Here is a 56,296-nt window from a genome sequence, read left to right as displayed (position 1 = left end):
CTGGAGGTCGTCGCGACGGACGTACCCGATCACCTCGTCGCCGACCGCGAACCCGGCCACCGCCGGTCCCAAGGCGACCACCTCGCCAGCGGCGTCCCAGCCGGGTACCAGCGGGAAGTGACCGGGGATCGCGGCGGCCAGGTGGCCCTCGCGGACCTTCCAGTCGACCGGGTTCACGCCCGCCGCGCGCACCCGCACCAGCACCGTGTCGGGGCCCACCGGCGGGTCCGGCAGGTCTCGTAGGGCGAGCTGGTCGGCCGGGCCGTACGCGTCGATCGCGATCGCCTTCACCCTGCCCACGCTAACGGCCGGACGGCCGCCGGGTGGTCAGCACCAGCGGTGCGGGGGCCGCTCCCGGCGGTCGGGGCGGCGGCTGGGGCGGACCGGACCGTGCCGGTGCGCGCCGGCCCAGCCGGCCAGGTCGCTGCGGCAGGCCCGGGGGGTGGTCGGGTCGGGCTCGCCGGACGCGGCCGGGTCGCCGACCGGCGGGCGCGGGCCCGCCTCGACGCCGCGCGGCCGGGACGGCACCGCCTCCGGCGTCGCCGGTTCGGCGGGCCGCTGCCGGGGCACCGCCACCTCGTCGTCGGCCCGCTCGGGCGGCCGGCCGGCCTGCTCGGTCGGGCAGGGCACCGCCGCGAGCCGGCGGTGGGGCCGCAGCGGCCCCTGCTGCTCGTGGTTGCCGAGCCGGCAGGGCTCGCCCTGGGCGCAGCCGTGTTCGGCCTCCCCGTGCGCCATCCCGGTCTCCTCACGCTCGCGTCGCGCGCCGGGAAATCGCCCCGGCGCCCACGTCACCGTACTGGCCGGCACCGACGCCGTGTGCAGCGCGTACCCGGGTGTCAGCGCTTCGGGCGGCGCGGAAAGATCGTCTCCCAGACCGGGAAGGCGACCAGCCAGATCACGATGACCACCGTGAGGGTGCGGATCCAGTTCACCAGCTCGCGGGTGCGCTCGGCGTCGTCGACGTAGCTGATCGCCGCGCCGAGCAGGGCGCACGAGATCGCCCAGCCGAGCAGCGCCTTGCCCCACTCCCGCCACTCGTGGCGGGTGCGGGCCGGACCGTGCCGGGGCGGCCGGACCGGCGGCGGCCCGCCGGCGAAGCGGTGGGCGAAGCGCTGATCGGCCCAGCGGACCATCGAGTGGCCGAACGCCACCGAGAAGCCGAGGTACGCCGCCGCCAGCCCGTGGGTGACGTTCGCGGTGGCGCCCCGGCGCAGGTCCAGCACCGTCGCCACCAGCAGCACCAGGTCGACCAGGGGCACACCGACCAGCAGCGCCGCGCCCAGCCGTGGCCGGCGCAGCAGGTAGCGGGCGACCAGTCCGGCGCCGAGCAGCACCCAGAACCCGACCTCGCACGCGGCGATCACCGCCAGCAGCATCCGTACCTCCCCGTCGTCGGTGTCCAGCGTCCCCGGGGCGGGACGGCGCCGCCTCGACGGCGGGAACGAGATGCGGGTCCATCCTTCGACGGACCCGGCGGGACGGCGCCGGCCGGGTACCTCCTTCGGCGGAGACGTCGGCGCGCGGGCTCCTCCCGCGGGCGGAGGGCGGGCGGCGCGGGGTGTGGTGGGATCGGGTCATGCGGACGCCGGCCTGGATCGGCTCCGGCACGCCCGGGCGCGACCTGGCGCTGGCCGGGGCTTCGCTCGCCGGTGGCCTGGTCCTCTACGGCATCGGGTTCCAGCCCCAGTTCCCCTGGCGGCCGCCGGTGCCGGAGGCGTTGTTCCTGGCGCCGCTGGCGGTGATCTGCGTGGCGGTCGGGCTGCGCCGGGCGGCTCCCCGGACCAGCCTGGCCCTCGGCACCGGCGCGGTGCTGGCCGACACGGCGCTCGGGGTGTCGCTGGGCACCGCCCTGATCTACACCCAGGTGCTCTACGACGCCTGCGTGTACGGCCCGTCCCGGCTGTGGCGGTGGCTGCTGGGGGCCACGGTCGGGCTGAGCGCGGCCGGCGCGGCGGTCGGCGCGCTGCGGTGGGGTTGGCGCGGCGTCGCCGCCGGGGTGCCGTTCGTGCTGGCCGGAGTGCTGCCCGTGCTCACCGGGGTCAGCGTGCGCCAGTACCGCGACCAGGCGGCGGCGGAGCGGGCCCGGGCCGAGCAGACCGCCCGGCTGGCCGAGCTGGACCGTCGGCAGGCGGTGCTCGCCGAGCGGGCGCGGATGGCCCGGGAGCTGCACGACGTGGTGGCCAACCACCTCAGCGCGGTGGCCCTGCACGCCACCGCGGTCCTCTCCGCGCCCGGGCTGGACCGCGACCGGGTGGACGCGGCGCTGCGGGTGATCCGGGAGAGCAGCGTGCAGGGCATGGCCGAGATGCGCCAGCTGATCGGCCTGCTCCGGGGCCCGGCCGGCGAGGACCCGGCCGAGGGCCCGACCCGGGTACGCCTCGACGAGCTGGACCGGCTGATTGCGCGGATGCGGGCGGCCGGGCTGGCGGTGCACGCCACCGTCACCGGGACACCCCGGCCGCTGCCGGTCGGGGTCGACCTGGCGGCGTACCGGATCGTGCAGGAGTCGTTGACCAACGCGCTGCGGCACGGCGCGGGCGCGGCGGAGCTCAGCGTGGCGTACGAGCCGGCGGAGGTGGTGGTGACGGTGGAGAACCCGATCGGCGGCGGGAACGGGCGGCTGCCGGGCGCCGGCGCCGGACTGATCGGCATGCGGGAACGGGCGGCGCTGCTGGACGGGCGGTTCTCCGCCGGGCCGCACGACGGGCGGTGGCGGGTGGTGGCCGCCCTGCCCACCGGGGCGTCCGGGTGACCGCCGGGGTGCGGGTGGTGCTCGCCGACGACCAGGCGGCGGTGCGGGCCGGACTGACGCTGATCCTGTCGAGCGCCCCGGAGATCGATGTGGTCGGCGAGGCGGGGGACGGCGAGGAGGCGGTACGGCTCTGCCGCGAGCTGCGCCCGGACGTGGCCGTGCTGGACGTCCGGATGCCCCGGCTCGACGGGATCTCCGCCACCCGGGAGATCGTCGCCGATCAGCTGGCCGACGTGCTGGTGCTCACCACCTTCGACCTCGACGAGTACGTCTTCGCCGCGCTGCGGGCCGGCGCGGCGGGCTTCCTGCTCAAGGACACCGACGCGGCGGGGCTGGTGGCGGCGGTGCGGACCGTCGCGCGGGGCGAGGGGATCATCGCCCCGGCGGTGACCCGCCGGCTGATCACGGCGTTCGCCCGCAGCGCTCCGGCCGCGCCGGCGGCCGCCCGGTCGGCGGTGGCGGCCCTGACCCCCCGGGAGCGCGACGTGCTGGCCTGTCTCGGTGCCGGGCTGTCCAACCAGCAGATCGCGCAGCGACTGGCGATGGCGGAAAGCACCACCAAGACCCACGTGAGCCGGATCCTGGCGAAACTGGAGCTGCGCAGCCGGGTGCAGGCGGCCATCCTGGCCCAGGAGCTGGGGCTGACCGCGCCCCGGTGACCGCCCGGCGTGGATGGCCAGGTCAGCACATGTCAGGCTGGACCGGTGAGCGAGCCGGGCGGGATGGAGCTGTCGGCCACGCTCCGCCGGATCGAACGGGCGGCGGGGGCGTTGGCCACCGCCAGCGTGGCCCGGATGGACGAGAGCCTGCCCTGGTTCCGGGAGCTCCCGGCCGACCAGCGCTCCTGGGTCATGCTGGTGGCCCAGGCCGGGGCCCGGTCCCTGGTGCAGTGGCTGCGCTCGGGCGGCGGCAGCGCGGACAGCACCCAGGAGGTCTCCGACGAGGTCTTCGCCACCGCGCCGGAGGCCCTCGCGCGCTCGATCAGCCTCCAGCAGACGGTGGCGCTGATCAAGGTGACCATCGACGTGGTCGAGGAGCAGGTGTCGCACCTGGCCGCCCCGGGCGAGGAGCAGCAGCTGCGCGAGGCGGTGCTGCGGTTCTCCCGGGAGATCGCCTTCGCCGCCGCCCGGGTGTACGCCCGGGCCGCCGAGTCCCGCGGGTCGTGGGACGCCCGGCTCCAGGCGCTGCTGGTCGACGCGCTGCTGCGCGGCGACTCCCCCGACGTGCTGGCCAGCCGAGCGGCGGCACTGGGCTGGTCGGACGCGCCGCCGGTGGCGGTGGCGGTGGGCCGCTCCCCCGGCGGGGAGGTGGCCGCCGTGCTGCACACCGTCTACCGGCAGGCCCGCCGGATCGGCGTGGAGGTGATCGGCGGCGTGCACGGCGACCGGCTCGTCATCGTGCTCGGCGGGGCGGCGGACCCGCTGGCCGCCACCGAGAAGCTGCTGCCCGCGTTCGGCGAGGGGCCTGTGGTGGTGGGGCCGGCCGTACCCAGCCTGGACGAGGCGACGGAGTCGGCGCGGGCGGCGCTCGCCGGGTTCCGCGCCGCGCCGGCCTGGCCGACCGCGCCGCGCCCGGTGTCGGCGGCGGAGCTGCTGCCCGAGCGCGCCCTCGCCGGGGACGCCGAGGCCCGCCGGCGGCTGCGGCACGACGTCTACGCGGCGCTGGTGCGCGCCGGGGGCGAGCTGCTGGAGACCCTGGACGCCTTCTTCACCGCGGGCGGGACGCTGGAGAGCGCGGCCCGGTCGCTGTTCGTGCACCCGAACACGGTCCGTTACCGGCTGCGCCGGATCGCCGAGGTCACCGGCTTCTCGCCGCTGTCGCCCCGGGACGCGTTCGCCCTCCAGGTGGCGTTGACCGTCGGGCGGCTCGACCCGGTCGTCCCGGCGGTCCCTGCCGTCCCGACCCAGACAATGACCCCAGGCGTCAGGAAAACCTCACAGACGGGTGATGACCGCCATTGATTTTTGTAGGATCCCTCCAAAGGTTCTAGTGCGGTTTGGTCGGTGCCGACACAGCGCTACCCGGAGGTATCCAGGAGAGTCATAGACGTGCTCGCCGTACTCTCTCCCGGCCAGGGTTCCCAGAAACCCGGCTTCCTGACTCCCTGGCTCGACCTGCCCGGCACCGAGGCCCGCCTGCGGTGGTGGTCCGCGCTCGCCGGGGTCGACCTGGTGCACCTCGGCACCCAGGCCGACGCCGACGAGATCAAGGACACCGCCCGGACGCAGCCGCTGCTGGTCGCGGCGGCCCTGCTCGCCGCCGAGCACCTGCCGATGTACGACGTCGCGGTCACCGCCGGCCACAGCGTCGGCGAGCTGGGCGCCGCCGCCCTCGCCGGGGTGCTCCCGGCCGAGGCGGCGATCACCCTCGCCGGGGTACGCGGCCGGGAGATGGCCGCCGCCTGCGCCCTGGAGCCCACCGGGATGGCCGCCGTGCTCGGCGGCGACCCGGACGAGGTGCTCGCCGCGATCACGGCGCACGGGCTGCACCCGGCCAACCGCAACGGCGCCGGCCAGATCGTCGCCGCCGGGGCGCTCGACGCGCTGGACAAGCTCGCCGCCGAGCCGCCCGCGAAGGCCCGGATCACCCGGCTCAAGGTCGCCGGCGCCTTCCACACCCCGTACATGGCCCCGGCCGAGGCCGCGCTGGCCGGTGTGGCCGCCGGGATCACCCCGGCCGAGCCGGCCCGGATCCTGCTGTCCAACCTCGACGGTTCGGCGGTCAACCACGGCCGGGAGATGGTGCAGCGGCTGGTCCGCCAGGTCACCGCGCCGGTCCGCTGGGACCTGTGCATGCGCACCCTGGCCGACCTCGGGGTCACCGGCGTGGTCGAGCTGCCCCCGGCCGGCACCCTGGCCGGGCTGCTCAAGCGGGAGCTGAAGGCCACCGGCGTCCCCGAGATCGTCACCCTCAACACCCCCGACGACCTACCGGCCGCGCGGGACCTGATCGCCCGGCACAGCGGGCTGCGCGGCCACGAGCCGGTGGTCCAGTTCCGGGTGGTGGTCTCCCCCGCCGCCGGGACCTTCGAACCGGCCGCCGACCTCGCTGAGGGCGCCGACCTGCGCACCGGCCAGGTGATCGGCCACATCGCGACCCGGCAGGGGCCGGTCGAGGTGACCGCGCACGACAGCGGCCTGCTCACCGAGTGGCTCGCCCACCACGACGACCCGGTCGCGCCGGGCCAACCCCTCGCCCGCATCGGAGGCCATGTATGACCGGCAGTCGGATCCTCGCGATGGGCCACTACCAGCCCTCCCGCGTCGTCACCAACGACGACATCGCCCAGCTCGTCGACACCAACGACGAGTGGATCCGGGACCGGGTCGGCATCGTCACCCGGCGGATCGCCGACGGGGAGACGGTGGCCGACATGGCGACCGCCGCCGCCGGCAAGGCGTTGGCCAACTCCGGCCTCACCGCCGCCGACATCGACCTGGTCGTCGTGGCCACCTGCACGTCGATCGACCGCAGCCCGAACGTGGCCTGCCGGGTCGCCGCCAAGCTGGGCATCGCCGCCCCGGGCGCGTACGACATCAACACCGCCTGCTCCGGCTTCGCGTACGCCCTCGGCACCGTGGACCACGCGATCCGGGCCGGGGCGGCGCGCAACGCGATCGTCGTCGGCGCGGAGAAGCTCTCCGACTTCACCGACTGGACCGACCGCTCCACCTGCATCATCTTCGGCGACGGCGCCGGGGCCGCGGTGGTCACCGCCGCCGCCGAGGGCGAGCCCGCCGGGGTCGGCCCGGTGGTCTGGGGCTCGGTGCCGGAGAAGAGCGACGCGGTACGCATCGAGGGCTGGCGCCCGTACATCGCGCAGGAGGGTCAGGCGGTCTTCCGCTGGGCCACCACCGCGCTGGCGCCGCTCGCCCTGCAGGCCTGCGAGCGGGCCGGGGTCGACCCGTCGGAGCTGGCCGCGTTCGTGCCGCACCAGGCCAACGCGCGGATCATCGACGGCATCGCGAAGCGGCTGAACATCCCGCAGGCGATCATCGCCAAGGACATCGTCGAGTCCGGCAACACCTCGGCGGCGAGTGTGCCGCTGGCCCTGTCCAAGCTGATCGAACGGCGCGAGGTGCCCTCGGGCGCCCCGGTGCTGCTGTTCGGCTTCGGCGGCGGCCTGACCTACGCCGGTCAGGTCGTCCGCTGCCCCTGAGACCCCCTCCGGCGCGCCAGCGCCGAGGAGCGGTGGTCGGCACGTCGCCGGCCGCCGAGTAACCCCCGATGAGAGGAACCAACCGAAATGACCCGTGACGAGATCACCACCGGCCTCGCCGAGATCCTCGAAGAGGTTGCCGGGGTGAACCCGGACGACGTGGCCGAGGGGAAGTCCTTCACCGACGACCTCGACGTCGACTCGCTCTCCATGGTGGAGGTCGTGGTGGCGGCCGAGGAGAAGTTCGGCGTCAAGATCCCGGACAACGAGGTGCAGAACCTCAAGACCGTCGGCGACGCCGTCACCTACATCGCGGCGCAGTCCTGATCATGAGTCGCATCGACGTCGTCGTCACCGGGCTCGGCGCGACCACCCCGCTGGGCGGGGACGTCGCGTCGACCTGGGACGCCATGCTCGCCGGCCACTCCGGGGTGAGTGCGCTCACCCAGGAGTGGGCCGGGCAGCTGCCGGTCCGGATCGCGGCTCAGCTGGCGGTCGACCCGGCCGGCCTGCTGGACCGGGTCAAGCTCCGTCGGCTCGACCGTTCCGAGGCGATCGCGATCATCGCGGCGCAGCAGGCCTGGGCGGACGCCGGCCTGGCCGACTCCGGGCCCGACCCGGACCGGCTGGGCGTCAGCGTCGGCTCCGGCATCGGCGGCGCGCTGACCCTGCTCGCCCAGGACGACATCCTGGAGGCGTCCGGCCCGCGCCGGGTCTCCCCGCACACCATCCCGATGCTGATGCCCAACGGCCCCGCCGCCTGGGTGGGGCTGGAGCTGGGCGCCCGGGCGGGCGTCCACTCGGTGGCCAGCGCCTGCGCGACCGGCGCGGAGGCCATCGCGCTCGGCATGGACATGATCCGTGCCGGCCGGGCCGACGTGGTGGTGGCCGGCGGCACCGAGGCGGTCATCCACCAGCTGCCGATCGCCGGGTTCAGCTCGATGCGGGCCATGTCGACCCGCAACGACGAGCCGGAGCGGGCCTCCCGCCCCTGGGACAAGGGCCGCGACGGGTTCGTGCTCGGCGAGGGCGCCGGCATCCTGGTGCTGGAGCGGGCCGAGCACGCGGCCGCCCGGGGCGCCCGGGTGTACGCGCGATTGGCCGGTTCGGGCATCACCTCCGACGGCTACGACATCGTCCAGCCGCACCCGGACGGTGCGGGAGCGATCCGGGCCATCGCCAAGGCGATCGCCGACGCGGACGTGGCGAAGTCCGACATCGTGCACGTCAACGCGCACGCCACCTCGACGCCGGTCGGCGACATCGCCGAGATCAAGGCGCTGCACGAGGCGCTCGGCGACCACCCGGTGCTGACCGCCACCAAGTCCATGACCGGTCACCTGCTCGGCGCGGCGGGCGCGCTGGAGTCGATCGCCACGATCCTGGCGATCCGCGACGGTGTCGTACCCCCGACGATCAACCTCGACGACCCGGACGACGGCCTCACTCTGGAGGTGGCCGCCAACAAGGCGCGCCACATGGACATCCCCGCCGCGCTGAACAACTCGTTCGGCTTCGGCGGACACAACGTGGCTCTCGTCTTCACGCGGGCCTGAGACCACAGCCTTGGAGGCTCACGTGACCACCACCGCCGTTGGTGCGGACGCATCCACCGTGGACTACCGGGATCCGGAGCTGCGCCTCCGGGCCCTGTTCGACGCCGGTTCGCTGCGCCTGCTGGCACCGCGGGACACCTCCGGCGTCCTCTGGGCGCGCGGTGAGATCGACGGCACGCCGGCGATCGCGTACGCCACGGACGCCACGAAGATGGGCGGCGCGATGGGCACCGAGGGGTGCCGGCACATCGTCGACGCGATCGACACCGCCGTCCGGGAGCGGGTGCCGGTGCTCGGCCTCTGGCACTCCGGCGGTGCCCGGCTGGCCGAGGGCGTGGTCGCGCTCGACGCCGTCGGGCAGGTCTTCGCCGCCATGGTGCGCGCCTCCGGCCGGGTGCCGCAGATCTCGGTGGTGCTCGGTCCGGCGGCCGGTGGTGCGGCGTACGGGCCGGCGCTGACCGACATCGTGGTGATGAGCGGCGCCGGGCGGATCTTCGTCACCGGCCCCGAGGTGGTCCGCAGCGTCACCGGCGAGCAGGTCGACATGGAGCGGCTCGGCGGCCCCGAGCCGCACGGCCGGCGCTCCGGTGTGGTGCACGTGACCTGCGCCGACGACGAGGCGGCGATGGTCGAGTCGCGCAAGCTCGCCGCGCTGCTCGGCCGCCAGGGCCGGCTCTCCCCCGACGACGTGGCGACCGGCGTCGAGGACGGGCACGACCTGCTGGCGAAGATGCCGGCCGAGACCAACCGGGCGTACGACGTCAAGCCGGTGGTCAAGGCGCTGCTGGACGCCCCCGGCGTGGAACTGCACGCCAAGTGGGCGCCGAACGTGGTCACCACGCTCGGCCGGTTCGCCGGCCGGACCGTCGGCGTGATCGCCAACAACCCGCTGCGGCTGGGCGGCTGCCTCGACGCGTCCAGCGCCGAGAAGGCGGCCCGCTTCGTGCGGATGTGCGACTCGCTCGGGGTGCCGCTGATCGTGCTGGTCGACGTGCCCGGTTACCTGCCCGGCCTGGGTCAGGAGTGGGACGGCGTGGTCCGGCGCGGGGCGAAGCTGCTGCACGCCTTCGCCGAGGCGGTGGTGCCGCGGGTGACCCTGGTGACCCGCAAGGCGTACGGCGGGGCGTACATCGCGATGAACTCCCGCTCGCTCGGCGCGACCGCGGTGTTCGCCTGGCCGACCGCGGAGGTCGCGGTGATGGGCGCCAGCGCGGCGGTCAACATCCTGCACCGCAAGAAGCTCGCCGCCGCCCCGGCGGAGGAGCGCGAGACGCTGCGCGCGCAGCTGATCGAGGAGCAGACCCGGGTCGCCGGCGGGGTGAACCGGGCGCTGGAGATCGGCGTGGTGGACGACGTGATCAAGCCGGAGGAGACTCGGCGCCGGATCGCCGAGGCGCTCGCCGGGGCACCCGCCGCACGGGGCGCCCACGGCAACATCCCGCTGTAGCACCGGTCGTACCGGTCAGGGTCCGCGCCATCCCGGCGCGGACCGTGACCGCGTCTCGGTCGGCTCGCGCCCCCCTTTGTTGATCGACTTCGGGTTGCCGGAACGGCGGCATCGCCGCGAGCAGGACACCGCCATGTCGCCGGAACAGAGTCGATCACGTCACCGACCGGCCGGCTGCCATGCGGGCCGCTAGGGTGGGGGCCGCCGAACCCGCGAGGAGCACGCCGTGGAAGCGACGGAGATCCGTAAGCTCGCCGCGCTCGAGGACACCCACTGGTGGTACCGCGAGCGGCGGGCCCTGCTGGCCCGGTCGCTGCGCCGGCTGGCCGCCGCCGGGGCGCGACCCGGGCGGGCGCTGGACGTCGGCGCGGCCGGCGGCGGCAACACCCGGGTGCTGCGGGCGCACGGGTGGCGCCCGCTGGCCCTGGAGTACAGCGCCGAGGGCGCCGGGGTGGCCCGGGAACGCGGGCTCGACGTGATCCGGGCCGACGCCCGGCACCTGCCCGTCGGATCGGCGACCCTCAGCCTGGTGGTCGCCTTCGACATCCTCGAACACTTCGACGAGGACCACCTCGCCGCCGCCGAGATCCGCCGCACGCTGCGCCCCGGCGGGACGGCCCTGATCGCGGTGCCCTGCGACATGGCGCTCTGGTCGGCCCACGACGTGGCGGTCGGACACGTTCGTCGGTACGAGCGGGAGTCGCTGCGGGCGGTGGTGGAGAAGGCCGGCCTGGTGGTCGACGAGCTGTGGAGCTGGAACGTGCTGCTGCGCCCGGTCGCCGCCTGGCGGCGCCGCACCTCCACCGGCAGCGACCTGGGCGACCTGCACCCGCTGGTCAACCTGGGGCTGCGCACGGTCGTCACCGCCGAGCGGTACCTGCCGGTGCGGTCGCTGCCCGGGGTCTCGCTGATGCTCCGCGCCCACCGCCCGACCTGAGCCACTGACCCACGGTGGAGTCGCCGTCCGCTAGCATCTGCCGGCCGTCGCATCGACGGCTCGAGATTCGACGGGGGACGTGACAGATGATTCGACGGGTGGCCGTACTGGCCGCGCTGACCCTGACCGTGGCGACCGGCTGCGCCGAGGACGCGACGGAACCCGCCGTGGCGCCGTCGCCGTCGCCGTCGGCCAGCCCGACCGCCTCGCCGCTCGCCGCCGGTCCACCCTGGTACGACGAGGTCGCCCCGGCCGCCGCCCGCACCACGGTCGGCCCGAAGGGCAGCACCTGCCCGCTGCCGATCACCTTCTCGGTGCCGGCGAAGTGGAAGGTCAAGGCGGTGACCGCCGGTACGGACTTCCGGATCGGGCCGGCCGTGCTGCTCTGCGAGATCGACGCGAAGCCGGCCGGGCAGATCGGTTTCCTGCGGGTCTGGCGGGTCGAGGGGGCGACGCCCCGGACGCCGCAGATCACCCTGGACAAGTTCATCGACGACTACGGCCCGGCCGAGGAGCGGCAGTACCGGCGCACCAAGGCCGGTCCGCTGGACTCGTTCGAGGCGACCTGGACCGGAGACGACGGCCGCAAGCGGGCGATCCTGGTCTCCAGCCTGTACGGCAAGATCCTGGTCACCCTGGGCGGGTCGGACGACGAGGAGTTCGAGGCGATGCTCCCGGCGTACCAGCTGGTCAAGTCGAGCACCAACCTGCCGAAGTGACCGCCGGGCGCCCGGCCCGCCGGGGCGGGCCGGGCGTCAGCGCAGGCGGTAGACGGCCAGCCGGGCGTTCTCATAACGCAGGTCGGCCAGCTCGGCCAGGTCCGGGGACTCCGGGTCCACCGTGCGGTCGACCACCAGCCAGCGCACGCCGTACCGGTCGCGCAGCTCGGCCAGTCCGGCGGCGGTGGGCGCGGTGAACGCGGCGTCGTTGGCGCGCAGCCGCTCGGCGTCCCAGAACGGGGCGTACGGGCCCTGGGGCAGGCCCACCATCCGGGGCGCGAACGCCCAGCCCTCCACCAGCACCGGCCGCTCGGCGTAGCCGCTGAGCCAGAACGAGCGGGCGTCGCACCAGCCGCTCACCACCGCCCGGCAGTGCACGTTGGTCGCCAGCACGTCCTCCGGCGCGCTGTGCGCGCGCACCCAGCGGGCCGCCTGCACCCGGGACGCCGGCATCCGCTCCACCGCGTACGCCCCGCCGTTGGTGAAGTACCGGGCCGCCGAGGCGTCGAGCACCAGGCCCGGCGCGCCGGCCACCAGCACGGCGGTGAGCAGCACCAGCGGGCCGCGGCCGGCCAGCCCGGGCCAGCGGTCGACCAGACCCGGCCAGAGCAGGGCCACCAGGACGATCGCCACCAGCAGGGCCGCCGCCCAGCAGAGCAGCGGCAGCACCGCGGCGTACGGCCGGTCCGGCGGCACGGTCGCCGGGAAGCGCAACTGGTACGCGGTCAGCGCCAGCGCGAGGCCGGTCGCGCCCGCGCCGAGCAGTACCCGTCCCCGCGTCGTGAGCGCGGCCCGGTCCAGCAACTCGACGAAGCCCCACCCGGACAGCAGGACCCCGAAGGCGAAGCCGGTCCGGGTGAAGTACTGGTTGCTGCTGCCCGGGTGGGCGACCAGCAGGTAGACCGCCGGACCGGCCAGCGCCCCGCCGAGCAGGAAGACCTGCGCCGGCTCCAGCCGCCACCGGCGCAGCCTCAGCAGCGCCACCACGCCGGCGAGGCGGAGCTGGAGGTTGAGCAGGAAGGCGACCAGGACCCCGGCCCAGAGCAGCGCGGTCACCGGGCCCGAGTGCCCCTCGCCGACGTACGGGCGCAGCCCGGAGAAGGGCTCCACGGTCACGCCGTGGCTCTCGAAGGCGAAGAGGACGGCGGTGGCGAACAGCTGCGCCGCCAGGGCCAGCGCCGCCGCGACGAGCACCGGCCGGGGCGGCCGCCGCCGGGTCACCAGCAGCACGGCGACGGTGAACGCCAGCGCGGCCAGCACCACCGGAACCGAGCTGGCCTTGGCCCCGGTGGAGGCGGCGAGCAGCAGGACCGCCAGCACCCAGGCGCCCCGGCCCACCGGCGGGACCGTGCTGCCCCGGGCCCGGCCGACGATCTCGGCCAGCACGGCGATCAGCGGCAGCAGCAGCACCCAGCTGTACGTCATCGACGGGCTGCCCCAGACGATGAAGGTGACCTGGCTGCCGAAGAGCTGCCGCAGCCCGTTCTCGAAGCCGAACTCCCCGACGGTGAACATCAGTCCGGCGGCGACCACCCCGGCGTACGGCCGGCCGGTGACCCGCCAGCCGACCACCGCGACCAGCACGGCGGCGAGCGCGCAGAGCGCCGGCACGGCGAGCCGGAAGAAGACCGTGGGCAGGTCGACGCCGCTGACCATGCTGGCCGCCGCGAGGTGGGCGAAGCCGAACCAGTGGTAGTGCAGCGGCTCGCCGGCGACCTGGGGAACCTCCGGAGGCACCTGGTGGGTGGCCGCGCCGGCCAGCGAGAGCTGGAACGCCAGGTCGATGTACTGGGCCTGCCCCTCGTCGGCGGGCAGCACCGGGTTGACCCGCAGGAACGACTCGCTGAGGTAGAGGGTGAACCCGGCGACCACCCCGGCGAGCGACCAGGCCCAGCCGGTCGGCACCGAGGTCGTCCCGCCGGCCCGCCAGTGCCGGCGCAGCCGGGGCGCGGCGGCGTACGGCAGCAGCACCGCCACCGGCCAGAGCCGCAGCCAGCCCGGCAGGCCGGCGGCGGTGCAGGCGGCCCAGGCGGCCAACTCCAGCACCAGTCCGAGGGCGCTGCCCATCGCCACGTCCTCGACCAGGGTGTGCGGCCGGCGGCGCAGCGTGCGCCAGAGCAGCGTGCCGGGCAGCGCCACGGCGAGCGCGGCGTAGAGCGTGTAGCGGAGCAGGTCCGCCGCGGGGGTGCCGGTGGCGAGCAGGGTGACCGCGACGACGGCGTACCCGGACAGGGCCGGCGCGAAGCGGGCCGGAGCCGGCCGGCGGCGCGGCACGGCGGCGGCGCGGGCGGCGTCGCCGGTGGCGAGGGCGGTCACCGCAGGCTGTCGGCCAACTCGCCCGCGCCCGTCGGGCCGGCGGCGTCCACCCCGGCCGCGGGGCCGTCGGCGCCGTCGGCGATGTCGGGGCTGTCAGGGCCGTCGGCGATGTCGGTGCTGTCCGGGCTGTCGGCGCTGTCCGGGCTGTGGGCGCTGTCCGGGCTGTGGGCGCTGTCGGCGGCGACGAAGTACGCCGGCCGACCCTGCACGGCGGTGTAGATTCGGGCCACGTACTCGCCGAGCAGGCCGAGGCAGAGCAGTTGCACGGCGCCGAGGAAGAGCACCGCCACGTAGAGCGAGGGCCAGCCGGAGACCGTGGACCCGGCCAGCCAGGCGACGACGGCCACCACCACCAGCACCCCGCAGACCGCCACCCCGGCCAGCCCGAGCCAGGTGGCGAAGCGCAGCGGCGCGGCGGAGAAGCTGGTGACGCTCTCGGCGGCCAGCCCGGCCATCCGGGACAGCGGGTACTTCGTCCGCCCGGCGGCCCGCTCGTCGCGCTGGTAGGCGACCTCGCCGCTGGGGAAGCCGAGCCAGGGCACCACCAGCCGCAGCACCGGGCTGCGCTCGGGCAGCTCCCGCAGCGCCTCGACGGCGGCGCGGCTGAGCAGCCGGAAGTCACCGGCCTGGGCGGGCACCTGCTTGCCCACCAGGCGGCGCATCAGCCGGTAGTAGCCGGCCGCGGTCCACCGCTTGAACGCGCTGTCGGTGCGGCGGTCGACCCGGACGCCGTAGACGATGTCGAGGTCGTCGGCGCGGGCGAGGCGGAGCATCTCGACGATCGCCTCGGGCGGGTCCTGGAGGTCGGCGTCGATGCTGACCACGTACCGGCCACGGGCCCGCAGCACCCCGGCGACCAGGGCCGCCTGGTGGCCGCTGTTGCGGCGCAGCCGCAGCACCCGCAGCTGGGGCCAGCCGGCGCGCAGCGCGGCCAGCGCCGCCCCGGTGCCGTCGGTGCTGCCGTCGTCGACCGCCACCACCTCGTACGCCTCGCCGAGGCCGTCGAGGACCGCGCGCATCCGCCGGGCGAACAGCGGCAGGACGCTCTCCTCGTCGAACATCGGCACCACCACCGAGAGGGCCGGCTCCGGTCGCGTCACGGCGCTCGCCCCCTCCCGCGCGTATCTCCCCTGGTGGACCACCGCACGCTATCAGCCGGACGGGGACCGTCCGGGCCGGTCGCGGGGGACCTCAGGCCGCGCAGGTGGTGGCCGGCAGCCCCGGCACCCGCACCGGCGCCCGGCCGCCCGGCCGCTGCCGGCCGGCGAGCACGTCGGCGAGGGCGGTCATCGAGGTACGGCTGGAGGAGTAGGTGGCCAGCAGCGTCGGCGACGTCGCCTTCTCCAGCACGTACGGGGTGTCCATGGCCACCGTCACCGCCGCGTCGGCGCTCAGGTCGTCCGCGCCGTCGCCGTAGCCGACCAGGTGCACCTTGGTGCCGCCGCTCGGCACCACCCGCACCCCGGCCGCGGTGAGCGCCTCGGTCAGCGCGGCCCGGGTGTGGTCCCGGCCGGCGGAGGAGGTGACGGTCACCGGACCGCGGACCGGGGCGCCGCAGGAGCCGCGCAGCACGGTCACCGCCGCCGCCGCGAGGTCCTGCGCCGCCTTGCGGTGCTCGGCGCTGTTCAGGGTGGACATCGCCGGGGCGGGCCGGTCGGCGAGCTGGAACTTCATGGTCAGCACCCGGGTGGCCGCCTCGACCAGCCGGGGCCGGGGCAGCGACCCGTCGCGCAGCGCGGCGAGCAGCCCGTCGTACGCCTGGCCGACGTGCGGCGTCATCAGGATCAGGTCGTTGCCGGCCAGCAGCGCCCGGACCGCGGCCTCGCCCGGCGACCAGCGCTTGGCCGGCGCCATGTTCATCCCGTCGGTGATCACCACGCCCCGGAAGCCGAGCTGCCCGCGCAGCACGTCGGTGAGGAGCTTGCGGGAGAAGGTGGCCGGGGTGCCCGGGTCGACCGCCTTGACGTCGAGGTGGGCCGACATCACCGCCATCGCCCCGGCGTCGATGCCGGCGGTGAACGGCGGGAACGCGGTGGCGTCGAGCTCCTTGCGCGGCTGGCCGATCACCGGCAGGTCCTTGTGCGAGTCGGCGGCGCTGAGCCCGTGCCCCGGGAAGTGCTTGACGCTCGCCGCGACGCCGGCGCTCTGCAGGCCCTTCACCGCGCCGGCGACCTGGCCGGACGCCCGCTTCGGGTCGGCGCCGAAGGAGCGGGAGCCGATCACCGTGCTGCGGGTGGCCAGCACGTCTGCGACCGGGGCGAAGTCGAGGTTGATCCCCATCGCGGCCAGCTCGGCGCCGGCGGCGCGCCAGGCGGCCTCGGTCAGCGCCGGGTCGTCGGCCGCCCCGGCGGCCAGCGCGCTGGGCAGGGTGGTCACCCCGTCGGTGATCCGGGTCACCACGCCGTACTCCTGGTCGGTGCCGATCAGGAAGGGCGCCGCCCCGGCGGGGAGCTTCGCCGCGGCGGCGCGCAGCCCGGTGGTGAGGCCGCGCACCTGGGCCGGGTTGTCGACGTTGGTGGTGGCCTGGTTACCGGAGGTCGGGTCGTCGGCGCTGAAGCCGACCAGGATCAGCCCGCCGAGGCGGTACTTCGCGACCATCTCGGCGGGGGTGTCGACCCCGGCGAGGGCCCGGTTGCCGGCGGCCGAGGCGGCGGTGACGTCGGTGGCGGAGCTGCCGTACGCGTAGGGCATCAGCACCTGGCCGACCAGGTCCTCGTCGGCGAGCGTGCCGACCAGCGCGGCGGCCCGGGCGGCCGGGTCGGCCGCCGGCGTGCCGGTCGGGCCGGGCGTGGCGGAGGCCGACGGGCTCGGCGCCGGGCCCGGTCGTTCCGGCTTCGCCGAGCACCCGGAGACGAGCAGCGCGGTCAGGGCGGCGAGGGCGACGCCGGCACGTCGCGGTGAGGTCGGCACGCGGCCCATCAAACCCGCTGCCGACTTGTCGCGGCAACCGGAGCGGGTTGGCCGGCCGGTGCGGTGTGCCGGTCCCCCACCGGCTGTCCGGGTGCGCCGCCCGGCTCAGCCGACCCGGGTGAGCAGCGTCACCGGCGCGCCGTCGCCGGCGTACCGGTAGGGCTCCAGCTCGGCGTCCCAGGCGGTGCCGAGCGCCTTGTCCAGAGCGTGTGCCAGCGCCTCCGGGGCGCGGGCGGTCGCCATGATGCTGCGCAGCCGGTCCTCGCCGAGCTGGATGTCGCCGGCCGCGCCGACGGTGGCCCGGAACAGGCCACGGCCGGGGACGTACATGAAGCGCTCACCGTCGGCGCCCGGACTGGGCTCCTCGGTGACCTCGAAACGGATCATGGGCCACTGCCGGAGGGCAGCAGCCAGTTCGGCGCCCGTCCCCGGGCGACCGGTCCACCCGCACTCGGCCCGGCGGGCGCCGGGATCGACGGGCTGGCCCGTCCACTGCAGGTTGACCGGCGCGGCGAGGACGCGCGCGATCGCCCACTCGACGTGCGAGCACACGGCGAGCGGGGTCGAGTGGACGTATACGACGCCACGCGTTGGCACGGTGACCTCCCGGAGACCGAGGTGCGTCTTCCCCTACGACCTCGACCACCCGAGTGGTTCCTGCAACACATGATGACGCTGTGACAGATGGTGCGCCAGGGAATCGGAAAATTCGCCGGGGGAAATACCCGGACCGGTGACCCGGTTGTGCTCTCCGGACAGGCACGGTGGCCGACCAGGCATCGTGTTCGTGTACAGTTCTCTGGGCGGTTCTGCGCCGTCGTACATCTTCGCGGGCCGAGGCTCATCCGGGCGTCTCCCGCATTCAGCCCCCGGACGTTTTCCGTCCTCCCGTACGTCTTGCAAGGAGTACCTCCGTGGCGAGCAACACCTCTAAGACCGCGCGCGCGTCAGTCCGGGCCGGCCAGGCTGGCCAGGGTGGCGCCCTCAGCGTGCTGGGCGAGTTCAAGTACCTCATCCCGCTCAACGGCGGCAAGCACGCCTACGTGCGGAACCTGACCAACGGCAAGACCGCGCACCTGCGCACCGACTCGGACGCCTTCGTCGAGGAGATCCGGGTGCTGGCCGCCGCCGGCCACGCCGCCAAGATCCGCGCCGAGATCAACAACCTCGCCGCCGCCCACCCGGGCGACGGCTGGGACAAGACCGAGAAGCGCCTCGTCGAGGCCGGCGTCTTCGAGGGCTGAGCCCTCCCCCCAAGCGCCATTGGAAACCGCCCGTCGGGTCACCCCGGCGGGCGGTTTCGTCTGTCCGGGTACGCGCCTCCCTGGCTGCACCGCCGCGGGCCGGTCAGCGGTCGAGCAGGGTGACCTCGCCGGTGGCCAGGTCGTAGACGGCGCCGACCACGTCCACCCGGCCGTCGGCGACCGGCCCGCTCAGCAGGTCGTCGGCGCGCAGGGTGGCCACCGTGCGCAGCACGTGCCGGCGTACCGCCATCGGGTGCGCCCGCGGGTCGTCCGCCCCCACCTCGGTCACCGCCGGGGCGATCTGGTCCACCACGTACGCCAGCGAGCCGCCCGGCCGCTCCCCGGTACGCAGGGTGTCCACCGCCGAGGCGACCGCCCCGCACCGCTCGTGGCCGAGCACCATCACCAGCGGCACCCCGAGCTGGCCCACCACGTACTCGATGGAGCCGCAGACCGCCCGGTCCAGCACGTGCGCGCCGGTGCGGATCACGCAGATCGACCCGAAGGTCTGGTCGAAGATCGCCTCCAGCGGCACCCGGGAGTCGATGCAGCCGAGCAGCACCGCGTACGGCTGCTGGTCGCCGGAGGCGACGGCCGCGGCGGCGGTGACGTCGTGGCCGTGCACCGGCTGCCCGCTGACGAAGCGGCGGTTGCCGGTCAGCAGCTCGGCCAGCGCGGCCCGGGGCGTCCGCGCCGCCGCCGCGCTCGAACCGGTCATGTCCCCCAGCCTGCTCACGGATCCGGCCGCGCGGGGCGGGATGCGAATCTTCTCACCACCACGGTTGGCGTGGTGTCATGACGGGTAGCCGGTGTTACCGCCGGGTTAACCCGGTATGAGGGGACCGGACGGCCCGGGGGAGGTCACGATGTCGGAGCAGCAGCAGGTACGGCTTCCCGACGACGTGATCCTGCACGTGGAGGTGACCGGGCCGGCGGACGCCGAGGTCACCGTGATCATGCTGCACGGCTGGACGCTGGACGGGCGGGCCTGGCACCGGCAGCTCGCCGACCTGACGGCCCGCTTCGGCCCGCGGGTCCGGGTGGTGACCTACGACGCCCGCGGGCACGGCCGGTCCAGCTGCATGGCCCTGCGCACGGCGACCCTGGCCCAGCTCGGCGACGACCTCGCCGCGGTGGTCGACGCGGTGGCCCCGACGGGCCGGGTCGTGCTGGTCGGGCACTCGATGGGCGGGATGACCGTGATGGAGTACGCCCACCGTCACCCCGAGCACTTCGCCGCCCGGACCGCCGGGCTGGTCTTCGTCTCGACCACCGCCGAGGGGCACACGCACACGGTCTACGGCCTGTCGCCGCGCATCGCCCGGCTGATCCGGATCGCCGAGACCACCGGCGCCGGGGTGCTGGCCCGCTGCGGCTCCTGGCGCCCGCCACGGGCGCTGCTGCGCGCACTGCGCCCGAGCATCCGTTGGATGCTCTTCGGCGACCGCTGCGACCCGTCCGACATCCGCCTGGTCACCTCGGCGGTGGCCCGCGCCTCGCTGCGCTCGATCGGCGGGTTCCGCGCCTCGATCGGCGCCCAGCACCGGCTGGAGACGCTGGCCGAGCTGGCCCACCTGCCGGCGGCGGCGCTGGTCGGCGACCGGGACCGGCTCACCCCGCCGCCCTGCGCGGAGTCGATCACCGCCGCGCTGCCGGTGACCGAGCTGACCGTCTGCCCGGGCGCCGGGCACATGCTGATGATGGAGCGCCCGGACGAGGTGAACGCCGCGCTGGCCGGGGTGCTGGACCGGGTGCTGGCCGGCGCGCCGCAGATCGGCGCGACCGAGATCGGCGCCACGGAGATCAGCGCGAGGGTGATCAGCGCCGCCGGGCCGGCGAGGACGGGCCCGGCCGGGCCGACGACGACGGGCGCGACGGAGCCGGTTCCGGCCGGCTGAGCGGCCGGTGGAGGGTGGCGGACGTCGCGGGACGCGGCATGGCCGCGAAGGGGGGTGGCAGGCTGCCCGTACCCTCATTCCGCCTGGCGTGCGCCCGCGCCCGGCCGCCGCCGTCGCACAGGAGCCGTCACGTTGACCGACCAGACCACCCTGGAGCAGGAGATCGCCGCCGAGCAGCGGCATCTCGACCGGGTGTACGCCCGCCTGGCCGAACTGCGCCGCTCGGCGGCGCAGGCCGAGAAGGAGGGCTACCGGCTGGCCCGGGTGGGCAACTTCGGCGCGCTGGTCGAGCGGGACGCGATGGTGTTCCACGCCGCCCAGCGGCGGTACGTGCTGGACGCCGAGCACGAGGGGCTGGTCTTCGGCCGGCTCGACCTGCGGACCGGCCAGGTGCTGCACGTCGGACGGCTCGGCGTACGGGGCGAGAACGCCGAGACGCTGGTGGTCGACTGGCGCGCCCCGGCCGCCGCCGCGTTCTACCAGGCGACCCCCGCCGAGCCGCTGGGCGTGGTCCGACGGCGCACCATCCAGTCGTCCGCCGAGAAGGTCACCCGGATCGAGGACGACCTGCTCGACCCGGAGTCGGCGCCGGCCGAGATGGCGGTGGTCGGTGACGGGGCCCTGCTGGCGACCCTGTCCCGGGCGACCGGCCGGGGCATGCGCGACATCGTGGCGACCATCCAGCGGGAGCAGGACGAGGCGATCCGCTCCCCCGGCTCCGGGGTCACCATCGTCTCCGGCGGCCCGGGCACCGGCAAGACGGCGGTCGCGCTGCACCGCGCGGCGTACCTGCTCTATTCCGACCGCAGCCGGTACGCCGGCGGCGGCATCCTGGTGGTCGGCCCGTCCTCGGTCTTCGTGGAGTACATCGCCTCGGTGCTGCCCTCGCTCGGCGAGGAGACCGCCACGCTGCACTCGCTGGGCTCGCTCTTCCCGGGCATGTCGGCGACCCGGACCGATCCGCCGGAGGTGGCGGCGGTGAAGGGCTCGCTGCGGATGCGGAAGGTGCTGGAGCGGGCGGTACGCGACGCGGTGCCGGACGGGCCGGACGAGCTGCGCCTGCTCTACCGGGGCGAGCTGCTCCGGCTGGAGCGCCGCGAGCTGGACGGCGTCCGGGACCGGGCGCTGTCCCGGGGCGCGCGGCGCAACGAGGTACGCCGGGTCGCCTTCGACGCGGTGCTCGCGGCGCTGTACGCCCAGGCCCGCCGGCTGGGCGTCACCCGGCTGCCGGAGCAGCGCGCCTTCGAGGACGAGATCATCGACCGGCCGGAGTTCCGCGAGTTCCTCAAGGCGTGGTGGCCCCGGCTGCACCCGCGGCACGTGCTGGGCTGGCTGGCCCGGCCGGAGCGGCTGCGCCGGTACGCCGGTGGCATCCTGTCCCGGGCGGAGACCGCGCTGCTGGTCGAGGCGTACCGGGTGCTGGACGCGCAGGGGCTGACGGTGGCCGACATCGCCCTGCTCGACGAGCTGGACGCGCTGCTGGGCAAGCCGGTGCGGCCGGCCCGGGCCAAGCGTGACCCGTACCAGCTGGCCGGCGGCGTGCGCGAGCTGAGCACGTTCGCCGACCGGCAGCGGGCCGCCCGGGCGGCGGCCCGGGAACGCCCGGAGGATTACCGCGACTACGCGCACGTGGTGGTGGACGAGTCGCAGGACGTCTCGCCGATGCAGTGGCGGATGATCGGCCGGCGCGGCCGGCTCGCCTCCTGGACGGTGGTGGGCGACCCGGCGCAGACCGCCTGGACCGGTGACCCGCAGGAGCTGGACCGGGCCCGGGACCAGGCGCTGGGCCGGCGGCGGCGGCACCGCTTCGCGTTGACCACGAACTACCGCAACTCGGCGGAGATCTTCGCGGTGGCGGCGGCGGAGATCCGCCGGCTCTACCCCGACCTGGAGCTGCCGACGGCGGTCCGCTCCACCGGCGTGGAGCCGGTCGCGCTGACCGTCGCCGCCGACCGCCTGCCGGCGGCGACCGTGCAGGCCGTCGAGGCACTGCTCACCGAGGTGGAGGGCACGGTCGGCGTGATCACGCCGGTGCCGCGCCGCGACGAGGTGGCCGGCTGGCTGAGCGGGCGCGGCGGCTCCCGGCTCCAGGTGGTGACCAGCCTTCAGGCCAAGGGCATGGAGTACGACGGCGTCGTGCTCATCTCCCCGCGCGAGATCCGCGCCGATCCCGGCTCGGGCGTGCGCACCCTCTACGTCGCCCTCTCCCGCGCCACCCAGCGCCTCACCACCATCGACCCCACCCCCTAACCCCCCGAGCCCGCACTTTCAGAGAAAGAGGGGCCTCCGCGCGCGGAACAGCCACGCTTTCTCTGAAAGTGCGGCTCGCGCAGGGTGGGTATGGGGGTTGGTTGCATACATAGCTATGTGAGCATAGGTTGGGTTCGAGTCGTCGGGGCGACGGAGGGTGTGGGCGTGGGCGCAGGTCATGACCACCACGGGTCGGTCGCGAACGCGGCGCACCGCCACCGGGGGCGGCTCTGGGCGGCCTCCGCGCTGCTCGCCGCGCTGATGGTGGTCGAGGCCGTCGCCGCGTTCGGCACCGGCTCGCTGGCCCTGCTCTCCGACGCCGGGCACATGTTCACCGACGTGCTCGGCATCGGCATGGCGCTGGCCGCCATCACCGCCATCCGGCACGGCGACCGGGACCCGCAGCGCACCTTCGGGCTCTACCGGCTGGAGGTGCTGGCCGCGCTCGCCAACGCCGTCCTGCTCAGCGGGGTGGCGATCTACGTGCTGATCGAGGCGGTCCGCCGGTTCGGCGATCCGCCGGAGGTGCGCACCGGGCCGATGCTGGCGGTGGCGGTGCTCGGCCTGCTGGCCAACCTCGTCGCGTTCGCGCTGCTGCGCGCGGGGGCGCAGGAGAGCATCAACCTGCGCGGAGCGTACCTGGAGGTGCTCGGCGACCTGCTCGGCTCACTGGGCGTGATCGGGGCCGCGCTGCTCATCGCCGGCACCGGCTGGTGGTGGGCCGACCCGGCCGTGGCGGTCGCGATCGGCCTGTTCATCCTCCCCCGCACCTGGCGGCTCGGCCGCGCGGCGGTGCGCATCCTGGTCCAGGCCGCCCCGGAGCATCTCCAGGTGACCGCCGTGCACGACCGGCTGACCGCCGTCCCCGGCGTCGCCGAGGTGCACGACCTGCACGTCTGGACGCTCACCTCCGGCATGGAGGTCGCCTCCGCCCACCTCACCATGGTCCCCGGCGCCGAGGTCGGCACGGTGCTCGCCGCCGCCCGCACCGCCCTGCACGAGGACTTCCACATCGAGCACGCCACCCTCCAGATCGAGCCGGGGGCCGCCCCCGGCGCCTGCGGGCAGGTCGAGTGGTGACGAAATCGGACACCTATTGTCCAGTTATGTCACCTACACCGCGATTCACTCCAGTACCCTCAGTCACGAAACGGGCGGGTGTCACACCCGTACCGGTAGGCTCGGTCCCGGCCTCCGCCAGGCGGCACCCTCCGGTGCCGGCGGTGGCCGCCGCCTAATCGCCTGCCAGGGCGAGCCGGGGAACCATGTTCGTGGGGTGCATCCGCGTCAGCGGTAGGGATCTTCCGTCCCGAACCCGTCAGCTAACCCGGTCGGCGGCTGACGGAAGGACATGTTCATGCACGTACGACGTACCACCGCACGGCTGGCGGCCGCGGTCGTCGCGGCACTCGCCCTCGGCGTGTCGTCCGCGCCCGTCCCGGCGACCGCCGCTCCCCCCGCCACCCGGCTCGCCGCCGCCCCCGGCGACCCCGAGGGCGGCACCCCGGCGCTGCGGGCCCAGCTCGACGCGGCCAGCAAGGGCTGGATCGACGCCAAGGCCGCGCTGGAACGCTCCACCAAGCGGCAGCAGGAACTCAACAACCAGCTCAAGACGATGGAGTCGGAGCTGACCGTCCGGCAGGGCAAGGTCGGCGAGATCGCCGGCGTGGCGTACCGGACCGGGCGGCTCGGGCCGGTGTCGGCGCTGCTCAACAGCTCCAGCCCCGAAGGCTTCCTGGACCGGGCGGCGGCGCTGGAGACGGTCGCTTCCCACGAGGACCGGGAGCTGCGCAACCTGATCCGGACCCGTGACGACGCCACCCGCACCCGGGCCGCGCTCGACCAGGAGCTCGTCGAGCAGCGCAAGCAGGTCGCGGTGATGGCCAAGCGCAAGCAGCAGGCCGAGCGGGCCCTGGCGGTGGCCGCGGCCGACAAGCCCGCCGCCAGCGCCGGCGGCGGCTCCAACCCGGGTACCTCCACCGCCAACGCCAAGGCGGCGCCGCGCAACCCCGACGGCTCCTGGCCGTCGGAATCCTGCAGCGTCAACGATCCCACCCCGGCCAACGGCTGCATCACCCCGCGCATGCTCAACGCGCTGCGGCAGGCCCAGGCGGCCGGCTTCACCCGGTACGTCTCCTGCTACCGCCCCAGCGGCTCCGGCGAGCACCCCAAGGGCCGGGCCTGCGACTTCGCGGCGCAGAAGAGCGGCTTCGGCGGCGACGCGACCGGCGGTGACCGGACGTACGGCAACAACCTGGCCGCGTACTTCATCCGCAACGCCGACCGGCTCGCCGTGCTCTACGTGATCTGGTATCGGCAGATCTGGCTGCCCAGCAGCGGGTGGAAGTCGTACAGCGGGGCCGGCGGGGACCCGTCCAGCGACCACACCAACCACGTGCACCTGTCGGTCTACTGACCGACCGGCGGCGGGGCCCGTCCGACGCGGACGGGCCCCGCCGTACGCGCGCCGACGTACCCGGGATGTCGTCGACCGGCCCACGACGCGGCGCGACGGCCGGGCGAGCATCGAGGCATGACCCGACTCTCCCCCGACGGCCGCAAGACCCTGCTCACCCTGCACCTGGTGACCGCACTGGGCTGGCTCGGCGCGGACCTCGTGCTGCTCACCCTCGGCATCGCCGGGCTGCGCGGCGCCGACCCGGGGGTGGTCTACCCGGCGGCGGCGCTGGTGGCGACCTGGCTCTTCGCGCCGCTGAGCGTGCTGGTCTGGGTGATCGGCGTGACCAGCGCCCTGCTGACCCCCTGGGGCCTGCTGCGCTGGCGCTGGGTGGTGGTCAAGCTGGTGCTCACCACGGTGATGATCGGCCTGGTGCTGTTCGCGCTGACGCCGAACCTGCGCGCCGCCGCCGGACCGGACGCGACCGCACACCAGCGCCTCGACGTGGTGGTCGCCCCGGCGGTCTCCACCGGCCTGCTGGTCACCATGACCGTCATCTCCACCTGGAAGCCGTGGGGCCGCAACCGCCGAGCCGTCCCACCGCCGCGCCGGACGGCGGCGACGCCCGCCGGCCGCTGAGTGGACGGAGCGTCAGTTCGGGACCGGTCCGCCGTCGGCCTTCCGGTCCAGCACCGCGCCGAGCCGGCTGGCCAGGCCCAGGTGCGCGGCGCGGGCCTGGCGGAACGCGTACCCGAACAGCGGCGCCGGCGCGGAGAGGGTGATCTCCACGTCGATCCGCAGCACGTCGCCCTCCTCCTGGAGCCGGGTGTGGTTGCGCACCGTCGTGCCGGGCTGCTGCCGGGCCACCGTGACGATCTCGTCGTCGGAGACCACCAGGACGTCGGCCTGGTAGGTGACCGGGAACCGCAGCGGCCCCAGCTCCAGCCGGTCGGTGATGGCGTAGCTGGCCCGCGCGCCCGGACGGGTCGGCAGCCGGCGCACCCGGACGATCAGCGGATGCAGCTCCCCCTGCCGGGCCGGATCGCTCAACAGCGCCACCGCGTCCGCCCGTGAGCAGCGCGCCTGCACCGTGTAGCTGAACGACTCGCGCCGGACCACTCCGCCCTCCACCCCTCGTCGGTCGCACGATCGTCCCGTACGACGGCCGGGCTGGCAATCGCAGGCGGCATGACGGTGCCCCGGCGGGGAATCCACTCGGTTCCGGCGACGTGGCGGGGTCCGCGGGCGCGCGTCACCGCCACCTCGGCGACATGGCGTGGCTGCCGGCGTCAGGCGCCGGGGAGGACCTCGGGGGTCGGGGCCGCGGCGCCGGCGAAGTAGGGCTCCGGCGCGCCGAAGAGGCCGAGCAGGCCGGTGACCCAGAGCTGGCGGTGGACGAACCGGCTGGGCTCGGTGACCACCAGCTTGACGCCGCTGACCTCGGCCGTCTGGAACCCGGCGACCATCGCGCTGATGCCGACCGAGTCGATGAAGGTGACGAGTCGCATGTTCAGCTCGATCCGGGACGGACGGCCCTTCGCGAGCACCTCGGCGATCGCCTCCCGCACCTCGTACGCGGTGTCGACGTCGATCTCCCCTCGCGGAGCGATCTCCATGACACCACCCGGCAGAACCGACTTCACGATCGACAGGCTCACGCGAGCACCTCCACTCGCCCGTCCACGGGCGCCTCATCAGTACGCGGGCCGCGACCGAGAGTATTCCTCCGACGGCCTCGGTCGCCACCCCCCGGGATGAGCAATTCGCGGATCCGGACGGACCAGACCGCTCTACCCCGAATTGTTCCTGGTCCCGTTCACTCCAACGAGCGACCGGGTTCGGCCGCTCCAACCCATCCAGGGTAGCGACCCCGGTCCAGTCGATTCCGTACCCGGCCCGCCCGGCGAGCCCGGTGCCGTGCGCCGACACCCCGGTGTTGCCCCACCCGCCTAGGGTCGGCGGGCGAGGGTTCCACCACGACGGAAGGAACGATCGATGCTCAGGAAACTGCTCGGCCTGGCCGGTGTCGGCGCGCTGCTCGCTCTCGTACTGGCCTGCGGCTTCGGCGGCGGGGACGACGACGATGACGACGACGACGATTTCGCCCGCGGCGTCGCGGTGGTCATGGTCCGCTGACGATCCGACCCGGGTTTGCGGCGCGTCCCGGATGGGCACTGGCGGGACAGGCGACCGTGACGCGCCGCAGACGTCGACGTCCGAAGTGGCCGCAGACTTCGGCACCCCGAGGAGGTACCCATGTTCGGCAACAACCTGCTGGAGCGCCGCAGCAAGCCGGAGCGGATCACCGACCAGGCCTGGCAGCAGCTGGTCTCGGCGGTCGGTTCCGCCGGCGACAGCGTGCGGGACACGGCGCGGTCGGTCCGCGGCGGCACCCACCTTTCCGACGCCGGTGACCTGGTGGGCTCGGCGGCGGACGAGGCCCGGCGTCGGGCCACGCTCGCCTTCGACGCGCTCGCCGGGCGCCGTCCGGCCCTGCCGTGGACGCTGCTGATCAGCGCGGCGCTGGTCGGGGCCGCGATCGGTTGGGCCGCCGGGACCGCCGCGCGGGCCGCCGGCAGCCGGGACGGTCGGGCCGTCGACGACATCGAGTTCGTCGACGTGGACCGGCCGAACTCACCGGTCGGCCTCGACGGCTGAGGCGACGGCACGCCGGGGACTGCCCGGGTGGACCAGACGACGTGGCGGTGTCCGGGAGTCCGGACACCGCCACGCCGCATTGCACGGTCGGTCGCGCCGACCGGGTCAGCGGCTGGTGCAGGTGACCGCGGGTACGCCGGTGCCGCCGCTCGAGCTGCCGAGGAAGCCGACGCTGGTGCTGGCGCCGACGCCCAGCGCGCCGTTCCAGCCGGCGTCCCGCACCGACACGGCGGCGCCGGTCTGGGTGTACGAGCCGCCCCAGAGCTGGGTGACCTGCTGCCCGTCGGCGAAGGTCCAGCCCAGCGTCCAACCGGCGATCGGCGCGGTGCCGGAGTTGTGGAAGCGCTCCCAGTCAGCTCGCCCGATCAAGGTGGTAGACCACCCCGTCGCCGACCCGCTCGCGGCGGATTCCCAGCCCGTCGACCGGACGGGCCGCCGTGCCCTGCCACGGCGTGCCGGTCGCGTACCGGGGCAGCAGCACCACCGTGCGCACCCCGGCCGCCCGGAGATACGCCACCGACCCGGCGTCCGGGAAACCCGCGCCGGCCGCCCGGATCCGCTGCTGACTGTCCGGAGTGAACGAGGCCAGCCCGTTGACCGTGGACGGGAAGCCGTCGGTCGACCAGAGCATCACGTGGTAGTCGCGGATGCCGCCCAGCGGCAGCACCAGCACCGGGCCCGCGACGCCGCGCAACGCCACCGGCTGCGCCGGCACCGGCACGTGCGGGGTCCGGTTCACTCCCTCGGCCAGCACCAGCAGCGCCGGGAGCGCCAGCGCCACCCGCGCCCACCGACGCCAGTCCCCGCGACCGGCCCCGGCCGGCGGCGGCTCCCGAACCGTCAGCGCCCCGGCGGCCAGCACGCCCAGCAGCAGCGTCGTCCAGAGCACCAGCCGGCCCGGGGTGCGCAGGGCGTCCCAGCCCGGCAGGTGCCGCATCAGGGTCAGGTAGCCCGGGTCGCCGTCGCCGCCGAAACTGGTCCCCGCCGCGAGGGCGAGGCTGACCAGCACCCCGGCGGCCAACCCGATCCGCTGCCACACCCGCCAGGCCGAGAAGACCAGCCCGGCCACCGCCAGCGCGATCAGCACCACGCCGGGCAGCAGGGTCATCTCCCCCGGGAAGCCGAGCGCCGCCCGCGCCGCGCCGTGCCGCTCGCCCCACAACCACGACTCCGGCGGCGCCGTCAGGAAGCCACGGGCCGGCGGGGAGAACATCGCCACCTGCGCGGCCGTCCGCCGGCCGGCCGGGTGGCGGGCCACCACCTCCAGGTAGGGCGCCGCCATCAGCAGGCTCACCCCGGCGAACCCGGTGACCCCGGCCAGGTCGGCCAGGAACAGGCCGCGCGCAACCGCCGGCCGGGACCGGCGCCGCCACCAGGTGACGCCGTACGCCCCGGCGACGGCGAGGCCGAGCAGGCCCAGGACGTACGCGAACGGCAGGCCGATGCCGAAGCCCAGGGTGACCTGCCAGGCGGCGACCGCCCAGCCGGCCCCCGCCCAGGCCGGACGGACCCGGTCGGGCCGGTACCCGTGGCGCAGCGACCAGCCGTGGCCCCGGGCCAGCATGGCCAGCGCGAGGGCCACCCCGCCGATGCTGAGCACGTGCAGGTGCCCGGCCTGGGCCAGCTTCCACGGCGCGTACGCGAACGACGCCCCGGCCACCGCCGCCCCCGCCCGCCCGGCCCCCAACTGCCGCGACAGCGCGTACGCCCCGACGAAGGCGAGCGCGTGCACCAGCACGTAGAGCAGGTTGTAGCGGACGACGGCGGCGACCGGCCCTTCGCCGACCAGCGCGAACGGGGCGAAGCCCAGCAGGGTGTCGGAGTAGGCGTAGGTGTACGGCTCGGGGAAGAACGTGTTGGAGTGCCAGAGGTGAGCCGGGTCGGTGCGCAGCGCGTGCCCGCCCCAGGCGACCTGCCACGCCTGCAGGGTCGGGTCGCCGGTGTCCTGCGGGAGGGTGCCGGCCGGGTCGCGCAGCGTCGGCCAGGTCAGCGCGGCGGCCAGCGGCAGTGACGCCAACACCACGAGGGTCCACTCGTGCCGGGCCACCCGCCACAGCGCCCGCCCCGCCCGGCGCACCCCGTCCATCGCCCCGCCCCTCGCCGACCGCCAGATCGTGCCCGAGTCCACCCCGGGTTGTCGATGCGCGGGGGTGCAACCGGTCACCCGGTGCGGGTGAGGGGGACTCATCCGGTGTGCCGGCAGGATCGCGATTCGGCGGGCTGGACGCCCGCCCCGTGTCCCGATCCCGGGAGGAGTGAGCGCATGGCCAGCGCGACCGTCGTCACGCGTACCGACCAGGACATCCAGACCGACGTGCTCGACGAGCTGACCTGGGAGCCCCGGGTCAGCCCGGCCGAGGTGGGGGTCACCGTCGCCGAGGGGGTGGTGACGCTGACCGGACGGGTGGACAGCTACGCCGCGAAGTGGGCCGCCGAGCGGGCCGCGCACCGGGTGGCCCGGGTCCGGGCCGTCGCCAACGACCTGGCCGTACGGATCACCCCGTCGGCCGCCCGCACCGACACCGAGATCGCCGGGGCGGCCGAGCGGGCCCTGGAGTGGGACGCCTTCGTGCCGGTGGAGGACCTCGAGGTGACCGTCGCCGACGCGTGGGTGACGCTGCGCGGCCGGGTGGAGTGGGAGTACCAGCGCCGGGCCGCCGAGCGGGTGGTCGGCCGGCTCACCGGCGTACGCGGGGTCAGCAACGGCATCACCGTCCGGCCGTCCACTGCGCCGACCGGCGGCGAGCTGCCCGACCGGATCGTCGACGCGCTCGCCCGCAGCGGCGCCACCGAGCCGGACCGGATCAGCGTCCGGGTGTACGGCGACACCGTGGTCATCGACGGCCTGGTGCACTCCGTGCCCGAGCGCGACGAGGTGGAGCGGATCGTCTGGTCCGCCCCCGGCATCCGCGAGGTCCACAACCACGTCACGGTGGCCGGCTGAGACCACCCCGGCCGGGTGAACCGACTTCACCCGGCCGGCGGGCAACGTGGGAGTCATGACTGATTCGGACGGGCTGATCACACCCGGGAGCCCGGCGCCCGACTTCACCCTGCCGGCCACCCCGGACGGGCGACGTACGGGCCCCGGGCAGTTCCGCGGCCGGCCGGTGGTGCTCGCCTTCTACCCCGCCGACTGGACCCCGGTCTGCGGTGACCAGATGACGCTGTACCAGGCCGCAATGCCGGAGTTCGAGCGGTACGACGCGGTGCTGCTCGGCCTCTCCGTCGACAGCATCTGGTCGCACCAGGCCTTCGCCGAGGCCAGGGGGATCACCTTCCCGCTGCTGGCCGACTTCGAGCCCAAGGGCGAGGTGTCCCGCCGGTACGGCGCGTACACGCCCGAGGGGCAGTCGGCGCGGGCGCTGGTGGTACTCGACCCGGATCAGACGGTGGCCTGGAGCCACCTGTCGCCGCCGGAGGTGAATCCGGGCGCCGACGGCATCCTCGACGCGCTGGAGCAACTCGTCTCCGATCGGCGGGTGGTGACCCGATGACGACGCCGCTCCAGGTCACCGCCCGGCTGCGCACGCCGGTGGACTCCACCGACCACGTCCGGGGGCCGGTGGACGCGCCGGTCACCATCGTCGAGTACGGCGACTTCCAGTGCCGTTTCTGCGGGGCGGCGTACCCGAACCTGGCCGAGGTGCTGCGCCAGCGCACCGCGACCGTCCGGCTGGTCTACCGGCACTTCCCGATCGCCAACGTCCACCCGTACGCGGAGAGCGCGGCGGAGGTCGCCGAGGCGGCCGCCCGGCGCGGCAGGTTCTGGGAGATGCACGACTGGCTCTACGAGCACCAGGACCAGTTGGACCCGGTGCACCTGTCCCTCGGCGTCGAACAGCTCGGCCTGCCCCCCGAGGAGGTGGGCGCCGAGGTCGAGCGGCAGGCCTATTCCGACCGGGTACGGCGGGACTTCGTCGGCGGGATCCGCAGCGGGGTCAACGGCACCCCCACCCTGTTCATCAACGAGGTCCGGCACGAGGGCGGGCACGACCTGCCGGAGCTGCTCGCCGCCGTGGACGCGGCGGCCGGCAGCTGACCCGACCGCCGCGCCGACCACCGTCGGGATCGCACCGCCCGGCGGCGGTCGGCCCGCGCGTGGTCAGATCAGCCGCAGCTCGCGGGCCCGCCGCACGGCCTCGCGCCGGCGGGTCGCGTCGAGCTTGCGGTAGATGTTGCGCACGTGCGTCTTGACGGTGTTGACCGACACCGACAGCTCGCTGGCGATCTCCACGTTGGACAGGATGCTCTGCAGGTAGCGCAGGATGGTCAGCTCCCGCTCGGTCAGCGGCTCGTCCAGCGCCCGCTCCGCGCCGGCGGGTCCCCGTTCCGCCGGCTCGTCGGCACCCCGGACCAGGTCGCTCACCGTCGGCCAGTGCGCCGTGCCGGAGTCGAGGTGGGCGGCGAGCAGGTCGCGCACCGCCGGTTCCGCCCGGGTGAACACCCGCCGGTGTCCCTCCGGGCCGGCCAGGTCGAGCACCCGTTCCAGCAGCCGACCGGCGCGCCGGTCGTCCCCGCCCCGACGGGCCAGCACCGCGTCCAGCACGCCCGAGGCGAGGCGTACCGGCAGCGGCCACTCCGCGGCGACCGGGGCGTCCCAGTCCGGCAGGGCGTAACCGGCCGCCCGTACGTCACCGGCGCGCAGCTCCACCCGGGCCAGGGCCAGGGCCAGCACCGGCGCCGGTTCAGGCGCCCGCGCCCGGTCGGCGAGCAGCCCGCGCGCGGTGTCCACGTCGCCCTGCTCGCTGCGCAGGTCCGCCTCCTCGGCGAGCAGCCGGTCGGCGAGGTCCCCGGCGGCGGACGCCAGCTCCTCCCGGGCCCGGGCGAGCAGCTGGGTCGCCGCCGCCGGCTCCGCCGCGTCGCGCAGCAACGCGCCCCGGCACAGCGCCGCCGCGGCGGCGACCGTCGCGTCGCCACCGGCCGCGCCGGTGAGCGCCAGGTGCGCGGTGGCCTCCTCGGGCTGGTCGCGGTGCAGCGCCACCAGGGCCAGCGCCAGGTGGGCGTGAGCGCACTCGGCCCGGCTCGACCACCCCTGGCAGGACGGCAGCTCCAGCGCCGCCCGGGCGGTCCGCTCCGCCGCGCGCAGCTCCCCGGCCAGCGCGTGCAGCAGCGCACAGCGGGTCGCGCAGACCAGTTCGGTGCGCGGCCGGCCGGCCCGCCGGGCGGCGTCGAGCGCCGCGCCGAAGGCCGCCGAGGCCGCCCGCAGGTCGCCCTCGGCGAGGTCGACCAGGCCGAGCGCGGTGCCGGCCACCGCCCGCACATCGGCGTCCTCGCCGGTCCGCGGGTCGTCGGTGTCCGGGCTCTCCACCTGGGCCGGGTCGCGGGTGGCGAGCAGCCGGGCGGCGGCGGCGCGTACCTCCCGGTGGTCGCCGGCGAGCCGGGCCAGGGTGAGTTCCAGCGCGGTGGCCAGCCGGCGGAACCGGTCCCGGCGCGGCGCGGGCAGCGACCGGGCCGCCACCACGGCCTCGCGCAGCCAGGCGGCGGCGGTCGCGGCGTCCCCCGCGTACGCCCGTTCGGCCGCGCCGGCCAGGGCCAGCTCCGGGTCCCGGCGCACCGCCTCGGCCGGCGGCGCCGGTGGCGGCGGGCCGGCGGCGGCCTCCCGGTCGTACGGGACCAGCTCCGGCCAGCCGCTGAGCAGCAGTTCGCTGGCCCGGTCCCACTCCCCCGCGGCCAGCGCGTGCCGCAGCGCCTCGGCGGGCCGGTCGTGGCCGGCGTACCAACCCGCGGCGCGCAGGTGCAGGTCGCGCCGCTCGTCGTCGCCCAGCCCGTCGAGTTCCTCGCGGAGCAGGTCGGCCAGCAGCGGGTGGGCGCGGTACCAGGGTGGGTCGCTGTCGTCGCGGTACAGGAAGCCGCCGTCCCGGGCCAGCCCGGCCAGCACCTGCCCACCGTCGCCCCGGCCGGTCAGCGCGTCGGCGAGGTCGGCGCGGACCGCCGGCGCGACCGCCGCCCGCAGCAGCAGGTCGCGCGCCGCCGGTGTCAGCCCGGACAGCACCTCCGCCCGCAGGTACGCGGCGACGTCCGGCTGGTCGCCGCCGAACCGCTCGGCCCACCGTTGCGGGTCGGGACGGTCCCGGGCCGCCAGCGCGGCGAACCGCAGCCCGGCCGGCCAGCCGCCGGTCCGCTCCCGGAGCCGGGCCACCGCCGTCGCGGGCAGCGGCGCGCCGTGCGCGACCAGCAGGTCGGCGACCTCGTCGTCGGTGAAGGCCAGCTCCTCGGGACCGAGCTCGGTCAGCTCGCCGGCCAGCCGCAGCCGGTGCAGGGCCAGCGGCAGCTCGGTGCGGGCCCCGGCGACCAGGCGCAGCCGCCCGTCGGTGTGCCGCAGCAGGAACTCCAACCCGGTCAGCGCGGCCGGGTCGGTGACCCGGTGCAGGTCGTCCAGGACCAGCAGCACCGGCCGGTCCCGGGCGGCCAGGGCGGCGGCGAGCAGCTCCAACTGGTCGGGGCGGGGCGGGGCGACCGGTACGGTCGGTTCCTCCTCCTCCGCCTCCGCCACCCCGCGCAGCGCCGCCGCCAGGTACGCCCAGAGCCGCTCCCCGGTGTCCCCCTCCTCCACCTGGACCCACGCCGGCCCGGGCTCGGGCGCGCCGCGCGCCCAGGTGGCGAGCAGGGTGGTCTTGCCCCAGCCGGCCGGTGCGCGGACCAGGGTGACCGGTCCGGCGGTCCCGGCGTCCAGCCGTGCGGTCAGCCGGGGCCGCAGCAGCAGCGGCTCGGGCAGCACGGGTGGGGTCAGCCGGGAGGCGAGCAGCGGCGGCGGGCCGGCGGACGCCTCGGCGATCCCGTTGCTGCTGACCTGCGGCTGCGGCATGCACCCACCCCCGTCGACGCGTTCCTCCCCCGGTCGGCGGCGCTTACCCGGCCGGGACGGGTTCACCCCTTCGGGGGGAGCACGGCTCACCCGGGCCGGGCCGACCCTGGGGTTACGCGGGCGACCGGCCGCGCGTGACCGGTCGCCCGTACCGCAAGCGGCCCGGAGACCGGAGGGACAGGTGGTACGGATGGGACGGCGGGTCCTCGGCGGGCTCACCCTCGCGGCGGTCGCCGGCGGGGCGGCGGCGCTGCGCGCGCTGGTCGTACCCCGGCGGGGACGCTGGCCCCGCGCGGCCGGCGCCGACCCGCGCCCCGGCCGCTGGCAGGTGGTGACGGTGGACCGCCCGGCCGCGGCGGTGCTGCCCGGCGGAGGGTGGCCGGAGCCGCTGCGCCCGCTGGACGGCGCGGTGGAGCTGCGCCTGCGCCCGGCCCCCGGCGGGCGCGGCAGCGAGCTGGCCGCCCGGCCGCTCTGCGGGGTGGCCACCCTGCCCGGGATGGCGGCGCACCTGGTCGGTGACGACCCGGGCCTGTTCCTGCGGGACGTGCTGCGCCGGGTCAAGCAGCTCACCGAGACCGGCGAGGTGCTGCGCGCGGACCGTTCGGCGGTGGACCGGCCGGCGGTGCCGGGGTGAGGGCGCTCTGCTGGGAGGGCGTCGACTCGCTGGCGGTACGCCAGGTGCCCGACCCGGTGCTGCGCAACGCGCACGACATGATCGTCCGGGTCCGGCGCAGTGCCACCTGCGGGGCGGACCTGCCGCTGCTCGGCGGCCGGCTGCCCTTCGTCGCCGCCGGGGACGTGCTGGGGCACGAGTTCGTCGGCGAGGTGGCCGAGGTCGGCCCGGAGGTGCGCCGGCACCGGGTCGGCGACCGGGTGGTGGTCAGCGCGGCGGTGGCCTGCGGCAGCTGCTGGTACTGCCGGCAGGGGCTGCACTCCTGCTGCGACAACTCCGGCACCGCCCCGGCCGTCACCGAGTCGGCGTGGGGTCAGCCCACCGCCGGCTGCTACGGCCAGCCGGGGGCGATGGGTGGCTTCGCCGGCAGCCACGCCGAGTACGTCCGGGTGCCGTACGCCGACGTCGGCGCGTTCACCGTGCCCGACCCGGTCAGCGACGACCGGGCCGTCTTCGCCTCGGACGCCGCCCCGGCCGGCTGGATGGGCGCGGAACTGGGCGAGGTGGGCCCCGGCGACGTCGTCGCGGTCTGGGGCGCGGGCGCGGTGGGCCAGTTGACCGCGCAGGCGGCGACGTTGCTCGGCGCGGACCGGGTGATCGTGATCGACCGGCATCCGGAGCGGCTGGCGATGGCCGAGCGGCACACCGGCGCGGAGACGCTCAACTACGAGCTGACCGACATCCCCGCGGAGCTGCGCGAACGCAGCGGCGGGCGCGGCCCGGACGTCTGCGTGGAGGCGGTCGGCGCGGCCGACGGCGGCGGGACACCGGCGTCGCTGGCCGCCCGGCTCACCGGCCACCGGGGCGACACCGACCCGCTCGCGGTGCGGGAGGCGGTGCACGCCTGCCGCAAGGGCGGCACCGTGTTCGTCTCCGGCACCTTCACCGGCTTCGTCCACACCTTCCCGCTCGGTGCGGTGATGAACAAGGGGCTCACCCTGCGCAGCGCCCGCCAGCACGGGCAGCGGTGGATTCCCATGCTGCTGGACCGGATGGCCCGCGACGAGCTGCGCACGGAACACCTGGCCACCCACCGTTTCCCGCTGGAGCAGGGCCCGGCCGGGTACGCGCTGTTCCGGGACCGGGCCGACGGCTGCGTCCGAACCGTCTTCACTCCGGAGGGGTGAAAAGCACCTCACGGATGGCAGACTCGGCGGATGCGTGACGACCGCCCGTACGACCTCGTCCTGTTCGGTGCGACCGGCTTCACCGGTGGCCTGACCGCCGAGTACCTGGCCCGGCACGCCCCCGCCGGGCTGCGCTGGGCCCTCGCCGGCCGCAACCCGGCCAAGCTGGCAGCGGTCCGCGACCGGCTGACCGACATCGACGCGGCGCTGGCGGAGCTGCCGCTGCTCACCGCCGACGTCACCGACGCCGCCTCGCTGCGGGCGGTCGCCGAGAGCGCCCGGGTGGTGGCCAGCACGGTCGGCCCGTACATCCACCACGGGGAGCCGCTGGTGGCCGCGTGCGCCGCCGCCGGCACCGACTACCTGGACATCACCGGCGAGCCGGAGTTCGTCGACCGGATGTACGTGCGACACCACGCCGAGGCGGTGCGCACCGGGGCACGGCTGGTGCACGCCTGCGGCTTCGACTCGATCCCGCACGACCTGGGCGCCTGGTACACCGTGAAGCAGCTCCCGTCGGACGCGCCGATCACGGTGGACGGCTTCGTCCGGGCGGGCGGCCGGTTCTCCGCCGGCACGTACCACTCGGCGCTGACCGCGTTCTCCCGCACCGGCGAGATGAGCCGGGCCGCGAAGGAGCGCAAGGCCATCGAGCCGCGGCCCGAGGGTCGGCGGGTCCGCGCGGTGCCGGGCCGGGTGGGTCGGTCGAAGGAGATCGGCATGTGGGCCGTGCCGCTGCCCACCATCGACCCGCAGGTGGTCCGCCGGTCCGCGGCGGCCCGCCCGGAGTACGGCCCGGACTTCCGGTACCGGCACTTCGCCGCGGTGAAGCGACTGCCCACCGTGCTGGCCAGTGGGGTCGGGTTCGCCGGCCTGATCGGCCTGGTGAAGCTGCCGCCGACCCGGCGCTGGCTGCTCGGCCGGCTCGCCTCCGGACAGGGGCCGACCGCCGAGCAGCGGGCGAAGTCCTGGTTCCGGGTGCGCTTCCTCGGCTCCGGCGGGGGCCGGCGGGTGCTGACCGAGGTCTCCGGCGGCGACCCCGGCTACGACGAGACGGCGAAGATGCTCGCCGAGTCGGCGCTCTGCCTGGCCTGCGACGACCTGCCGGCCACCGCCGGGCAGGTCACCCCGGTGACCGCGATGGGCGACGCGCTGCTGGACCGGCTGGTCAAGGCCGGCATCACGTTCCGGGTGCTGGACGCGCCGCGGTGAGCGCCGGCCGCCCGCCTGCTTGACCCTCGACCTGGTTGAGGCGACAGGATCACCGTCGTGGAGAGCGAGCTGCGCAGCATCGGCGAACTGGCCCGGGCCAGCGGCCTGACGGTCAGCGCCCTGCGGTTCTACGACCGCTGCGGGGTGCTGGCCCCGGCGCGGGTGGACCCGGTGACCGGCTACCGGTGGTACACCGACGAGCAGGTGGCCCCGGCCCGGCTGGTCGCCGGCCTGCGCCGGGTCGGCATGCCGTTGGCGGGCATCGCCGAGGCGCTGCGCCACCGGACCGAGCCGGCGGTGGTCGGGCGGCTGCTCGACGCGCACCTGCGCCGGCTGGAGGACGGCCTCGCCGACGCCCGCAGGGAACTCTCCCGGATCCGCGTCCTGCTCGATCCCGAGGAGACCCCGATGACCACCCGTATCGTGCTGTCCCGCGTCGACCTGGCCGCCGCCGTCGACGCCGTCCGCTTCGCCGTCGGCGCCGACCCGGAACTGCCGGTGCTCGCCGGCGTGCTGCTCGACGTGGAGGCCGACGGCGTACGGCTGGTCGCCACCGACCGGCACCGCCTGGCGCTGGCGCGTACCCCGGGCCGGGTGGACGGCCCCGCGGTGCGCGCCCTGCTCCCGGTCGACGCGGTGGACGAGGTCCGCGCCCTGCTGGACACCGGCGCCGGGGTGACCCCCGAGGCGCGCCTGACCGTGGCCGGCGCCGACGTGACGGTCTCTGTGGCGGGCCGCGCGATCACCGCGACCGCCCTGCCGTACGACTTCCCCGACTACTGCCGGCTGCTGCACCGGGCGGCCGGCGACGCGCCCGCCCGGCGGATCCCGGTGGACGTGCCGGCCCTGCGCGCGGCGCTGCGCGGCGGCGGCGCGCCCACCGTCACCCGCGACCACGACGGCGTGCCGGTGGCGGTGACCGTGCTCGGCCTCGACGAGTCCCACGGGCTGCGCCTGCTCGGCCCGGACGACCTCACCGCGGACTCCGGGGAGCTGCGGGTCGGCGTGAACGGCGACTACCTGCTCGACGCACTGGACGCCGCGGGCGGCCCGCAGCTCGTGCTGGAGCTGGACGGCCCGATCGCCCCGCTGGCCGTCCGCCGCCTCGACGACGAGGACGTCTTCTCGATCCTGATGCCGATCCGCCTCTGACGCCCATCCGCCGCTGCGGCCGATCCGCCGGTGACGCTGGTCCGCCGCTGACCGAAAGTCCCGCCGCGGCACCCGTCGGGGCGGCGGCTTGTCGGGCCGTACCGGGGGCGGGAAGGGCGCGACGGTAGCATCTGGGGGTCTCACCTGACATCCCGGACGGAGGCGTACGGAGCAGCATGCTCGACATGGAGTTGATCCGGAAGGATCGCGAGGCGGTGGCGACCGCGCTGGCGAAGCGACTGGATCCCGCCGAGGTCAACCGGGTCCTGGACGAGATCCAGCGGCTCGACCAGGAACGCCGCGCGCTGATCAGCGAGATCGACGCCGACCGGCAGCGCCGCAAGGCGGAGGCACGGGCGTACGCGGCGGCGAAGCGGGCCGGCGCCGAGCCGGAGGTCTCCGCGCCGGAGTCCGGCCGCAAGCAGCTCGCGGAGCTGGAGTCCGAGCTGGACGAGGTGCAGGCCCGGCTGCGCGGCACGATGAGCGAGCTGCCCAACCTGCCCGCCGACGACGTGCTGCCCGGCGGCAAGGAAGCCAACCGGGTGGTGAAGACCTACGGCGCGCCACCGGCCATCGAGAAGGTCCGCGACCACATCGAGCTGAGCCGGATGCTGGGTCTGGTCGACCACGAGCGCGGGGTCAAGCTCGGCGGTTCCGGCTTCTGGATGTACACCGGCATCGGCGCCCGGCTGGAGTGGGCGCTGATCAGCTGGTTCATCGACGAGCACGTCAAGGCCGGCTACGAGTTCCTGCTCCCGCCGCACCTGCTGCTGGACACCGCCGGCTTCGCCGCCGGCCAGTTCCCCAAGTTCTACGACGACGTCTACCACCTGGACCGGGAGTCGGCCCCGCGTGGGCAGTTCCTGCTGCCCACCTCGGAGACGGCGATCCTCGGGGCGTACCAGGACGAGATCCTGGACACCGGGAAGCTGCCGTTGAAGGCGTTCGCCTACACCCCGTGCTACCGGCGCGAGGCCGCCGGCTCGCACTCCGACGAGCGCGGCACCGTGCGGGGCCACCAGTTCAACAAGGTGGAGATCTTCCAGTTCTGCCTGCCGGAGCAGGCCGACACGGCGCTGGAGGAGATGCTCACCCACGCCGAGAGCCTGGTCGAGAAGCTGGGCCTGCACTACCAGCGCAGCCTGCTCTCGGCCGGTGACGCCAGCGCGGCGATGAAGAAGACCCTCGACATCGAGGTCTGGATGCCGAGCACCGGCAAGTACAAGGAGGTGTCGTCGGTCTCCTGGGCCGGCGACTACCAGGCCCGCCGGGCGGCCATCCGCTACCGCGAGCCGGGCGGCAAGCAGACCCGGTTCGTGCACACCCTCAACGGGTCGGCGCTGGCCACCAGCCGGCTCTTCCCGGCCATCCTGGAGCAGTTCCAGCAGCCCGACGGCTCGGTGCTGCTGCCCGAGGTGCTCCGCGACCGACTCGGCACCGACCGGCTCACGCCGGGCCGCTGACCGCCCGAGCGTCGGCGGGGACCGGGTCTCCCGGTCCCCGCCGTCCGTCCTCGGGCACCGGCGCGGCCGCGGGCACCGGCACCGGCTCGGCGGCGGGCACCGACGACGCGACCTGCGGGCGGGCGCGGCGGCGGGACAGCACCGCCGCCGTCAGCAGGCCCACCAGCAGCGCCGCGAGCACCGCCGGGCCGACCGCGTCCAGCGCGGTCACCAGCGCCCGCTGGACCCGTGCCGCGCCCACCACGACCGGGTCGCCGAACGCGTCGCGCCGGCCCTGCGCCAGCCGGACCTCGTACCAGCCGTACCAGGCGACGTAGCTCCCGGCGAGGAGCAGCACCAGCCCGCTGAGCCGGGGCACCCAGGCGCCGGCGGCGCGCAGCCGGGCCACCACCGCGCCGCGCAGCAGCGCCACGCCGAGTGCGGCCACCGTGGCCACCAGCCCCATCCCGACCGCGTACGCGACGAAGAGCGCCAGCCCGTGCAGCGTGGAGCCGGCCTGGAGGCTGGTCACCACGATCGCCAGGAACGGGGCGATGGTGCAGGTCAGCGAGGCCAGCGCGTACGCCATCCCGAACAACGCCATGGACGCCCAGGAGCGGGTGAGCCGGGGCGCCCGGCCGACGCCCGCGCCCGGGGCGGGCAGCCGGCGGCCGGCGAGCAGCCAGCAGCCGAGGGCCAGCAGCCCCAGCCCGAGGGTCACGGTGAGCCAGGGCAGCCGGGGGCGCAGCCAGCCGGCCAGCGGCGCCACGGCCAGCCCGAAGGCGCCGAACACCACGACGTACCCGCAGGTCAGACCGGTGGCGGCGGTGAGCGCGCGGCGGACCGGGCCGCGCCCGTCGCCCGCGCCGGCGACCAGCAGCGACAGGTACGCCGGCAGCATCGCGAAGCCGCACGGGTTGACCGCACCGAGCATGCCGGCGGTCAGCGCGAGCAGCAGCGGGGTCTCCATCTACCCGGCCAGCGCGGCGACCCGGCGGGTCAGGTCCGCACCGTCCAGGAAGCCCTGGTGCACGACCTTCCCGTCCCGGTCGATCACGAGGAAGGTGCTCTGCTCGACCACCTCGAAGCGGCGCCACAGCGCCCCGGCCCGGTCGTCGAGCTGGGGCGTGCCGGCCAGGTCGAACTCGGTGACGAAGTCCTTCATGGCCCGCTGCTCGCCCAGGCCGGCCACCCCGACGATCGGCACGGTGTCCCGGTACTTCGGGGCGATCTCGGCGACCGTCCACGCCGGGCTGGCGCAGGTGGCGCACCACGGCGCCCAGAACCAGAGCACCACCGGCCGACCGGCCAGCTCGGCCGCCGAGAACGCCGTACCGTCGAGGGTCCTGGCGGTGAAGCGCAGCGTGTCCGGCACCCGGGCCGGCGCCGGCCGGCTCGACGGGCCGGTGGGCAGCGGCGACGCGGTGGCCGCCGGCACGGCGACCTCGGCGGGCGGTCCGACCGGGTCCGGGCCGACCGGGTCCGGGCCGACCGCGCAGCCGCCGGCGGCGAGCAGCGCGCCGGCCAGCACGACGCCGGCGGCGAGCCGGCCTGCGGCGGGCAGTCGTCCACCCGGTCCGCTCCTGGGGTACGACCGCATGGCGCGTCTCCTCTCGGTGGTGCTGCTATTCGGCCCTGGCCAGGCGCAGCGCGAGCTCGGGGCAGACCTTGACCGCCTTCATCGCGCCCTCGCGGAGCCAGGTCGGCACGGGGGTGGACGGGAAGGCGGGGTAGCCGTTGGCGTCCAGCCGGATGAAGTCGGGCACGACGTGCGCGCAGAGCCCGTGCCCGTCGCAGCGGGACCAGTCGAGGGTGAGCTTCTGCGGGTTGGCGTCGGGCGCGCCGGGCAGACCCAGCACGCCCTTGACCCGCCGGCCGCAGCCGTCCCCGGTGCTGTGCAGGCGCAGGTCCTCGGCGAAGACCTCCATCGCCGAGAGTGCGAACCGGGCCGTACCGTCGGGGTGGCTGCACGCGCCGCGGCCCTTGACGTCGCCGGCGGCGGCCCGGACGACCTCCACCGGCGCGCTGCCGGAGACCGCCAAGTCGACGGCGCGGGCCAGGTCGGGCAGCCCCATCTTGCACGGTCCACACTGCCCGGCGGACTCGCCGGCGAGGTAGCGGACCACCTGCGCGGCCTCGCCGAGCGGGCAGGTGTCGGTGCCCAGCGGCAGGATGATGCCGGCGCCGAGGGTGCCGCCGACCTTGGTGAGCCCCCTGCGCGACACCTCCGCGCGGTCCGCGGCCTCCTGGGTGATCCACTTGCCGTGGTAACCGCCCATCAGGATGCCCGGCGAGTCCGGCACCTCGCACAGGTCGAGGATCTCCCGCAGCGGGGTGCCGGCGGCGCACTCCACCACGGCCGGGCGCTTCGCCGCGCCGGTCACGGTGAGCAGCACCGTGCCCGGCTCGTCGTCGGTGCCGAGCGCCGCGTACTCGTACGGGCCGAGCCGGGCGGCGACCGCGAGCTGCGCGTACGTCTCGGCGTTGGAGAGCAGGGTGGGCAGGTTGTTCACCCCGGAGTCGCTGGCGCGCTTCTTGGTGCCGGGCGGGATGTGCGGCAGCCCGTTGATCCCGTTGACCAGCGCACCGCCCTCGCCGGAGATGAACCGGTGCGGCACGGTGACGATGCTGGTCGGCACCGGCATCCGGCGCTCCTGGAGGGCCTGGGTGATCGAGTCGCGACCCACCCCGTCGTCGGCCACCCCGAGCACGATCTCCTCGGCGTCCAGCGCGTACGCGGCCAGCGCGGCCCCGTCGAGGATCAGGTGCGGCGCCCGGGTGAGCAGGACCTTGTCCTTCCAGCTCGCCGGCTCGCCCTCGCTGGCGTTGACCACCACCACGGCGGGCAGGTCCTGCCGATCGCAGGACTCCAGCACCGCCGTGAGCTTGCGGGCGAACGGGAAACCCGCGCCTCCCTTGCCCTTGAGCTGCATGCTCTCGGCCAGCCGGAGCAGGTTCGCCGGCTCCATCGGGCCGATCGGGCCGTGCACCTGCTCGTGCGCGACCAGGTCGAGCCGGCCGAACTCGGCGAACCCGGCGGTGAGCCGGGGCTCGCCGACGCACGCCACGGGCGGCACCTTGGTCCGCATCACTTCGCCTCACCTCGCAGCCCGGCCCAGTACGCCCCGTCCACCGCGTCCGCGTCGGCCCGCCGGCGGCGCCGGCGGCTCTCGCCGGTGGCGGTGGCCTTCAGGGCACGACGGGAGGCCAGGTCGACCAGGGTGGGGGTGTCGTCGACGGGCACCTCGTCCGGGACGTACCGGGCCGGCGGCCGCCAGTAGTCCGGCTCCTCCGGCACCTCGTCGTCGACGCTGTGCCGGCCGGCGCCGCTGCGCGGCATGGCGGAGATGGGCTCGGCCGACACCGGCAGCGAGTCCTCCCAGCGGCGCGGGCTGTCCCACGGCTCCTCGGGCTCCTCCCGGCGGCGGGGCGGGGCGGAGTAGCTCGCGGCCAGGTCCTCGTCGTCGCGGCGGGCCCGCCGGCCGGTGGAGACCGGGGCGACGTCCTCGGCGTCGAGCCGGGCCCGCCGCCCTGTGGAGACCGGCGCGACATCCTCGTCCCGGCGGGCCCGCCGCCCGGGCGAGACCGGGGCGACGTCCTCGTCCCGCCGGGCCCGCCGGCCGCCGGAGACCGGCGCGACGTCCTCGTCGGAGCGGGCGCGGCGACCGCCCGAGACCGGGGCGGTCTCCTCGTCGTACCGGGCGCGGCGGCCCCCGGAGACCGGGGCGACGTCCTCGTCGCGGCGGCGCGGGCGGTCGGCGTCCCGGCGGCGCTCGACGGGCGCGGAGTCCCGGCGGCGGGCGGCCGGCTCCAGGTCGCGCTCGCGGCGCGGGGTCGGCACGTCCTCGACGTCGCGGCGGGACCGGCCGCCCCGGACGGGCTCACGCAGCGTGCCGGGCTCGGGCACCACCGGCACGGTGAACCGGTCGGGGTCGCGGCGCCGGGCGGTGCCGGTGGGCGCGGTCCACGAGGCGGCGACGGTGCTCTCGGCCCAGCCGCCCCGGACGCCCTTCTCCTCGGCCTCGGCCTTGCGGCGGCCGAGCCCGGCGAGCAGGGTCCGGCCCTTGCCCTCGTCGGTCGCCCGGCCGGCCATCGCCTTGTTGATCGCCGCGGCCTGGTGCTGTTCCCGGCTGCGCTTGCCGAGGTGGACGGAGAGCCGCACCATCAGCGCCGCCACCACCAGCAGCACGCAGGCGAGGTAGCTCAGCGTCACCCAGGACGCCGCCGCCCGGCCGGCGTTGAGGCCGTGCAGCAGCGCGAACGGCCAGGCGAGGTACGCCATGGAGTGCAGCGCGCGCCAGAACCACTTGGGACCGACGCCGGCGAAGCGGACCCGGATGATGCCGGTCCAGAGCACGCTCACCATCAGGAACGCGGCGACCGTGCCGAGCCCGACGTAGAGGCCCCGCCCGCCCACGAACGGCACCACGGCGTCGGTCGGCCCGGCCCGGCCGATGGCGACCTTGGTGATGACGTGGAAGACCAGCCCGGCCACGCCGAGCACGCCGGTGGCCCGGTGCGCGGACTGCAGGAGCACCCGGTGCGGGATCTTCAGCACCAGCCGGTCCGTGGCGAGCAGCCCCATCATCACGGTGAGGCTCAGCGCGACCAGGGCGACCACCCCGGCGAAGAACTCGGTGAAGAAGAAGCCGTACGAGTACATCGACCCGCCGGCGCCGCTGAGCTCCACACCGGCCCACATCAGGGCGAGCGCGGATCCGATCAGCAGTGCCATCGCGGGTTTCGACGTGGTCCGGACACCACGGCTGCTGGTGGTGGTCCGGACGGTCGTCACCTTCTGGTTCTGCTTTGCCCGGCCCATCTGCTCCTCGATCGCGACTCACGGCGGCACCACCACCGGCCGACCTGCTCCGTCATCCAGTACGGACGTCCGGCCCGTACGGATCAGTGCCGGTGGCGAATTTCTCGGGCGATCAGTCGAACCGTCCCGGCCCGGGGCGCGTGTAGCACCCAGCGCAACGACACATGTCCATCCATTGACAGTTGTTGCAACACGCTTGTAACCTTTCCGAAAATTTTCAGCCTGGCTGCAAGAAGTCGTCAGGCGAACCCCCTCCCCCGCGTCGCCACCACCCCCGACCCCCAGGGAGTACCGATGCATCGACGTCGATGCCGCTCGGCGATCCTCGCCCTCGGCGTGCTCGCCAGCCTGCTCGTCCCCACCACCGTGGCGGCTCCCCCGGCCGCCGCGGCGCCCTCCGGCGCCAGGAACGTCATCGTCCAGCTCTTCGAGTGGAACTGGCCGTCGGTGGCCAGCGAGTGCACGAACGTGCTGGGCCCCAAGGGCTACGGCTACGTCCAGGTCTCCCCGCCCCAGGAACACGTCCGCGGCAACCAGTGGTGGCTGGCCTACCAGCCGGTCAGCTACCGGATCGAGTCACGCAAGGGCACCCGGGCGCAGTTCCAGTCGATGGTGAACACCTGCCACGCCGCCGGCGTGAAGGTCATCGTCGACGCGGTGATCAACCACATGTCCGGCCAGGACACCCCCGGCACCGGCTGGGCCGGCTCGTCGTACAGCCACTACGACTACCCGGGCACCTACCAGACGCAGGACTTCCACCACTGCGGACGCAACGGCGGCGACGACATCGTCAACTACAACGACCGGTACGAGGTGCAGAACTGCGAGCTGGTCAACCTCTCCGACCTGAAGACCGAGTCCGACTACGTCCGGTCGAAGATCGCGGCGTACCTGAACGACCTGCTCGCCCTCGGGGTGGACGGCTTCCGGCTGGACGCCAGCAAGCACATGCCGGCCGCCGACATCGCCGCCATCAAGGGCAAGCTGTCCCGCTCGGCGTACCTCGTGCAGGAGGTCATCTACGGCGCCGGCGAGCCGATCGGCCCGGGTGAGTACACCGGCAACGGCGACGTGCACGAGTTCCGGTACGGCAAGGACCTGGCCCGGATGTTCAACAACGAGCGGCTGGCGTACCTGCGCAACTTCGGCGAGGCGTGGGGCTACCTGCCCAGCGGCTCGGCCGAGGTGTTCGTCGACAACCACGACACCCAGCGCGACGGCAACGTGCTGACCTACCGCAACGGGGCCGCCTACGCCCTGGCCAACGCGTTCATGCTGGCCTGGCCGTACGGGGCGCCGACCGTGATGTCCAGCTACACCTTCAGCTCCCGCGACCAGGGCCCGCCCTCGGACGCCAACAACAAGACCCTGAACACCACCTGCTACTCCGGCTGGGAGTGCGAGCACCGCTGGCGGGTCGTCGCCAACATGGTCGGCTTCCACAACGCCACCCAGGGCGCCGCGGTCGCCAACTGGTACGACAACGGCTACCAGCACATCGCCTTCAGCCGCGCCGGCAAGGGCTACCTGACCATCAACGACGAGGGCTCGGCGATCACCGGCCGGTCCTACTACGCCGGGCTGCCCGCCGGCCGGTACTGCGACGTGATCCACGGCGACTTCGCCAACGGCTCCTGCTCCGGGCCGGTGGTCACGGTGGACGCCAACGGCTGGTTCGCGGCGAACATCCCGGCCCACGACGCGGTCGCCATCCACGTCGGCGCCAGGCTGTCCTGACCGGTTCCGACAGGGCTCCCGTCCGGCCCAGTTCCGCCGGGCGGGAGCCCTACCGGTTTTGTGTCCCTTAGAGTGGTTTTGTGTTCTTTGAGCGATTGACGTCCCGCTTCGGCATCGCCTGGCTGACCGCCGCGTTCGGCGTACCGGCGGTGCTCGCACTCGCGCTGCTGGTCAACTCGGCGCTGCGCCACGACCAGGCGTCCCCGCCGCCGGCCCGGGTCGCACCCGCCCCGGCCGCCGAGCCGACCGTCGAGCCGACGGTCGAGCCGACCCCCGAGGAGTCGGTGCCGGCCGCTGCGCCCGCCCCGGACGGGCTGCCGGTGGTCGACTACGACCCGGCACCCGCCGGCTTTCCCGCCGACCCGCGCCCGCAGGACACCACCCCGCTGACCGAGGGGCTGTCGCCGACCCGGCGGATCGCCGCGTACGACGCCCCGGGCGGGCGCCCGCTGGCCCTGCTCGCCCCGACCATCAGCGGCGTGGAGGTGACGACGCCGGTGGTGGAGCACCGTACGGGCTGGACCGCGGTGCTGCTGCCGTCGGCCAATCGGCGGATCGCCTGGCTGCCGGAGGGCGGCTGGCGCACCGTCGCGCTGCGCGACCAGCTCGTGGTGGAGCGGCGGCCGCACCGGCTGACCTGGTACCGGGACGGCCGGGCCACCCACTCCTGGCCGGTCAGCCTCGGGATGCCGGGCCAGTCCACCCCGCTCGGCCGGACCTTCATCCTCGGCCGCACCCCGCCACCCCAGGCGGTCTACGGCGGCGTCGACATCTTCGCCCTCGGCGCGATACCCGACGACCCGGACGCGGTGCCAACCGGCCTGCGGGGCGCGCACATCGGCCTGCACAGCTGGTACAACGACGACACGCTCGGCGAGAACGCCACCAACGGCTGCATCCGGCTGACCCGCAGCCCCCAGCGGCAACTGCTCGCCGAGGTGCCCGCCGGGACACCGCTGGTGGTGGTCGAGCGACTCGCCACCCCGCCGCCCACCGCCTGACCCCGTCCCGGGCATCGATCCTGGGCCGCGCCGGGGCCGCGTTCCCGGCCCCGGCGCCACGACCCGACCATGACAAATGTCGACCCCCGCCGGTTCCGGTGCCGTCCGGTGGGTATGCCGCCGGGTCCGCGCACAACCGGGGAGGTACGCCAATGGGCACCGCGCCGACCGGACGGGTCGACACGATCGTGCTGATCCACGGTCTGTGGATGACGTCACGCAGTTGGGAGCACTGGGCCCGGCGCTACCGGGCCTTCGGCTTCCAGGTGCACACCCCCGCCTGGCCCGGGATGGAGGCGGAGGTCCAGGCGCTGCGCGACGATCCCGACCCGATCGCCGGGCTGACCCTGGGGCAGATCGTCGACCATTACGCCGCGGTCGTCCGGGAGCTGCCGAACCCACCGCTGATCATGGGGCACTCCTTCGGCGGGCTGATCGCCCAGGTGCTGCTCGACCGGGGGCTCGGCGCGGCCACGGTGGCCATCGCCCCGGCGGCGCCCAGGGGCGTGGTCCGGCTGCCGGTGAGCACCCTGCGGTCGGTGTACCCGGTGCTGCGCAGCCCCGGCAACCGGCACCGGGCCGTGCCGATCACGCCCGACGAGTTCCGGTACGCCTTCGGCAACACGCTCCCCCGAGAGGAGTCCGACCGGGCCTGGCAGCGGTACGCCGTGCCGGCGGCCGGGCACGTGCTCTTCGAGGGGGCGTTCGCCAACCTGGACGCCCGCTCCGCGGCGACGGTGGACAACGGGCGCGACGACCGGGCGCCGCTGCTGCTGATCGCCGGCGGCGCGGACCACGTGTCGCCGCCCGCCCTGGTCAAGTCGAACGCCAACCTGTACCGCAAGTCCCGGGCGGTGACCGACTACCAGGAGTTTCCCGGGCGGTCGCACTTCACCGTGGGCGAGCCGGGCTGGGAGAAGGTGGCCGACCGCGCGCTGAACTGGGCGGTGGAGATGGCCACCACCCGTTCGCCGGCGATCGTCGGCGAGGCGCCCCGGTGGTGACGCCGGCCCCTGGCATGGGACGGCGTCCGCCGGGTATGAGCCGGGCATGAGGGCGAGCTTCCGGCTTGGCCGGATCGCGGGGGTACCCGTCGGGGTCAACTGGAGCGTCCTGGTCATCTTCCTGCTGATCGCCTGGGGGCTGTCGGCCAACCAGTTCCCCCAGGCGTACCCGGGCCGCTCCACGGCCGCGTACGTGCTGGCCGGGCTGGCCGCCGCGGTCGTCTTCTTCCTCGGCCTGCTCGCCCACGAGGTCTCCCACGCGGTCGTCGCCAAACGCAACGGCCTGCACGTCGAGGGGATCACGCTGTGGCTCTTCGGCGGCGTGGCGGAGCTGCGCGGCGAGGCGAAGGGCCCGGGTGCGGAGCTGCGCATCGCCGGGGTGGGGCCACTGGTGAGCCTGCTGATCGGGCTCTTCTTCGGCGCCATCGCCGTGGTGCTCGCGCTGGCCGGGCAGACCGGCCTGCTGCTCGGCTCGCTGGCCTGGCTGGCCGGCATCAACGTGCTGCTGGCCATCTTCAACGTGCTGCCGGCCGCGCCGCTGGACGGCGGCCGGCTGCTGCGCGCCGCGGTGTGGAAGGCCACCGGTGACCGGACGAAGGCCTCCGTGGTGGCCGCCCGGGCCGGCTGGGTCCTCGGCGCGCTGCTGATCGGTCTGGGGCTGGTGCAGTTCCTGACCGGCTTCGGCGTGGGCGGGCTCTGGCTGGCGCTGATCGGCTGGTTCCTGATCGGCGCGGCCGGCGTGGAGGAACGCCAGGCCCGGATGGGCAGCGCGCTGCAGGGGGTACGGGTCGGCGACGTGATGACCCCGCAGCCGCAGACCGCGTCGGCGGAGATGACGGTGGCCGACTTCGTCGACCACTACCTGTTCGCGTACCGGCACACGGCGCTGCCGCTGACCGAGGAGGGCCGGCCGGTCGGCCTGGTCACCCTCGACCGGGTGCGCGGCATCCCGGCCGACCGCCGGGGCAGCACCACCCTGGCCGAGGTCTCCTGCCGGGCCGAGGACCTGGTGCTCGCCCGGCCGGAGGAGCAGCTCAACGACCTGCTCCCCCGGCTCAGCGAGTGCGCCGACGGCCGGGCGCTGGTGGTCACCGACCAGCGGCTGGTCGGCATCGTCTCGCCCAGCGACATCAGCCGGGCGGTGCAGCGCGGCAGCGTGCGCGACCAGCTCGCCGGCAGCCGGCACTAGGCCGCAGCGCGCTCCACCGGAATCCACAGCTCGGCGTCCACCTTCGTGCCGTCCGCCGAGATCCGGTTGCGGGAGATCTCCGGCCCGGGGCGGCTGCGGTAGGCGTTCGACGGGAACCACTGGGTGAACACGTCCCGCCACAGCTCCTGCACCGCGGCCGGGAACTCGCCGGCGGTCTCGAAGACCGCCCACGTCCCCGCCGGCACGGTCGTCGAGTCCAGGTCGGCCGGGACGTCCGCGCCCGTGACCACCCCGTGCCAGTAGTCCAACTCGCTGCCCTCGGCCCGGTCGTCGGCCACCTTGTCGCTGACGTTGACGATCCCGGCCGGCTCCTGGTCCGACAGGGCCGCGATCCGGGCGACCGTCTCCTTCGGGATGCCCCGGATGAACTCCACGATCGCGGGGTTCATCCCCTGGTGCACCAGGGGCACCCGGGCCCGCCGACCCACCAGCCGAAACTCCGGCTTCTCCACGACCCGATAACGCATGCTGCCACTCCCTTCGACGACGAGGCGGAAGGACAACCGCTGCTGCGAGCGCAGCGCCGCGCCGGTGCGCCGGGCCTCGCCGGGCCCGACGCCGTGCAGCGCGCGGAACGCCCGGGTGAACGCCTCGGTCGAGCCGTACCCGTGCCGGACCGCGATGTCGAGCAGCGTCCGCTCGCCGGCCGTCACCTCGGCCGCGGCCACCGTGAGCCGGCGGCGGCGGACGTACTCGGACAGCGGCATCCCGGCCAGCGCGGAGAACATCCGCCGGAAGTGGTACTCCGACGTCAGCGCGATCCGCGCCAGCTCGGCGACCTCGATCCGCTGGTCGAGGTGCCGCTCGATGTGGGCCATGGCCTCGTTCAGCCGCTCCAGCACCTGGTCTCCTTCCCGTGTGCCTCGACGCTAGGCGGCCGGCGGGCGGCGGCACCCGACATCCGGTGCCCGCTCCGGTCGGGTCCGCTCGACCTCGACCGGGCGTCCCGGCCCGGCAGCGCATCCCGCACAGGTCGACGCCGGTCGCCCCGCCGGCCGGTCAGCGCGGGAAGTAGCGGTCGAGCAGGTCGGTGCGGAACTTGCCGGTCGGGTCCAGCTCGGTCAGCAGGGCGGCGAAATCGGCGTACCGGCCGAAGGCGGTGGCCACCGACGGCTGGTCCAGCGTGAAGACCTTGCCCCAGTGCGGGCGGGGCGCGAAGGGGGCCAGCCGCTGTTCCATCTCGTCCACCACCGGCAGCACCGCCGCAGCGTCGTCGACCCAGGTGAAGTGGACCGCCAGGCTGTCGCGCCGGTGATTCGGGCTGAGCCAGAGGTCGTCGGCGGCGATCGTGCGCAGTTCGGAGATCTGGAGCACGGCCGCGATCCGGTCCCGCATCCCGGCCAGCGCCGCCAGCGCGCCGGCCGCCGCCGCCCGGGGCAGGTGGTACTCGGACTGGAGTTCGTCGCCGCTGCTCGGGGTGAAGCCGAGCCGGAAGTGCGGCAGCCGCTCGTGCCACGGGCCGGGCTCACCCAGCTGGGCGGTGCAGTGCACCGGGTCCAGGCCGGGCACCGGGTGCAGCGGGGCGTCGGCGGCGGTGGTGCCGAGCCAGTCCGCCGGGGGCGGCGGCTGGTCGGCGAGCTGCTTGCGCCAGACCTGGTCGATGGTCGACGACCGCCAGGTGGTGAACCCGCTGACGCTGTACGCCGAGGCGAACGCCGCGTCGAGCCGGTCGGCGGGCAGGTCGCGGCGGACGTACTGGCGGATCGCGAAGGTCGGCACCACGTCCAGGGTGACCCGGGTGACGACGCCGAGCGCGCCGAGCGACACCACCATGCCGGCGAACCGGTCGCCGTCGGCGCGGCTCACGGTGACCAGGTCACCGTCGGCGGTGACCAGTTCCAGCGCGGCGACGGCGGCGGCCAGGTTCCGGTTGCCGTCGCCGGAGCCGTGGGTGCCGGTCGCCACCGACCCGGCCACCGAGATGTGCGGCAGGGAGGCGAGATTGGCCACGGCCAGCCCCTCGGCGTGCAGCCGGGCCGCCAGGTCCCCGTACCGCAGGGCGGCGGCGACGGTGACCGTGCCGCGTTCCCGGTCGACCTCGACGGTGGGTGGCAGCCCGGCGAGGGAGACCAGGTCGCCGGTGGTGTCACCGAGCCGGTTGAAGGAGTGCCCGGTGCCGACCGCCCGGATCCGGTCGCTGCCGGCCACCAGTCGACGCAGCTCGTCCACGGTGGACGGCCGGTGGAAGCGGCGGGCGGCGTACGCGACGTTGCCGGCCCAGTTGCCGCGCGGGACGTCGGTCACGAGGGCTCCCGCTCGGCGGGCTCGTCGGCCAGCGCCGCGCCGAGGGCGTCCAGCGCCTCGTCCACCTGCAGGGTGCTGTAGCCGCGCAGGTCGACCGGCAGGCCGGCCCGCCGGGCCTGGTCGATCTCGGCCCGCACGGTGCGGCGCCGGGCCGGGTCGCCCGAGGCGAGCGCCTCCTGCCCGCCGCGGATCAACGCGTCGACCACGTCGACCCGGTAGCCGCGCAGGCCGACGGCGAAGGCGGGGTCGGCGAAGGCGGCCCGGCGCAGCGCGCGGGCGTCCAGGAAGCGCTCGCCGGCGTACCGGGCCAGTGTCGCCGCGATCTCCCCCGGCGACTCCCGGATCCCGGCGAGGTCGAGCAGCTCGACCGCCGGACGCTCGTCGAGCGGGTGCCGGGCGTCCAGTGGGCCGATTCCGGCGCCGGTGGCCGGCACGGCGAGCAGGCGCGGCGCGGCCGGTACGCCGGAGCGGGGCGCCGGCTGGTCGAGCACCACCGCGGCCAGCTCCGGCCAGCGGATCGTCCGGCGCAGGCCCGGCCGCCGGACGGTCAGGCCGTCGGCGTCGACGACGAACCGGAACGGCCGCAGCGCGCCGACGAGCACCACCGCGCCGAGCGCGATCCCGCCGAGGGCCACCAGGGTCCGCAGCAGCCCGCCGCCGTCACCGAGCGTCAGCAGGACGATCCCGGCCAGGATGCAGATCGCCGGCAGCAGCAGCCGGCCCGGCCTGCGGTGCAGTTCCACGTCGTACCCCCGTCCGCGATCGTGTCGGAGTGCATCATCCGGCACGCTTGGCGACGGCGTCCATGGGAACAATGGGTGGATGAGCAGCTACCGCGACCCCACTCTGCACGGCGACGTCTACCCGTCGGAGGAGGAGATCGACCCGACCGGCATGGGCCTGGAGCCGACGAGCACCCCGCCGGCGGCGTACCCGGATCGGACCGAGCCGGAGCCGCCGCCCACGCCCGAGCCGGAGCCCACCCCGCCGACCCCCGGTCCCCCGCCGCGCGCGGCCGGGCCGGGTTCGGTCTCGATCGTCACTCACCACGTGGACGGGTCGACCCAGGTGGTCACCGACCTGGACGGCGACGGGATCGCCGACGTGGTCCAGTTCGACCTGGACGGTGACGGCGTCCCGGACATCACCTATCTGGACAGCGACCGGGACGGCCGGCTGGACACCGTGCTGCGCGAGCCGGGCGGCCTGCGGGCGCGCTGACCGGCCGGCCCTCAGAGCTGCGGCATCACCTCGGCGGCGACCAGCTCCAGGTGGTCCAGGTCGGTGAGGTCCAGCAGCTGGAGATAGATCCGCTCGCTGCCGGCCTCGGCGTACCGGCCGATCTTGTCGACCAGCTCCGCCGGGGTGCCGGCGAGGCCGTTCTCGCGCAGCTCGGCGGGCTCCCGGCCGATCGCCTCGGCCCGGTGGGCGACCTCGGCCTCGTCCCGTCCGCAGCAGAGCACCAGGGCGTTGGACCAGCGCATGGTGGCCGGGTCACGGCCGATCTCCGCGCATGCCGCGCGGACCCGGCCGATCTGCGCGACGGTGTCCTCGATCGAGGCGAAGGGCAGGTTGAACTCGTCGGCGTAGCGGGCCGCCAGGCGCGGGGTGCGCTTCGGGCCCATCCCGCCGAGCAGGATCGGCGGGCGCGGCTGCTGCACCGGCTTGGGCAGCGCCGGCGAGTCGGTGACCGGGTAGTACGTCCCGGGGTGGTCGAAGGTCTTGCCGACCGGGGTCTCCCAGAGCCCGGTGATGACCGCCAGCTGCTCCTCCAGCCGCGCGAACCGCTCCCCGAGCGTCGGGAACGGGATGCCGTACGCGGTGTGCTCCTCGGCGTACCAGCCGGTGCCGATGCCCAGCTCGACCCGGCCGCCGCTCATCTGGTCGACCTGCGCCACGGTGATGGCGAGCGGGCCGGGCAGCCGGAAGGTGGCCGCGGTCATCAGCGTGCCGAGCCGGATGCGGGAGGTGTCGCGGGCCAGCCCGGCCAGGGTGGTCCAGGCGTCGGTCGGCCCGGGCTCCCCGCTCACCGAGCCCATCTTCAGGTAGTGGTCGGAGCGGAAGAAGGCGCCGTACCCGGCGTCCTCGACGGCGCGGGCCACGGCGAGCAGTTGGTCGTAGCCGGCGCCCTGCTGGGGTTCGGTGAAGATCCGCAGTTCCATGTGCCGAGCATATGGAGGCGGCGGCCGCGTCGCCGCCGGTCCTGGACGAGCCTTCATTCCTTGACAGGCATATGAGCGATGCGGCATATTGTGGCGGTGTCCGTCGACGCCTTCGCCGTGCTGGCCGAGCCCACCCGACGCCGGATCCTCGACGCGCTGCGGCGCTCGGAGTGCAGCGTCGGCGAGCTGGTGGACGCGCTCGGCATGAGCCAGCCGGCCGTCTCCAAGCACCTCAAGGTGCTGCGCGAGGCCGGCTTCGTCTCCTGCCGCACGGCCGCCCAGCACCGCATCTACCGCATCGACGTCCGCCCGTTCCGCGCCGTGGACGGCTGGCTCGCGCCGTACCGCGAGATGTGGACCGCCCACCTGGACGCCCTGGAGCGCCACCTCGACAAGGAGTGACCATGGACCGCGACTCGTTCCGCCCCGGCCCGCCGGCCGACATCGAGGCCGAGCCCGCCGGCGACCGGTGGACGCTGCTGGTCGTCCGCGAGCTGCGGCACACGCCGGAGAAGGTGTGGGCGGCGCTGACCGACCCGGCCCGGCTGGCCGAGTGGGCGCCGTTCCTGGCCGACGGCGACCTCGGCACCCCGGGCGCCGCGACGCTCACCATGGTCGACGGCGACACGACCGTGCCGCACCCCGCGACGGTACGCCGGGCCGAGCCACCCCACCTGCTCGAATACACCTGGGGTGACGACCTGCTCCGGTGGGAGCTGACCCCGTCCGGCACCGGCACCCGGTTGCTGCTGCGACACACCCTCGCCGAGCGGGGGATGCTGCCGATGGTGGCCGCCGGCTGGCACCTCTGCCTCGACGTCGCCGACCACCTGCTGGCCGGCGACCCGGTGGGCCCGATCCGGGGCGCGGAGGCGAAGGACTTCGGCTGGGCGGAGCTGCGCGACACGTACGCCGAACGACTCGGCGGGCAGCCGGACCGCCCCTGATCGAATCCATCCGACCCGCCGCCGTCCGCCTCAGGTGCCGCGCGCCGCGTGCGCCCCGCCGGGCGAGCGGGGTCACGCCGGCGGCGCCGGGTGCCGACGCCGCCGGCTCCCCTCAGACGTACGGCCGGGTCGCGTACGCCGCCCGCAGCGCCGCAAGCCCGTCGCTGCGCGGCGCCAGCGTGCCCCAGCTGGAGTTGAAGTAGTTGGTCCGGACGATGCGCGGGCCGCGCTCGCTGTTGAGCCGGGCGACGGCCGCCGGCACGGTGGCGATCCAGGCCGCCTGGTCGGGGATCTCGGCGGCCCGTACCCCCCACTCGGCGATGATCACGGGACGGGAGAGCGCCACCGGCCCCAGGTCGGCGACCGCCCAGTCCTTCGTCCGGCGGAACCGGGCGAGCGCGGTGTGGCTCGGGTCGGTGGCGTAGGCGTTCCACTGGAGGAAGTCCAGCCTCGCCATCAGCGACTCCGGGTGGGTGCGCTGGAAGCAGGCCCGGTCGAAGCCGCCCGACCCGACGGAGAAGGTGGTGCCGGCCGGCAGCGCGCGGGCTCGGAACCAGTTCACGATGTAGGTCATCGCCTGCACCGCGCGGGCGTCCGACTCCGCCCAGCCGTACGACACCCCGGACTCGGTGGTGCCGAACTCGTGGTCGGTGTCCAGCTCGGAGGCGAGCTGGATGTTCACCCCGAAGCCCATGGTCCGGTACTGCGACAGCGCCCGGGCGAAGAGGCCGTCGCAGAGCCCGGCCAGCACCTGGCCGTACCCGTAGGCCTTCGGCCAGGTCGTCCCGGGACGCTGCTGGATGGTCATCGCCGGCGCCGGGACGGTGTAGCTGACGCCGTCCACGGCGAAGGTCTGCGCCGCCGTGGTGGCCACGCCGTAGTGCTTCAGCTCCAGCACCATGTTGATCGCGAACCCGCTGCGGCCCAGGCTGAGCAGCCAGGGTTTGTTGTAGCCCGGGAACGTGTAGCCGTCGGCGAAACTGCGGTACTGGGTCAGCGAGCGGAAGTTGCCGCCGGCCATGTCGGCCGTCGGGTCGGCGTTGCCCGCGAGGTAGTAGCCGCCGAGGACCGGTGGGGCGAGGGCGTAGTCGGCGGTCGCGGTGGCGGTGCGCCCGCCGTTGTCGCGGACGGTCACGGTGACCCGGGGCATCACGCCACCGCCCGGTAGACGGCCACCGACCCGTTGTCGGACACCCGGGTCCAGGTACGCCCGGAGTCGTCGGTGACGGTGAGGGTGAGCGGGTCGATCACGGCGGTGACCTTGACCGGCGCGCTGCTGTTGCCCTGCGCGTCGGTCACCACGACGGTGACGGTGAGGGGCCTGGTGTCCGGGTCGCCGTAGGTGACCGTGAGGGTCATCTGGTCGCCGGGGGAATAGGTCGCGGCGTTCAGGCTCGCGGTGACGGTGGGAGCGGCCATGTCCGCCCCCTCCTTCCTTGCTCGTACGCCCGGCTGTCGCCGGTGCGCCCGGTCGAGGCGCGGGACTGCCGCCGGTCAGGGCGGAGCGG

At 75.1% G+C, this 56,296-nt stretch carries 55 protein-coding genes, 1 pseudogene and 1 riboswitch (1 of these 57 cut by a window edge); of the genes and pseudogenes, 33 read left to right on the top strand and 23 right to left on the bottom strand.

Annotation, left to right across the window (positions count from 1 at the left end):
• The 3 genes from V6U89_RS09485 to V6U89_RS09475 form a co-directional block, all read right to left on the bottom strand.
• Positions 1 to 291, bottom strand: the beginning of a protein-coding gene (locus tag V6U89_RS09485) for an NADP-dependent oxidoreductase (RefSeq protein WP_334570370.1). The gene continues 636 nt to the left of window position 1, outside the view; the window shows 291 of its 927 coding nt (coding positions 1–291); its start codon is at positions 289 to 291; its stop codon lies off the left edge, out of view.
• 36 nt (positions 292 to 327) lie between these two features.
• Complete coding sequence (locus V6U89_RS09480) at positions 328 to 735, bottom strand: hypothetical protein (RefSeq protein ID WP_334570369.1); 408 nt, start codon at positions 733 to 735, stop codon at positions 328 to 330.
• 101 nt (positions 736 to 836) lie between these two features.
• Positions 837 to 1,376 carry a hypothetical protein gene (locus V6U89_RS09475; RefSeq protein ID WP_334570368.1) on the bottom strand — a complete coding sequence of 180 codons (540 nt, stop codon included), beginning with the start codon at positions 1,374 to 1,376 and terminating at the stop codon, positions 837 to 839.
• A gap of 200 nt (positions 1,377 to 1,576) precedes the next feature.
• Here V6U89_RS09475 and V6U89_RS09470 point away from each other — a divergent pair, with 200 nt between their 5' ends.
• The 10 genes from V6U89_RS09470 to V6U89_RS09425 all read left to right on the top strand — a co-directional run bounded on the left by V6U89_RS09470 (position 1,577) and on the right by V6U89_RS09425 (position 11,570).
• Entirely contained in the window at positions 1,577 to 2,752 is a 1,176-nt protein-coding gene (locus V6U89_RS09470) for a sensor histidine kinase (RefSeq protein WP_334570367.1), read from the top strand.
• On the top strand, positions 2,749 to 3,411 hold the full coding sequence (locus V6U89_RS09465; RefSeq protein ID WP_334570366.1) for a response regulator transcription factor: 663 nt from the start codon (positions 2,749 to 2,751) through the stop codon (positions 3,409 to 3,411). Before V6U89_RS09470 ends, V6U89_RS09465 begins: the two co-directional genes overlap by 4 nt.
• A gap of 63 nt (positions 3,412 to 3,474) precedes the next feature.
• Positions 3,475 to 4,713, top strand: coding sequence for a PucR family transcriptional regulator (locus tag V6U89_RS09460; RefSeq protein WP_334570422.1), 1,239 nt, complete (start codon positions 3,475 to 3,477; stop codon positions 4,711 to 4,713).
• An 87-nt stretch (positions 4,714 to 4,800) separates the two neighbouring features.
• The gene (locus tag V6U89_RS09455; protein WP_334570365.1) at positions 4,801 to 5,970 is read left to right on the top strand and encodes an acyltransferase domain-containing protein; all 1,170 of its coding nucleotides are present in this window, start codon (positions 4,801 to 4,803) and stop codon (positions 5,968 to 5,970) included.
• Positions 5,967 to 6,911, top strand: coding sequence for a beta-ketoacyl-ACP synthase III (locus tag V6U89_RS09450; RefSeq protein ID WP_334570364.1), 945 nt, complete (start codon positions 5,967 to 5,969; stop codon positions 6,909 to 6,911). The genes V6U89_RS09455 and V6U89_RS09450 overlap by 4 nt, the downstream gene beginning before the upstream one ends.
• An 87-nt stretch (positions 6,912 to 6,998) precedes the next feature.
• Positions 6,999 to 7,238, top strand: coding sequence for an acyl carrier protein (locus V6U89_RS09445; protein ID WP_074313380.1), 240 nt, complete (start codon positions 6,999 to 7,001; stop codon positions 7,236 to 7,238).
• Between the two features lie 2 nt (positions 7,239 to 7,240).
• Positions 7,241 to 8,467: a beta-ketoacyl-ACP synthase II gene (fabF, locus tag V6U89_RS09440; RefSeq protein ID WP_334570362.1), complete on the top strand. Its 1,227-nt coding sequence runs from the start codon at positions 7,241 to 7,243 to the stop codon at positions 8,465 to 8,467.
• A gap of 22 nt (positions 8,468 to 8,489) precedes the next feature.
• Complete coding sequence (locus V6U89_RS09435) at positions 8,490 to 9,914, top strand: acyl-CoA carboxylase subunit beta (protein WP_334570361.1); 1,425 nt, start codon at positions 8,490 to 8,492, stop codon at positions 9,912 to 9,914.
• A gap of 226 nt (positions 9,915 to 10,140) precedes the next feature.
• A complete protein-coding gene (locus V6U89_RS09430; RefSeq protein WP_334570360.1) occupies positions 10,141 to 10,851 on the top strand; it encodes a class I SAM-dependent methyltransferase in 711 nt (236 codons plus the stop codon).
• 86 nt (positions 10,852 to 10,937) lie between these two features.
• Complete coding sequence (locus V6U89_RS09425; RefSeq protein ID WP_334570359.1) at positions 10,938 to 11,570, top strand: lipoprotein; 633 nt, start codon at positions 10,938 to 10,940, stop codon at positions 11,568 to 11,570.
• Positions 11,571 to 11,606: 36 nt separating this feature from the next.
• Here V6U89_RS09425 and V6U89_RS09420 read toward each other — a convergent pair whose 3' ends face one another.
• The 4 genes from V6U89_RS09420 to V6U89_RS09405 form a co-directional block, all read right to left on the bottom strand.
• Positions 11,607 to 13,886, bottom strand: a complete 2,280-nt coding sequence (locus V6U89_RS09420; RefSeq protein ID WP_334570357.1) for a hypothetical protein — start codon at positions 13,884 to 13,886, stop codon at positions 11,607 to 11,609.
• Entirely contained in the window at positions 13,883 to 14,986 is a 1,104-nt protein-coding gene (locus V6U89_RS09415) for a glycosyltransferase family 2 protein (protein ID WP_334570356.1), read from the bottom strand. The genes V6U89_RS09420 and V6U89_RS09415 overlap by 4 nt, the downstream gene beginning before the upstream one ends.
• Positions 14,987 to 15,077: 91 nt before the next feature.
• A complete protein-coding gene (locus V6U89_RS09410; protein WP_334570355.1) occupies positions 15,078 to 16,805 on the bottom strand; it encodes a glycoside hydrolase family 3 protein in 1,728 nt (575 codons plus the stop codon).
• Between the two features lie 96 nt (positions 16,806 to 16,901).
• A complete protein-coding gene (locus V6U89_RS09405) occupies positions 16,902 to 17,393 on the bottom strand; it encodes a DUF3145 domain-containing protein (protein ID WP_088960915.1) in 492 nt (163 codons plus the stop codon).
• 317 nt (positions 17,394 to 17,710) lie between these two features.
• Here V6U89_RS09405 and V6U89_RS09400 point away from each other — a divergent pair, with 317 nt between their 5' ends.
• Positions 17,711 to 18,040 carry a hypothetical protein gene (locus tag V6U89_RS09400; RefSeq protein WP_091291747.1) on the top strand — a complete coding sequence of 110 codons (330 nt, stop codon included), beginning with the start codon at positions 17,711 to 17,713 and terminating at the stop codon, positions 18,038 to 18,040.
• A gap of 103 nt (positions 18,041 to 18,143) precedes the next feature.
• Here the strand turns inward: V6U89_RS09400 and V6U89_RS09395 are convergent, their stop codons facing one another.
• Complete coding sequence (locus tag V6U89_RS09395; protein ID WP_334570353.1) at positions 18,144 to 18,758, bottom strand: carbonic anhydrase; 615 nt, start codon at positions 18,756 to 18,758, stop codon at positions 18,144 to 18,146.
• A 148-nt stretch (positions 18,759 to 18,906) separates the two neighbouring features.
• Here V6U89_RS09395 and V6U89_RS09390 point away from each other — a divergent pair.
• The 5 genes and pseudogenes from V6U89_RS09390 to V6U89_RS09370 all read left to right on the top strand — a co-directional run.
• Positions 18,907 to 19,803, top strand: a pseudogene (locus tag V6U89_RS09390) (alpha/beta fold hydrolase); the annotation flags it as partial.
• 267 nt (positions 19,804 to 20,070) lie between these two features.
• Positions 20,071 to 22,188 (top strand): HelD family protein, encoded by a 2,118-nt coding sequence (locus V6U89_RS09385; RefSeq protein ID WP_334570351.1) that lies wholly within the window; start codon positions 20,071 to 20,073, stop codon positions 22,186 to 22,188.
• A gap of 165 nt (positions 22,189 to 22,353) precedes the next feature.
• Complete coding sequence (locus tag V6U89_RS09380; RefSeq protein WP_334570349.1) at positions 22,354 to 23,268, top strand: cation diffusion facilitator family transporter; 915 nt, start codon at positions 22,354 to 22,356, stop codon at positions 23,266 to 23,268.
• 141 nt (positions 23,269 to 23,409) lie between these two features.
• Positions 23,410 to 23,541, top strand: a riboswitch (cyclic di-AMP (ydaO/yuaA leader).
• A gap of 4 nt (positions 23,542 to 23,545) precedes the next feature.
• On the top strand, positions 23,546 to 24,604 hold the full coding sequence (locus tag V6U89_RS09375) for a coiled-coil domain-containing protein (RefSeq protein WP_334570348.1): 1,059 nt from the start codon (positions 23,546 to 23,548) through the stop codon (positions 24,602 to 24,604).
• A gap of 117 nt (positions 24,605 to 24,721) precedes the next feature.
• Positions 24,722 to 25,225 (top strand): hypothetical protein, encoded by a 504-nt coding sequence (locus V6U89_RS09370; protein ID WP_334570347.1) that lies wholly within the window; start codon positions 24,722 to 24,724, stop codon positions 25,223 to 25,225.
• Positions 25,226 to 25,237: 12 nt separating this feature from the next.
• Here V6U89_RS09370 and V6U89_RS09365 read toward each other — a convergent pair whose 3' ends face one another.
• Entirely contained in the window at positions 25,238 to 25,705 is a 468-nt protein-coding gene (locus tag V6U89_RS09365) for an SRPBCC family protein (protein ID WP_334570345.1), read from the bottom strand.
• Positions 25,706 to 25,875: 170 nt separating this feature from the next.
• A complete protein-coding gene (locus V6U89_RS09360) occupies positions 25,876 to 26,244 on the bottom strand; it encodes an STAS domain-containing protein (protein ID WP_154942627.1) in 369 nt (122 codons plus the stop codon).
• A 337-nt stretch (positions 26,245 to 26,581) separates the two neighbouring features.
• Between V6U89_RS09360 and V6U89_RS09355 the strand changes: the two genes are divergently transcribed.
• Positions 26,582 to 26,722 (top strand): hypothetical protein, encoded by a 141-nt coding sequence (locus V6U89_RS09355; protein WP_334570344.1) that lies wholly within the window; start codon positions 26,582 to 26,584, stop codon positions 26,720 to 26,722.
• A gap of 120 nt (positions 26,723 to 26,842) precedes the next feature.
• Positions 26,843 to 27,244 (top strand): hypothetical protein, encoded by a 402-nt coding sequence (locus V6U89_RS09350; protein WP_334570343.1) that lies wholly within the window; start codon positions 26,843 to 26,845, stop codon positions 27,242 to 27,244.
• Positions 27,245 to 27,349: 105 nt separating this feature from the next.
• Here V6U89_RS09350 and V6U89_RS09345 read toward each other — a convergent pair whose 3' ends face one another.
• On the bottom strand, positions 27,350 to 27,613 hold the full coding sequence (locus V6U89_RS09345) for a cellulose binding domain-containing protein (RefSeq protein WP_334570342.1): 264 nt from the start codon (positions 27,611 to 27,613) through the stop codon (positions 27,350 to 27,352).
• A complete protein-coding gene (locus tag V6U89_RS09340) occupies positions 27,597 to 29,330 on the bottom strand; it encodes a hypothetical protein (RefSeq protein ID WP_334570341.1) in 1,734 nt (577 codons plus the stop codon). Before V6U89_RS09340 ends, V6U89_RS09345 begins: the two co-directional genes overlap by 17 nt.
• Before the next feature lie 177 nt (positions 29,331 to 29,507).
• Between V6U89_RS09340 and V6U89_RS09335 the strand changes: the two genes are divergently transcribed.
• The 3 genes from V6U89_RS09335 to V6U89_RS09325 are packed head-to-tail and all read left to right on the top strand — an operon-like array spanning position 29,508 to position 31,286.
• A complete protein-coding gene (locus tag V6U89_RS09335) occupies positions 29,508 to 30,188 on the top strand; it encodes a BON domain-containing protein (RefSeq protein WP_334570340.1) in 681 nt (226 codons plus the stop codon).
• 55 nt (positions 30,189 to 30,243) lie between these two features.
• Positions 30,244 to 30,741, top strand: coding sequence for a redoxin domain-containing protein (locus V6U89_RS09330; RefSeq protein WP_334570336.1), 498 nt, complete (start codon positions 30,244 to 30,246; stop codon positions 30,739 to 30,741).
• On the top strand, positions 30,738 to 31,286 hold the full coding sequence (locus V6U89_RS09325; RefSeq protein WP_334570334.1) for a DsbA family protein: 549 nt from the start codon (positions 30,738 to 30,740) through the stop codon (positions 31,284 to 31,286). Before V6U89_RS09330 ends, V6U89_RS09325 begins: the two co-directional genes overlap by 4 nt.
• 63 nt (positions 31,287 to 31,349) lie before the next feature.
• Here V6U89_RS09325 and V6U89_RS09320 read toward each other — a convergent pair whose 3' ends face one another.
• Entirely contained in the window at positions 31,350 to 34,118 is a 2,769-nt protein-coding gene (locus tag V6U89_RS09320; protein WP_442933898.1) for a LuxR C-terminal-related transcriptional regulator, read from the bottom strand.
• 124 nt (positions 34,119 to 34,242) lie between these two features.
• Here V6U89_RS09320 and V6U89_RS09315 point away from each other — a divergent pair, with 124 nt between their 5' ends.
• From V6U89_RS09315 to serS, 5 genes are all read left to right on the top strand, one after another.
• Positions 34,243 to 34,686: a hypothetical protein gene (locus V6U89_RS09315; RefSeq protein WP_334570332.1), complete on the top strand. Its 444-nt coding sequence runs from the start codon at positions 34,243 to 34,245 to the stop codon at positions 34,684 to 34,686.
• Positions 34,683 to 35,852, top strand: coding sequence for a zinc-dependent alcohol dehydrogenase (locus V6U89_RS09310; protein WP_334570331.1), 1,170 nt, complete (start codon positions 34,683 to 34,685; stop codon positions 35,850 to 35,852). Before V6U89_RS09315 ends, V6U89_RS09310 begins: the two co-directional genes overlap by 4 nt.
• 30 nt (positions 35,853 to 35,882) lie before the next feature.
• Positions 35,883 to 37,064, top strand: coding sequence for a saccharopine dehydrogenase family protein (locus tag V6U89_RS09305; protein WP_334570329.1), 1,182 nt, complete (start codon positions 35,883 to 35,885; stop codon positions 37,062 to 37,064).
• A gap of 69 nt (positions 37,065 to 37,133) precedes the next feature.
• A complete protein-coding gene (locus tag V6U89_RS09300; protein WP_334570420.1) occupies positions 37,134 to 38,216 on the top strand; it encodes a DNA polymerase III subunit beta family protein in 1,083 nt (360 codons plus the stop codon).
• 176 nt (positions 38,217 to 38,392) lie between these two features.
• A complete protein-coding gene (gene serS, locus V6U89_RS09295) occupies positions 38,393 to 39,679 on the top strand; it encodes a serine--tRNA ligase (RefSeq protein WP_334570328.1) in 1,287 nt (428 codons plus the stop codon).
• Here serS and V6U89_RS09290 read toward each other — a convergent pair.
• From V6U89_RS09290 to V6U89_RS09275, 4 genes are read right to left on the bottom strand one after another with little or no spacing between them, the layout of a single operon-like run.
• Positions 39,663 to 40,628 (bottom strand): cytochrome c biogenesis CcdA family protein, encoded by a 966-nt coding sequence (locus V6U89_RS09290; RefSeq protein WP_334570327.1) that lies wholly within the window; start codon positions 40,626 to 40,628, stop codon positions 39,663 to 39,665. The two genes, serS and V6U89_RS09290, sit on opposite strands and share 17 nt — an antisense overlap.
• Positions 40,629 to 41,258, bottom strand: a complete 630-nt coding sequence (locus V6U89_RS09285) for a TlpA family protein disulfide reductase (RefSeq protein WP_334570325.1) — start codon at positions 41,256 to 41,258, stop codon at positions 40,629 to 40,631.
• A 25-nt stretch (positions 41,259 to 41,283) separates the two neighbouring features.
• A complete protein-coding gene (locus tag V6U89_RS09280) occupies positions 41,284 to 42,750 on the bottom strand; it encodes an NADH-ubiquinone oxidoreductase-F iron-sulfur binding region domain-containing protein (protein ID WP_334570324.1) in 1,467 nt (488 codons plus the stop codon).
• Positions 42,747 to 44,453 carry a hypothetical protein gene (locus V6U89_RS09275; protein WP_334570323.1) on the bottom strand — a complete coding sequence of 569 codons (1,707 nt, stop codon included), beginning with the start codon at positions 44,451 to 44,453 and terminating at the stop codon, positions 42,747 to 42,749. Before V6U89_RS09275 ends, V6U89_RS09280 begins: the two co-directional genes overlap by 4 nt.
• Positions 44,454 to 44,774: 321 nt before the next feature.
• Between V6U89_RS09275 and V6U89_RS09270 the strand changes: the two genes are divergently transcribed.
• From V6U89_RS09270 to V6U89_RS09255, 4 genes are all read left to right on the top strand, one after another.
• Positions 44,775 to 46,220, top strand: a complete 1,446-nt coding sequence (locus V6U89_RS09270; protein WP_334570322.1) for an alpha-amylase — start codon at positions 44,775 to 44,777, stop codon at positions 46,218 to 46,220.
• 80 nt (positions 46,221 to 46,300) lie between these two features.
• The gene (locus tag V6U89_RS09265) at positions 46,301 to 47,221 is read left to right on the top strand and encodes a L,D-transpeptidase (RefSeq protein ID WP_334570321.1); all 921 of its coding nucleotides are present in this window, start codon (positions 46,301 to 46,303) and stop codon (positions 47,219 to 47,221) included.
• 152 nt (positions 47,222 to 47,373) lie between these two features.
• Positions 47,374 to 48,225, top strand: a complete 852-nt coding sequence (locus V6U89_RS09260) for an alpha/beta hydrolase (protein ID WP_334570320.1) — start codon at positions 47,374 to 47,376, stop codon at positions 48,223 to 48,225.
• Between the two features lie 46 nt (positions 48,226 to 48,271).
• Positions 48,272 to 49,414 carry a site-2 protease family protein gene (locus V6U89_RS09255; RefSeq protein ID WP_334570319.1) on the top strand — a complete coding sequence of 381 codons (1,143 nt, stop codon included), beginning with the start codon at positions 48,272 to 48,274 and terminating at the stop codon, positions 49,412 to 49,414.
• On the opposite strand, the gene V6U89_RS09250 is transcribed toward V6U89_RS09255, so the two are convergent.
• The 3 genes from V6U89_RS09250 to V6U89_RS09240 all read right to left on the bottom strand — a co-directional run bounded on the left by V6U89_RS09250 (position 49,411) and on the right by V6U89_RS09240 (position 52,422).
• Positions 49,411 to 50,277, bottom strand: a complete 867-nt coding sequence (locus V6U89_RS09250; protein WP_334570318.1) for an AraC family transcriptional regulator — start codon at positions 50,275 to 50,277, stop codon at positions 49,411 to 49,413. The genes V6U89_RS09255 and V6U89_RS09250 overlap by 4 nt on opposite strands.
• 157 nt (positions 50,278 to 50,434) lie before the next feature.
• On the bottom strand, positions 50,435 to 51,679 hold the full coding sequence (locus V6U89_RS09245) for an FAD-binding protein (RefSeq protein WP_334570317.1): 1,245 nt from the start codon (positions 51,677 to 51,679) through the stop codon (positions 50,435 to 50,437).
• The gene (locus tag V6U89_RS09240) at positions 51,676 to 52,422 is read right to left on the bottom strand and encodes a hypothetical protein (RefSeq protein WP_334570316.1); all 747 of its coding nucleotides are present in this window, start codon (positions 52,420 to 52,422) and stop codon (positions 51,676 to 51,678) included. Before V6U89_RS09240 ends, V6U89_RS09245 begins: the two co-directional genes overlap by 4 nt.
• Before the next feature lie 79 nt (positions 52,423 to 52,501).
• On the opposite strand from V6U89_RS09240, the gene V6U89_RS09235 reads away from it, so the two are divergent.
• A complete protein-coding gene (locus tag V6U89_RS09235; RefSeq protein WP_334570315.1) occupies positions 52,502 to 52,900 on the top strand; it encodes a hypothetical protein in 399 nt (132 codons plus the stop codon).
• A gap of 11 nt (positions 52,901 to 52,911) precedes the next feature.
• On the opposite strand, the gene V6U89_RS09230 is transcribed toward V6U89_RS09235, so the two are convergent.
• Positions 52,912 to 53,841, bottom strand: coding sequence for an LLM class F420-dependent oxidoreductase (locus tag V6U89_RS09230; protein ID WP_334570313.1), 930 nt, complete (start codon positions 53,839 to 53,841; stop codon positions 52,912 to 52,914).
• A 96-nt stretch (positions 53,842 to 53,937) separates the two neighbouring features.
• Here V6U89_RS09230 and V6U89_RS09225 point away from each other — a divergent pair, with 96 nt between their 5' ends.
• On the top strand, positions 53,938 to 54,243 hold the full coding sequence (locus tag V6U89_RS09225; RefSeq protein ID WP_334570312.1) for an ArsR/SmtB family transcription factor: 306 nt from the start codon (positions 53,938 to 53,940) through the stop codon (positions 54,241 to 54,243).
• A gap of 2 nt (positions 54,244 to 54,245) precedes the next feature.
• Positions 54,246 to 54,788 (top strand): SRPBCC family protein, encoded by a 543-nt coding sequence (locus V6U89_RS09220; RefSeq protein ID WP_334570311.1) that lies wholly within the window; start codon positions 54,246 to 54,248, stop codon positions 54,786 to 54,788.
• A 112-nt stretch (positions 54,789 to 54,900) separates the two neighbouring features.
• Here V6U89_RS09220 and V6U89_RS09215 read toward each other — a convergent pair whose 3' ends face one another.
• Together V6U89_RS09215 and V6U89_RS09210 are read right to left on the bottom strand one after the other, a co-directional pair.
• Positions 54,901 to 55,938 carry a hypothetical protein gene (locus V6U89_RS09215; RefSeq protein ID WP_334570310.1) on the bottom strand — a complete coding sequence of 346 codons (1,038 nt, stop codon included), beginning with the start codon at positions 55,936 to 55,938 and terminating at the stop codon, positions 54,901 to 54,903.
• Positions 55,938 to 56,207: a hypothetical protein gene (locus V6U89_RS09210; RefSeq protein ID WP_334570308.1), complete on the bottom strand. Its 270-nt coding sequence runs from the start codon at positions 56,205 to 56,207 to the stop codon at positions 55,938 to 55,940. The genes V6U89_RS09215 and V6U89_RS09210 overlap by 1 nt, the downstream gene beginning before the upstream one ends.
• Positions 56,208 to 56,296 lie beyond the last annotated feature (89 nt).

This window comes from Micromonospora sp. CPCC 206171, assembly GCF_036906755.1.
Taxonomy (GTDB): Bacteria; Actinomycetota; Actinomycetes; order Mycobacteriales; family Micromonosporaceae; genus Micromonospora; species Micromonospora purpureochromogenes.
Note: the sequence above shows the minus strand (reverse complement) of the source record. Positions and strands in the feature narration are given on the sequence as shown.

Coding starts and splice junctions, on each gene's coding strand:
- V6U89_RS09305 (WP_334570329.1), top strand. CDS start 35,883: ATGCGTGACGACCGCCCGTACGACCTCGTCCTGTTCGGTGCGACCGGC.
- V6U89_RS09450 (WP_334570364.1), top strand. CDS start 5,967: ATGACCGGCAGTCGGATCCTCGCGATGGGCCACTACCAGCCCTCCCGC.
- V6U89_RS09285 (WP_334570325.1), bottom strand. CDS start 41,258: ATGCGGTCGTACCCCAGGAGCGGACCGGGTGGACGACTGCCCGCCGCA.
- V6U89_RS09480 (WP_334570369.1), bottom strand. CDS start 735: ATGGCGCACGGGGAGGCCGAACACGGCTGCGCCCAGGGCGAGCCCTGC.
- V6U89_RS09255 (WP_334570319.1), top strand. CDS start 48,272: ATGAGGGCGAGCTTCCGGCTTGGCCGGATCGCGGGGGTACCCGTCGGG.
- V6U89_RS09215 (WP_334570310.1), bottom strand. CDS start 55,938: ATGCCCCGGGTCACCGTGACCGTCCGCGACAACGGCGGGCGCACCGCC.
- V6U89_RS09230 (WP_334570313.1), bottom strand. CDS start 53,841: ATGGAACTGCGGATCTTCACCGAACCCCAGCAGGGCGCCGGCTACGAC.
- V6U89_RS09375 (WP_334570348.1), top strand. CDS start 23,546: ATGCACGTACGACGTACCACCGCACGGCTGGCGGCCGCGGTCGTCGCG.
- V6U89_RS09220 (WP_334570311.1), top strand. CDS start 54,246: ATGGACCGCGACTCGTTCCGCCCCGGCCCGCCGGCCGACATCGAGGCC.
- V6U89_RS09335 (WP_334570340.1), top strand. CDS start 29,508: ATGGCCAGCGCGACCGTCGTCACGCGTACCGACCAGGACATCCAGACC.
- V6U89_RS09260 (WP_334570320.1), top strand. CDS start 47,374: ATGGGCACCGCGCCGACCGGACGGGTCGACACGATCGTGCTGATCCAC.
- V6U89_RS09355 (WP_334570344.1), top strand. CDS start 26,582: ATGCTCAGGAAACTGCTCGGCCTGGCCGGTGTCGGCGCGCTGCTCGCT.
- V6U89_RS09370 (WP_334570347.1), top strand. CDS start 24,722: ATGACCCGACTCTCCCCCGACGGCCGCAAGACCCTGCTCACCCTGCAC.
- V6U89_RS09470 (WP_334570367.1), top strand. CDS start 1,577: ATGCGGACGCCGGCCTGGATCGGCTCCGGCACGCCCGGGCGCGACCTG.
- V6U89_RS09330 (WP_334570336.1), top strand. CDS start 30,244: ATGACTGATTCGGACGGGCTGATCACACCCGGGAGCCCGGCGCCCGAC.
- V6U89_RS09410 (WP_334570355.1), bottom strand. CDS start 16,805: ATGGGCCGCGTGCCGACCTCACCGCGACGTGCCGGCGTCGCCCTCGCC.
- V6U89_RS09445 (WP_074313380.1), top strand. CDS start 6,999: ATGACCCGTGACGAGATCACCACCGGCCTCGCCGAGATCCTCGAAGAG.
- serS (WP_334570328.1), top strand. CDS start 38,393: ATGCTCGACATGGAGTTGATCCGGAAGGATCGCGAGGCGGTGGCGACC.
- V6U89_RS09350 (WP_334570343.1), top strand. CDS start 26,843: ATGTTCGGCAACAACCTGCTGGAGCGCCGCAGCAAGCCGGAGCGGATC.
- V6U89_RS09475 (WP_334570368.1), bottom strand. CDS start 1,376: ATGCTGCTGGCGGTGATCGCCGCGTGCGAGGTCGGGTTCTGGGTGCTG.
- V6U89_RS09425 (WP_334570359.1), top strand. CDS start 10,938: ATGATTCGACGGGTGGCCGTACTGGCCGCGCTGACCCTGACCGTGGCG.
- V6U89_RS09235 (WP_334570315.1), top strand. CDS start 52,502: ATGAGCAGCTACCGCGACCCCACTCTGCACGGCGACGTCTACCCGTCG.
- V6U89_RS09290 (WP_334570327.1), bottom strand. CDS start 40,628: ATGGAGACCCCGCTGCTGCTCGCGCTGACCGCCGGCATGCTCGGTGCG.
- V6U89_RS09395 (WP_334570353.1), bottom strand. CDS start 18,758: ATGACCGGTTCGAGCGCGGCGGCGGCGCGGACGCCCCGGGCCGCGCTG.
- fabF (WP_334570362.1), top strand. CDS start 7,241: ATGAGTCGCATCGACGTCGTCGTCACCGGGCTCGGCGCGACCACCCCG.
- V6U89_RS09340 (WP_334570341.1), bottom strand. CDS start 29,330: ATGGACGGGGTGCGCCGGGCGGGGCGGGCGCTGTGGCGGGTGGCCCGG.
- V6U89_RS09270 (WP_334570322.1), top strand. CDS start 44,775: ATGCATCGACGTCGATGCCGCTCGGCGATCCTCGCCCTCGGCGTGCTC.
- V6U89_RS09315 (WP_334570332.1), top strand. CDS start 34,243: ATGGGACGGCGGGTCCTCGGCGGGCTCACCCTCGCGGCGGTCGCCGGC.
- V6U89_RS09210 (WP_334570308.1), bottom strand. CDS start 56,207: ATGGCCGCTCCCACCGTCACCGCGAGCCTGAACGCCGCGACCTATTCC.
- V6U89_RS09460 (WP_334570422.1), top strand. CDS start 3,475: ATGGAGCTGTCGGCCACGCTCCGCCGGATCGAACGGGCGGCGGGGGCG.
- V6U89_RS09325 (WP_334570334.1), top strand. CDS start 30,738: ATGACGACGCCGCTCCAGGTCACCGCCCGGCTGCGCACGCCGGTGGAC.